General features: G+C 61.0%; 54 protein-coding genes, 1 tRNA gene and 1 riboswitch (2 of these 56 cut by a window edge). Of the genes, 9 read left to right on the top strand and 46 right to left on the bottom strand.

Annotation, left to right across the window (positions count from 1 at the left end):
• Positions 1–1,170 carry the start of a hypothetical protein gene (locus AC1DD5_RS13125; RefSeq protein WP_477521700.1) on the bottom strand. 1,263 nt of this gene lie to the left of the window's left edge, so the window shows 1,170 of its 2,433 coding nt (coding positions 1–1,170); it begins with the start codon at positions 1,168–1,170; its stop codon lies beyond the left edge, outside the window.
• 30 nt (positions 1,171–1,200) lie between these two features.
• The gene (locus AC1DD5_RS13120; RefSeq protein ID WP_477521699.1) at positions 1,201–2,406 is read right to left on the bottom strand and encodes a YobI family P-loop NTPase; all 1,206 of its coding nucleotides are present in this window, start codon (positions 2,404–2,406) and stop codon (positions 1,201–1,203) included.
• A gap of 517 nt (positions 2,407–2,923) precedes the next feature.
• On the opposite strand from AC1DD5_RS13120, the gene AC1DD5_RS13115 reads away from it, so the two are divergent.
• Complete coding sequence (locus AC1DD5_RS13115) at positions 2,924–3,337, top strand: hypothetical protein (RefSeq protein WP_477521698.1); 414 nt, start codon at positions 2,924–2,926, stop codon at positions 3,335–3,337.
• 647 nt (positions 3,338–3,984) lie between these two features.
• Here AC1DD5_RS13115 and AC1DD5_RS13110 read toward each other — a convergent pair.
• Together AC1DD5_RS13110 and AC1DD5_RS13105 are read right to left on the bottom strand one after the other, a co-directional pair.
• Positions 3,985–5,115: a tyrosine-type recombinase/integrase gene (locus AC1DD5_RS13110; protein ID WP_477521697.1), complete on the bottom strand. Its 1,131-nt coding sequence runs from the start codon at positions 5,113–5,115 to the stop codon at positions 3,985–3,987.
• A gap of 87 nt (positions 5,116–5,202) precedes the next feature.
• Positions 5,203–5,284 (bottom strand) — tRNA-Leu (locus AC1DD5_RS13105).
• Between the two features lie 198 nt (positions 5,285–5,482).
• On the opposite strand from AC1DD5_RS13105, the gene AC1DD5_RS13100 reads away from it, so the two are divergent.
• Positions 5,483–6,088: an ANTAR domain-containing response regulator gene (locus tag AC1DD5_RS13100; protein ID WP_431119893.1), complete on the top strand. Its 606-nt coding sequence runs from the start codon at positions 5,483–5,485 to the stop codon at positions 6,086–6,088.
• A 152-nt stretch (positions 6,089–6,240) separates the two neighbouring features.
• Here AC1DD5_RS13100 and pyk read toward each other — a convergent pair whose 3' ends face one another.
• The 11 genes from pyk to hisI all read right to left on the bottom strand — a co-directional run bounded on the left by pyk (position 6,241) and on the right by hisI (position 21,471).
• On the bottom strand, positions 6,241–7,731 hold the full coding sequence (gene pyk, locus AC1DD5_RS13095; RefSeq protein WP_431119891.1) for a pyruvate kinase: 1,491 nt from the start codon (positions 7,729–7,731) through the stop codon (positions 6,241–6,243).
• Positions 7,732–7,786: 55 nt separating this feature from the next.
• A complete protein-coding gene (locus AC1DD5_RS13090) occupies positions 7,787–9,244 on the bottom strand; it encodes a glutamate synthase subunit beta (protein WP_442003002.1) in 1,458 nt (485 codons plus the stop codon).
• Positions 9,237–13,850, bottom strand: a complete 4,614-nt coding sequence (gltB, locus tag AC1DD5_RS13085) for a glutamate synthase large subunit (RefSeq protein ID WP_442016828.1) — start codon at positions 13,848–13,850, stop codon at positions 9,237–9,239. The genes AC1DD5_RS13090 and gltB overlap by 8 nt, the downstream gene beginning before the upstream one ends.
• Positions 13,851–14,110: 260 nt before the next feature.
• Positions 14,111–15,265: a prolipoprotein diacylglyceryl transferase gene (gene lgt / locus AC1DD5_RS13080; RefSeq protein WP_477521696.1), complete on the bottom strand. Its 1,155-nt coding sequence runs from the start codon at positions 15,263–15,265 to the stop codon at positions 14,111–14,113.
• Positions 15,266–15,287: 22 nt separating this feature from the next.
• On the bottom strand, positions 15,288–16,100 hold the full coding sequence (trpA, locus tag AC1DD5_RS13075) for a tryptophan synthase subunit alpha (protein WP_477521695.1): 813 nt from the start codon (positions 16,098–16,100) through the stop codon (positions 15,288–15,290).
• The gene (trpB, locus tag AC1DD5_RS13070; protein WP_477521694.1) at positions 16,100–17,476 is read right to left on the bottom strand and encodes a tryptophan synthase subunit beta; all 1,377 of its coding nucleotides are present in this window, start codon (positions 17,474–17,476) and stop codon (positions 16,100–16,102) included. The genes trpA and trpB overlap by 1 nt, the downstream gene beginning before the upstream one ends.
• A gap of 113 nt (positions 17,477–17,589) precedes the next feature.
• Entirely contained in the window at positions 17,590–18,408 is an 819-nt protein-coding gene (trpC, locus tag AC1DD5_RS13065) for an indole-3-glycerol phosphate synthase TrpC (RefSeq protein WP_477521693.1), read from the bottom strand.
• A 2-nt stretch (positions 18,409–18,410) separates the two neighbouring features.
• Complete coding sequence (locus AC1DD5_RS13060; RefSeq protein WP_216923214.1) at positions 18,411–18,683, bottom strand: HGxxPAAW family protein; 273 nt, start codon at positions 18,681–18,683, stop codon at positions 18,411–18,413.
• Positions 18,684–18,814: 131 nt separating this feature from the next.
• Positions 18,815–19,417 carry a Trp biosynthesis-associated membrane protein gene (locus tag AC1DD5_RS13055; RefSeq protein WP_477517077.1) on the bottom strand — a complete coding sequence of 201 codons (603 nt, stop codon included), beginning with the start codon at positions 19,415–19,417 and terminating at the stop codon, positions 18,815–18,817.
• Entirely contained in the window at positions 19,414–20,997 is a 1,584-nt protein-coding gene (locus AC1DD5_RS13050; RefSeq protein WP_477521692.1) for an anthranilate synthase component I, read from the bottom strand. Before AC1DD5_RS13050 ends, AC1DD5_RS13055 begins: the two co-directional genes overlap by 4 nt.
• 57 nt (positions 20,998–21,054) lie before the next feature.
• A complete protein-coding gene (gene hisI, locus AC1DD5_RS13045) occupies positions 21,055–21,471 on the bottom strand; it encodes a phosphoribosyl-AMP cyclohydrolase (RefSeq protein ID WP_224089670.1) in 417 nt (138 codons plus the stop codon).
• 89 nt (positions 21,472–21,560) lie between these two features.
• Between hisI and AC1DD5_RS13040 the strand changes: the two genes are divergently transcribed.
• Positions 21,561–22,205: a TIGR03085 family metal-binding protein gene (locus AC1DD5_RS13040; protein WP_216923805.1), complete on the top strand. Its 645-nt coding sequence runs from the start codon at positions 21,561–21,563 to the stop codon at positions 22,203–22,205.
• Between the two features lie 85 nt (positions 22,206–22,290).
• Here AC1DD5_RS13040 and hisF read toward each other — a convergent pair whose 3' ends face one another.
• The 15 genes from hisF to AC1DD5_RS12965 all read right to left on the bottom strand — a co-directional run bounded on the left by hisF (position 22,291) and on the right by AC1DD5_RS12965 (position 34,216).
• Positions 22,291–23,067 carry an imidazole glycerol phosphate synthase subunit HisF gene (gene hisF, locus AC1DD5_RS13035; RefSeq protein ID WP_216923206.1) on the bottom strand — a complete coding sequence of 259 codons (777 nt, stop codon included), beginning with the start codon at positions 23,065–23,067 and terminating at the stop codon, positions 22,291–22,293.
• Between the two features lie 59 nt (positions 23,068–23,126).
• Positions 23,127–23,987 (bottom strand): ATP phosphoribosyltransferase, encoded by an 861-nt coding sequence (gene hisG / locus AC1DD5_RS13030; protein ID WP_224089667.1) that lies wholly within the window; start codon positions 23,985–23,987, stop codon positions 23,127–23,129.
• Between the two features lie 84 nt (positions 23,988–24,071).
• Entirely contained in the window at positions 24,072–24,335 is a 264-nt protein-coding gene (locus tag AC1DD5_RS13025) for a phosphoribosyl-ATP diphosphatase (RefSeq protein ID WP_326335399.1), read from the bottom strand.
• A gap of 132 nt (positions 24,336–24,467) precedes the next feature.
• Positions 24,468–24,953 (bottom strand): 6,7-dimethyl-8-ribityllumazine synthase, encoded by a 486-nt coding sequence (gene ribH / locus AC1DD5_RS13020; RefSeq protein ID WP_223948696.1) that lies wholly within the window; start codon positions 24,951–24,953, stop codon positions 24,468–24,470.
• A gap of 18 nt (positions 24,954–24,971) precedes the next feature.
• Positions 24,972–25,676: a GTP cyclohydrolase II gene (gene ribA, locus AC1DD5_RS13015; protein WP_477516463.1), complete on the bottom strand. Its 705-nt coding sequence runs from the start codon at positions 25,674–25,676 to the stop codon at positions 24,972–24,974.
• Positions 25,673–26,368, bottom strand: a complete 696-nt coding sequence (gene ribB / locus AC1DD5_RS13010) for a 3,4-dihydroxy-2-butanone-4-phosphate synthase (protein ID WP_477521691.1) — start codon at positions 26,366–26,368, stop codon at positions 25,673–25,675. Before ribB ends, ribA begins: the two co-directional genes overlap by 4 nt.
• Positions 26,365–27,063, bottom strand: a complete 699-nt coding sequence (locus AC1DD5_RS13005) for a riboflavin synthase (protein ID WP_477521690.1) — start codon at positions 27,061–27,063, stop codon at positions 26,365–26,367. Before AC1DD5_RS13005 ends, ribB begins: the two co-directional genes overlap by 4 nt.
• Positions 27,063–28,154: a bifunctional diaminohydroxyphosphoribosylaminopyrimidine deaminase/5-amino-6-(5-phosphoribosylamino)uracil reductase RibD gene (gene ribD, locus AC1DD5_RS13000; RefSeq protein ID WP_477521733.1), complete on the bottom strand. Its 1,092-nt coding sequence runs from the start codon at positions 28,152–28,154 to the stop codon at positions 27,063–27,065. Before ribD ends, AC1DD5_RS13005 begins: the two co-directional genes overlap by 1 nt.
• A 41-nt stretch (positions 28,155–28,195) precedes the next feature.
• On the bottom strand, positions 28,196–28,888 hold the full coding sequence (gene pnuC / locus AC1DD5_RS12995) for a nicotinamide riboside transporter PnuC (RefSeq protein ID WP_477521689.1): 693 nt from the start codon (positions 28,886–28,888) through the stop codon (positions 28,196–28,198).
• An 87-nt stretch (positions 28,889–28,975) separates the two neighbouring features.
• A riboswitch (FMN riboswitch) is annotated at positions 28,976–29,129 on the bottom strand.
• Between the two features lie 77 nt (positions 29,130–29,206).
• On the bottom strand, positions 29,207–29,893 hold the full coding sequence (gene rpe / locus AC1DD5_RS12990; RefSeq protein WP_431119869.1) for a ribulose-phosphate 3-epimerase: 687 nt from the start codon (positions 29,891–29,893) through the stop codon (positions 29,207–29,209).
• 95 nt (positions 29,894–29,988) lie between these two features.
• Positions 29,989–31,539, bottom strand: a complete 1,551-nt coding sequence (locus tag AC1DD5_RS12985; RefSeq protein WP_477521688.1) for an RsmB/NOP family class I SAM-dependent RNA methyltransferase — start codon at positions 31,537–31,539, stop codon at positions 29,989–29,991.
• Positions 31,536–32,456, bottom strand: coding sequence for a methionyl-tRNA formyltransferase (gene fmt, locus AC1DD5_RS12980; protein WP_477521687.1), 921 nt, complete (start codon positions 32,454–32,456; stop codon positions 31,536–31,538). Before fmt ends, AC1DD5_RS12985 begins: the two co-directional genes overlap by 4 nt.
• Positions 32,453–33,025: a peptide deformylase gene (gene def, locus AC1DD5_RS12975; RefSeq protein WP_477521686.1), complete on the bottom strand. Its 573-nt coding sequence runs from the start codon at positions 33,023–33,025 to the stop codon at positions 32,453–32,455. The genes fmt and def overlap by 4 nt, the downstream gene beginning before the upstream one ends.
• Positions 33,026–33,075: 50 nt before the next feature.
• Positions 33,076–34,008, bottom strand: coding sequence for a cytochrome (locus AC1DD5_RS12970; RefSeq protein ID WP_477521685.1), 933 nt, complete (start codon positions 34,006–34,008; stop codon positions 33,076–33,078).
• 37 nt (positions 34,009–34,045) lie between these two features.
• Positions 34,046–34,216, bottom strand: a complete 171-nt coding sequence (locus AC1DD5_RS12965; RefSeq protein ID WP_477521684.1) for a hypothetical protein — start codon at positions 34,214–34,216, stop codon at positions 34,046–34,048.
• Here AC1DD5_RS12965 and AC1DD5_RS12960 point away from each other — a divergent pair.
• Complete coding sequence (locus AC1DD5_RS12960) at positions 34,215–34,457, top strand: hypothetical protein (protein ID WP_477521683.1); 243 nt, start codon at positions 34,215–34,217, stop codon at positions 34,455–34,457. The two genes, AC1DD5_RS12965 and AC1DD5_RS12960, sit on opposite strands and share 2 nt — an antisense overlap.
• A 178-nt stretch (positions 34,458–34,635) precedes the next feature.
• Here the strand turns inward: AC1DD5_RS12960 and AC1DD5_RS12955 are convergent, their stop codons facing one another.
• Positions 34,636–36,117, bottom strand: coding sequence for a SpaH/EbpB family LPXTG-anchored major pilin (locus AC1DD5_RS12955; protein ID WP_477521682.1), 1,482 nt, complete (start codon positions 36,115–36,117; stop codon positions 34,636–34,638).
• Between the two features lie 152 nt (positions 36,118–36,269).
• On the bottom strand, positions 36,270–38,807 hold the full coding sequence (locus AC1DD5_RS12950; RefSeq protein WP_477521681.1) for a DUF7507 domain-containing protein: 2,538 nt from the start codon (positions 38,805–38,807) through the stop codon (positions 36,270–36,272).
• A 422-nt stretch (positions 38,808–39,229) separates the two neighbouring features.
• Between AC1DD5_RS12950 and AC1DD5_RS12945 the strand changes: the two genes are divergently transcribed.
• Positions 39,230–39,550, top strand: coding sequence for a hypothetical protein (locus tag AC1DD5_RS12945; protein ID WP_477521680.1), 321 nt, complete (start codon positions 39,230–39,232; stop codon positions 39,548–39,550).
• Between the two features lie 673 nt (positions 39,551–40,223).
• On the opposite strand, the gene AC1DD5_RS12940 is transcribed toward AC1DD5_RS12945, so the two are convergent.
• The gene (locus AC1DD5_RS12940) at positions 40,224–40,604 is read right to left on the bottom strand and encodes a DUF7793 family protein (RefSeq protein ID WP_477521679.1); all 381 of its coding nucleotides are present in this window, start codon (positions 40,602–40,604) and stop codon (positions 40,224–40,226) included.
• A 160-nt stretch (positions 40,605–40,764) separates the two neighbouring features.
• The gene (locus AC1DD5_RS12935) at positions 40,765–41,145 is read right to left on the bottom strand and encodes a DUF7793 family protein (RefSeq protein WP_431119850.1); all 381 of its coding nucleotides are present in this window, start codon (positions 41,143–41,145) and stop codon (positions 40,765–40,767) included.
• A gap of 368 nt (positions 41,146–41,513) precedes the next feature.
• Here AC1DD5_RS12935 and AC1DD5_RS12930 point away from each other — a divergent pair, with 368 nt between their 5' ends.
• Entirely contained in the window at positions 41,514–41,906 is a 393-nt protein-coding gene (locus AC1DD5_RS12930; RefSeq protein ID WP_477521732.1) for a nuclear transport factor 2 family protein, read from the top strand.
• A 111-nt stretch (positions 41,907–42,017) separates the two neighbouring features.
• On the opposite strand, the gene AC1DD5_RS12925 is transcribed toward AC1DD5_RS12930, so the two are convergent.
• From AC1DD5_RS12925 to AC1DD5_RS12875, 11 genes are all read right to left on the bottom strand, one after another.
• Positions 42,018–42,911 (bottom strand): MurR/RpiR family transcriptional regulator, encoded by an 894-nt coding sequence (locus AC1DD5_RS12925; protein WP_477521678.1) that lies wholly within the window; start codon positions 42,909–42,911, stop codon positions 42,018–42,020.
• Positions 42,912–43,019: 108 nt separating this feature from the next.
• On the bottom strand, positions 43,020–44,222 hold the full coding sequence (locus AC1DD5_RS12920) for a M20 metallopeptidase family protein (RefSeq protein ID WP_477521677.1): 1,203 nt from the start codon (positions 44,220–44,222) through the stop codon (positions 43,020–43,022).
• Positions 44,219–45,373: an amidohydrolase family protein gene (locus tag AC1DD5_RS12915; RefSeq protein ID WP_477521676.1), complete on the bottom strand. Its 1,155-nt coding sequence runs from the start codon at positions 45,371–45,373 to the stop codon at positions 44,219–44,221. The genes AC1DD5_RS12920 and AC1DD5_RS12915 overlap by 4 nt, the downstream gene beginning before the upstream one ends.
• The gene (locus AC1DD5_RS12910) at positions 45,363–46,661 is read right to left on the bottom strand and encodes a type I glutamate--ammonia ligase (protein WP_477521675.1); all 1,299 of its coding nucleotides are present in this window, start codon (positions 46,659–46,661) and stop codon (positions 45,363–45,365) included. The genes AC1DD5_RS12915 and AC1DD5_RS12910 overlap by 11 nt, the downstream gene beginning before the upstream one ends.
• Complete coding sequence (locus tag AC1DD5_RS12905; protein WP_477521674.1) at positions 46,658–48,052, bottom strand: ArgE/DapE family deacylase; 1,395 nt, start codon at positions 48,050–48,052, stop codon at positions 46,658–46,660. Before AC1DD5_RS12905 ends, AC1DD5_RS12910 begins: the two co-directional genes overlap by 4 nt.
• A complete protein-coding gene (locus AC1DD5_RS12900; RefSeq protein ID WP_477521673.1) occupies positions 48,042–49,091 on the bottom strand; it encodes a branched-chain amino acid ABC transporter permease in 1,050 nt (349 codons plus the stop codon). The genes AC1DD5_RS12905 and AC1DD5_RS12900 overlap by 11 nt, the downstream gene beginning before the upstream one ends.
• Positions 49,091–49,960 carry a branched-chain amino acid ABC transporter permease gene (locus AC1DD5_RS12895; protein ID WP_477516277.1) on the bottom strand — a complete coding sequence of 290 codons (870 nt, stop codon included), beginning with the start codon at positions 49,958–49,960 and terminating at the stop codon, positions 49,091–49,093. The genes AC1DD5_RS12900 and AC1DD5_RS12895 overlap by 1 nt, the downstream gene beginning before the upstream one ends.
• Positions 49,953–50,732: an ABC transporter ATP-binding protein gene (locus AC1DD5_RS12890; protein ID WP_477521672.1), complete on the bottom strand. Its 780-nt coding sequence runs from the start codon at positions 50,730–50,732 to the stop codon at positions 49,953–49,955. The genes AC1DD5_RS12895 and AC1DD5_RS12890 overlap by 8 nt, the downstream gene beginning before the upstream one ends.
• Complete coding sequence (locus AC1DD5_RS12885; RefSeq protein ID WP_477521671.1) at positions 50,729–51,484, bottom strand: ABC transporter ATP-binding protein; 756 nt, start codon at positions 51,482–51,484, stop codon at positions 50,729–50,731. The genes AC1DD5_RS12890 and AC1DD5_RS12885 overlap by 4 nt, the downstream gene beginning before the upstream one ends.
• On the bottom strand, positions 51,481–52,758 hold the full coding sequence (locus AC1DD5_RS12880; protein WP_477521670.1) for an ABC transporter substrate-binding protein: 1,278 nt from the start codon (positions 52,756–52,758) through the stop codon (positions 51,481–51,483). The genes AC1DD5_RS12885 and AC1DD5_RS12880 overlap by 4 nt, the downstream gene beginning before the upstream one ends.
• Positions 52,759–52,836: 78 nt before the next feature.
• Positions 52,837–53,865, bottom strand: coding sequence for an ornithine cyclodeaminase (locus AC1DD5_RS12875; protein WP_477521731.1), 1,029 nt, complete (start codon positions 53,863–53,865; stop codon positions 52,837–52,839).
• A 296-nt stretch (positions 53,866–54,161) separates the two neighbouring features.
• Here AC1DD5_RS12875 and AC1DD5_RS12870 point away from each other — a divergent pair, with 296 nt between their 5' ends.
• The 3 genes from AC1DD5_RS12870 to AC1DD5_RS12860 are packed head-to-tail and all read left to right on the top strand — an operon-like array spanning position 54,162 to position 56,129.
• A complete protein-coding gene (locus AC1DD5_RS12870) occupies positions 54,162–54,593 on the top strand; it encodes a LexA family protein (RefSeq protein WP_477521669.1) in 432 nt (143 codons plus the stop codon).
• Positions 54,586–55,884: a Y-family DNA polymerase gene (locus AC1DD5_RS12865; protein WP_477521668.1), complete on the top strand. Its 1,299-nt coding sequence runs from the start codon at positions 54,586–54,588 to the stop codon at positions 55,882–55,884. Before AC1DD5_RS12870 ends, AC1DD5_RS12865 begins: the two co-directional genes overlap by 8 nt.
• Before the next feature lie 32 nt (positions 55,885–55,916).
• Positions 55,917–56,129 (top strand): hypothetical protein, encoded by a 213-nt coding sequence (locus tag AC1DD5_RS12860; RefSeq protein WP_477521667.1) that lies wholly within the window; start codon positions 55,917–55,919, stop codon positions 56,127–56,129.
• A gap of 151 nt (positions 56,130–56,280) precedes the next feature.
• Here the strand turns inward: AC1DD5_RS12860 and AC1DD5_RS12855 are convergent, their stop codons facing one another.
• On the bottom strand, positions 56,281–56,901 hold the end of the coding sequence (locus AC1DD5_RS12855; RefSeq protein WP_477521666.1) for a thiamine pyrophosphate-binding protein. 1,053 nt of this gene lie beyond the right edge of the window; the window shows 621 of its 1,674 coding nt (coding positions 1,054–1,674); its start codon lies off the right edge, out of view; its stop codon occupies positions 56,281–56,283.

Here is a 56,901-nt window from a genome sequence, read left to right as displayed (position 1 = left end):
AGCTCCGATGACGTCGCTCATGTTGCCGCCACTGGTGAGTGATGCTATTTCCCCCGCGTGTGCTTCGAAGTAAGAGCGGACCTCGTCGCCCAAGGTGTACGTCAGGCCGGGGTTCCCGCTGACCAGAGCGGCATCTACAAGGCCTGAAGTCTGGTCTCCTTTGGTCTTAACCAGCCATTCGAAAACACCCGGCGTGATCGGCGTAAGTTCCTCGATAAACTTCCGGGCCTGTGCACCCTGGTCGAGATAACTGTCAGCGAACGGCACTTCAGCTTTTCCCCAGGCGGCAAGCTGTTCAATCACGATCTTCGCGAGATGTGGCTTCTTCTCGAGCAGGTGGTCCATGACCGAACAGTTGTAGATACTCCGATCCTCTAGTATTCCCTCACCCTTCTCAGCAATGATTGCATCAACGTCCTCACCAGTGAGGAAGTAATTCGAGTCAGCCTCTCCCCTGTCGATATGTTGGACGATGTAGTTCTGCGCATCCAGGGTGAGGTGGTTTCCGTAATAGGCCGAGACATAAAGTGCAAAGTAATCATTGATGTAACCATTAGCGACGAGCTGGCGAGCTAGCTCTGATCGAAGGAGCCGTTTGGTCATATCCCGGAAAGCTTCGCCCTTAGAGCGGGCCGGAAGGGTGAATTCCGGCCTCACCGAAAGTGCCTGCCAGGAGTGGTGACGGAGGAAATGCCGGCGGTCCTCAGCCTCCTGCCGAGTGCGTTCAAGATCTACCCGGTCCGATTTTTTCCAGGCTTCGGGATTGACTTCCATCCCGAGAAAAGATGATAGATCCTCGAAGGGTATGACGTAAGGCTGAAGGTAGGCTGGGTCGAAAGCGATTCTCAGGTCGCCCTCGTTATTGATAAGTTGAGTCCAGATTGAACCATCACGAATACTGATGCCATCTAATGCAGTTCCACCTATCGAAACAGTCGCCTGCGCCCGCCCTCCTTGGTAGCGTCGACCCAAAGTTTGGGCAACAGCCTCCAATCGACTGCCAAGGGCTTCACTGCGTTCCGCAATGGAATCAAGGCTCTGCAGCCGTGAACTGGCCGCGTTCGCTACGTCGGTTTGGTAGGCGATGTTTTCGTTGACGAGCTTTCGCCACTCGCTGTGAAGTTTGTCTAGTTGGCTGTCGCCGAAGCGGATCTTTTCGAAATCGGCCATGTGCACGTTCTTGTACAGGATCATAGAGAACTAGCGGTCAGGGTCGAGTCCGCTCAAGCGTTTGTCTGCAGGCATGTCGAGGAGCTTGTTGTCGAACACGTCGTACTCGTTGCGCATGTTGTTGATCAGGCGCATGTCCGCGACGTGGCGCGCCGCAAGGTCAATCAACCTTCGAGAAACGCCCGTGCCTTTCATGGTTTCGGCCATGAGGTCGCGTGCGTTCCTGTGTGTGATGAATGGCACCACGGGGACGACCATTTCGAAGAACTTTGTTCGATTGGCGCGCTCGACTTCCTCCCTCGCCTCGTCCCACTTGTCTTCGGCTACGGAACTTTCACCGATTTTCTCGAAAACGCTGTCCCGCAATGCGTAAACGAACTTCAAGTCCCGCTTGCGTCCGACTTGGCTCGCGCCGTTGAGGAGGGTGTTAAGCGCCTTCAGCGCCTCAAAAATATGCACATCGTTGAATCTGTCGATGTCCTCGAAGATCACGATGTCCCGCCCACTGACCTCAAAGAAATAGACAATCTCATCGAGATACTGGTCAAAGTAGCTGGACGGCTGCGATGACAGAGAAACCGTGGCCGGACCAGCGGTCATTTTTTCCAGAAAAACCCTGTTGTGAGTCAGCCACCGAATAGCCACCACGGACCCAGAAAGCAGTACGAACAGCAGTCCGTGCGCCAGCCATTGCAGAACCGGGTCCGCACCAGCCATCGCCATGAACGGTTTGTCAAGGCCAGTCAGGAACAACACACCTAGAGTAATGAGCCCGACTACCAGCCCAAAGACTGACTGCCTCCACCACCGGAACCGGGTGACCCTGCGGAACCTCGATCCCCGAGTCCTGGAAGGATCTTCCATATACAGGATCTGCTTGACTATCTCCTTCTCAATCCGGTTCGTCGGCGTTGCGGTCTCATCCAACAAAGCTCCCGCGGGCTCTTCGCCAGCTTCATTCCGCGGAACAGTCCCGACGGTGGAAAACGAAACTTCCACTACGCGTTTCCGGTACCTGTCAGCGACTGCACGCAAGATGCTGCTCTTGCCTGTCCCATATGACCCAGTCAAGGCGATATTTCGCACCGCGGGCTTATTCTCGATCGCATCGACCAGCAAGTCGACGTACAACTTGTGCTGGACCTCATCAAAGCCCGGAGCCAAACTGCGAAGCTCCGTAGGGGAGGCAAGATGTCCCGGCCCCGAAACATCAGAAACAGCCAGCCAGTTCGTCACTCGTCCCAGTAGAACCACGAGTGATCCCCTAAGTTGTCTCAGCCAAGCCTGAACCCTCCCAGGCGGACGGTGAATCTGTCCAGTCACGTCCCCAACGGAAGCCCCCAATTTATCTATCATGAACCCCTTATACCGGCTTTAAACCGAGTACCCAAACCCAACGCTCGACACAAGACGGCTTCGTGCCTTCCTATACCGATACTTACCTTCCTTCCCCATCCCGAGACACAGTGACGCGCTGCGCGCCCTTCACGCCGTGGCCCCCGAACACACTGGTGATCTAGTCGCCAGTAATTTTCAGGCTAAATGTCTGGTGAATACCTTTGAAGGAAATACTGTCGTAATGCGCCTGTTTTGGAGCAGCTGGTGCGACCTATCAAACGGGTCGTTTGCCTTCGTCGGGGTGGCGTCGCTCCCCCCGGCCGGCCTCGATGTCCGTCCTGTGGCCTTTATTTGCTAGTCGAGTGGAAGCGACCCAGCGTCCTTCTGTTGAAGTTCACTCAAATACGATGGCGTCATGCGTGAAACGACTGAGGTAGACGAGAAGTCAAAGCCATGGCGTTGGCCAGGCGAATGGATAAGGGATGAGAAGTTCTGGAAGGACGTAGCTAGTCGAACTCTCTCCGGCGTCCTAGCTGTGGGGGTCATCTACGTCTATGGCCTAGCCGTCGGCTACTTCCAAACGCCCATCATCGTGGGCACAACATTGGCAGCTACTGGGATGATCGGGTTCGTTATTGTCCTTGTCACCATGTTCGTCGTTGTATTTAGAATTGGCATCAAAAAGATCACCGGCCACGAAACGTTTCTCAGAAAATTTGAACTGTTTCTGGCCATCTCTGGTGCCATTCTCATCATCGGCACCATCCTTCTAGGATTTAGCGGTGCCTTCGACGGCGTCGCCCTTGAGGATGTACTGCTCTTTAGCTAGGGCACTGGACATAGTCACGCTAGGCGACAGTGGCGGCTATGCCACAATGACAATACAAGCGCTCCTGACTATCTCTCCTCATGGATCGATTCCGCTGACGCCGTCAGCCCACATTGCGAAATATGGTTAGACGAATACCTTCGAAGCACCGAGGTTGTGCCCACGACATCAGTTCTCAGTGGCTCCTGTTACCCCTACTTCGGGCAACCTTGCCATGTCCACGCATTTCTAACTCCGAGAAAGACGGCGCAACTTCGTGTGATCGTGAACGACTTCACCGTTAGTGGATCCACCGATCATGTCCTTCCTCAAAGTAGCTGCCATGAAAGTCAAGACGGAACGATCACGAACGGAGAGCCGTGGACCTGGAATTCTTCGAACCTGCCGAAGCTGCAGCACTGATGCGCTGCAGCGAGGGTTGGCTGCGCGACGGCGCTGCGGCGGGCCGATTTCCACACGCCTGCTGGGGCAAGGGAAAGATCGTCTTTACGTCTGAGCACATCGCGGAGATCGCTAGGATTAGTGAAATATTGCCCCGCTCCCACCCGGCACCAGATGTCAGTGAGCGAAGCAACACCAACACTCGGCTCATAGGGACAAGAGCCCGTAACCGGATGGCTTCTTAGGGGGAGCAAGAAGCAACAGCGTCAGCGCATGAACGCTGACACCGAACGCTCCGTGGCATCCGCCCCGGCCTGCAATGCCTCCGGCATGAGGTGCCCGTAAACGCCCTCTGTAGTCCTGGTCGAAGCATGCCCCAGACGCCGCGAGATCGTAAAGATAGGAACACCATCCTGAATCAACCACGAGGCATGGGTGTGCCGTAGGTCGTGAATGCGCGGGTTCTTCCGCAAGCCGCGTTCCTGTGCCGCTTTCACCGCCGGCACCCAATAGTGATGCCAGAACAATTTGTGCACGATCCGCTCCCCCTTGGGCGTCGTGAACAGCAGATCGCTGCCCGGTCGTCCGGCCACCAGGGGAATCAAAAGGTCCACGAGGGCTGGATTCAACCCGATGGTCCGTTTGCCAGCGCCCGTCTTCGTCGGACCAATGTAGAACTGGTTCTTACCGTCACGCTTCCAGGCCTTGTTTATCCGGGCCGTCGCCGGCTTTCCCAACAAGTCAATGTCAGCAACGGTCAAAGCCGTGGCCTCACCAAAGCGCGTCCCTGTCATGACCAGGAAGTTGGCGAAGTCCCTGTACCGCTCCCCCATGCCGTCCATGATGAGTCCGAACTCCGCGTGGGTGAGGAACATCATTTCGTCCTCGGCCTTCTCAACGCTGGGCAGCTGTACGCCCCGGCAAGGATTGCGAGTGATGTATCCAAGCATTTCCGCAGTATTCATCGACGCAGAGATCAGGCCGTGCACATTTTTGATCGTCTTGGGAGAGCGCCCTTTTGCCATCATTGACTTCACCCAGTAGGCGATGAGTCGATAGTCAAGTTTGTCCACGGGAACGTGTCCGATGACCTTCTTCACATGCAGATCGAGCATGGTCTGATAGGTTTTCACGGTTCCACTCGAGGGCCGGATCAATAGGTCGATATGTTCCTGGACAACCTCAGCAACTGTCGGCACACGCTTGGCGTTGGTGAGGATTGCGTGCTGGGCGATTTCGAAGTTCTGCCCATTGGCGTCAAGCAGTCGTTTGAGCGTTTCTGCTTCGGATTCACTGGCCACAGTAAGGCCTTGGGCCTTGCCGGTCTTGGGGTCCCGCCAGCGCACCATGAAGGACTTTGAACCGTCCTTTTTGGTGCGTGCAGAGATGCTGGCCATGCATAAAACGCTACGCCGCTGTACACACTTTGGGGGGTTTTGTACACAGTCAGGGGCCATATAGGCCCCTGACCTGCGATAACACTGTGCCCGAGGTGGGACTCGAACCCACACACCTTTCGATACCGCATTTTGAGTGCGGCGCGTCTGCCAATTCCGCCACTCGGGCGCGGATTACCGGGAAGTTAATTCTCGCTGACTGCTCTCATTGCTGTGAGCAACGCGATCCTTTCCCAGCACGCGAAACTACTCTACATGCAGATAGGCTGTTTTTCAGAACTGGGCGCGCGAGTGCAACAAAATCATGTGCCGCAGCGGTCCACACTAAGATGGACATGAACCCGCCGAACCTTTTCAAGGAGATCCCGTGACCGAACAGACGGAGTCCACACCCGCAGCCCAACTGGCCCGACGCGTCGTCGTAGCCGAGGATGAGACCCTCATCCGCTTGGACATTATCGAGATCCTGAAGGGCGAAGGGTACGACGTCGTCGGCGAGGCAGACAACGGCGAGAAGGCCGTGCAGTTGGCCGAAGAGCTGAAGCCGGACCTCGTCCTCATGGATGTGAAGATGCCCGTCATGGATGGCATCTCAGCGGCAGAGAAGATCGTCAAGGCCCGCATCGCCCCCGTAGTTCTGCTGACTGCTTTCAGCCAGAAGGAACTCGTGGAGCGTGCCCGCGACGCCGGCGCCATGGCCTACGTTGTGAAGCCGTTTACGCCGGCTGACCTCATCCCGGCCATCGAGATCGCGCTGTCCCGCCACGAGGAGATCAAGGCCCTCGAAAACGAGGTTTCCGACCTCCAGGAGCAGTTCGCCACCCGCAAGCTCGTAGAGCGCGCCAAGAGCCTCCTGACCACCAAGATGGGCCTCACCGAGCCGGAGGCCTTCCGCTGGATCCAGAAGACGTCAATGGACCGTCGCCTGAGCATGCGTGAGGTTGCTGAAACGATCATCAACCAGGTCAACTAGCACCAAGCAGTCAACGACGGCGGCCGGTCACCTACGCGATAGGTGACCGGCCGCCGTCGTGCCCGTTAAAGGGCCAAAACAACGCAAAACAAAGCGGGCCCCACCAACAAAACGTTGGCAGGACCCGCTTCACTCAAGCCTGAGCCAGGAACTTATGCCCTGGTCTTGGACTTCTTTTCGGGCCACGGACCCACAGGCTCCTTGCGCGACGCGTCCACGGAGGACGTGTCGGCGAGGTCGCCCACCTTGTGGACCTTCAGCGAGTTCGTGGAACCGGCCTGTCCGGGAGGGGAACCGGCAGCGATGACCACCAGGTCACCTTCCTCGACGATCTTCATGTCCAGGAGGCTGCGGTCAACCTGTGCGGTCATTTCGTCGGTGTGGCCCACTGTGGGGACCAGTACCGGCTGGATGCCCCAAGTGAGGGCGAGCTGGTTCCACACGTGCTCAACCGGCGTGAACGCGAAAACCGGCTTGACCGGGCGCAGACGCGAGAGGCGACGTGCCGAGTCACCGGACTGGGTGAACGTACAGATGTACTTTGCGTCCAGCTGGTCGGCGATTTCGACGGCGGCACGGGTGATGGCGCCACCGCGGGTCTTGGGCTTGGTGCCCAGCGGGGGGACGCGCTCGAGGCCGTGTTCTTCGGTGGACTCGATGATCCGGGCCATGACCTTGACGGTTTCGATCGGGTACTGACCCACCGAAGTTTCGCCGGACAGCATGACTGCGTCGGCGCCGTCGAGAACTGCGTTTGCGCAGTCAGAAGCCTCGGCACGCGTCGGACGCGGGTTGTCGATCATGGATTCCAGGACCTGGGTTGCCACGATGACCGGCTTGGCCCAGCGGCGTGCCAGTTCAATGGCGCGCTTCTGGACGATCGGCACCTCTTCGAGCGGGAGCTCAACACCGAGGTCACCACGGGCAACCATGATGGCGTCGAACGCATCGATGATTTCGTGGAGCTGGTCCACGGCCTGGGGCTTTTCGATCTTGGCGATCACCGGAACGCGGCGGCCTTCTTCGTCCATGATTTCGTGGACGCGCTTGATGTCGGAGGCATCCCGGACGAAAGACAAGGCAACCAGGTCCACGCCACGCTTGAGGGCCCAACGGAGGTCGTCCTCGTCCTTTTCGCTCAGTGCGGGGACGTTGACGGCAACACCGGGCAGGTTGATGCCCTTGTTGTTGGACACCTTGCCACCGACTGTAACGGTGGCAACAACCTTGACGTCGTCAACTTCGATGGCGCGAAGGGCAACCTTGCCGTCGTCGATCAACAGGGCGTCGCCCACGTTGACGTCTTCGGTGAGGCTCTTAAGCGTAGTGGAGCAGATGTCCTTGGTGCCGGGGACGTCTTCGGTGGTGATGGTGAAGATGTCGCCAACAGCCAGCTCGTGCGGGCCGTCAACAAAGCGGCCAAGACGGATCTTGGGACCCTGGAGGTCAGCCATGATGGCAACGGGCTTGTGCAGTTGCGCCGCAGCCTTGCGGACATTCTCGTAGGTGATGTCATGCACGGAGTAGTCGCCGTGGCTCATGTTCATGCGGGCAACGTCAACGCCGGCTTCCAGCACTGCAAGAGTGTTGTCATAGCTGGAGATTGCCGGGCCGAAAGTTGCCACAATTTTCGCGCGTCTCATATACCTACCCTAAGTAGTGTGCTGCTGATTGAGTTAAAGATCATTCCTGCCGGCGCTATAAGACCGCGATTGCCCGGTCGGTGGGGGCGACCGGTGCCGGAAGGATTGTGCTTCCCATGAGGAACTTGTCCACTGCTGCCGCACACGCACGGCCTTCGGCAATGGCCCACACAATCAGGGACTGGCCACGTCCGGCGTCGCCGGCAACAAACACACCCTCGGTGTTCGTCATGTAGTAGCCGTCGCGGGCTACGTTGCCCCGACCGTCGAATTCTGCACTGACCTGCTCGGTGATACCGGCCGGTTCAGCACCGGTGAAGCCGAGGCTCAGGAAGACGAGGTCAGCAGGAATGATCCGCTCCGTCCCGGCCTTCGGGAGGCGCTTGCCATCCACGAACTCCGTCTCGGCAACCTTGACCCCGGTGAGTTTGCCGTTCTCGCCAACAAACTCCACGGTGGAGGCCAGGTACGTACGCTCGCCACCTTCTTCGTGGGCGCTGGCGACCTCGAAGAGCGTGGGGAACGTCGGCCAGGGCTGGTGACCTGCACGCTCAAGAGGCGGCTGCTTGCCGATCGCCAGCGTGGTAACAGAAGCCGCCTGGTGACGGTGCGCTGTACCGATGCAGTCCGCGCCGGTGTCGCCGCCACCAAGGATGACCACATGCTTGCCACGGGCATCAATGTGATTTTCCGGGCTCTCCCCCGCTACTACGCGGTTGGAAGGAACCAGGTAATCCATGGCGAAGTGAACACCTTCAAGGTCACGGCCCGGAATGGGCAGATCGCGCGGGACGGTTGCACCGGTAGCAATCACGACGGCGTCGTAACGGCGGCGCAGCTGTTCCCAGGTTACGTCCGTACCGACTGCGACGCCGGTGCGGAAGCGGGTGCCTTCGGCCTTCATCTGCTCCAGGCGGCGGTCAACCTGTTCCTTCTCCATTTTGAAGTCGGGGATGCCGTAGCGGAGCAGGCCGCCGATCTTGTCGTCACGCTCGTACACGGCAACCGTGTGACCAACGCGCGTCAGCTGCTGTGCAACTGCGAGGCCTGCAGGACCGGACCCCACCACGGCAACCGTCTTGCCAGTGAGGCGCGTCGGCGGAAGGGGGTGGACCCAGTCGTTGTCGAAGGCTTCGTCAATGATGGAAACCTCAACCTGCTTGATGGTCACGGCAGGCTGGTTGATACCCAGCACGCAGGACGCTTCGCAGGGTGCCGGGCACAGACGGCCGGTGAACTCCGGGAAGTTGTTCGTGGCATGGAGGCGTTCAATCGCTTCCTCACCCTTGTCCCGCCACACGAGGTCGTTCCACTCGGGAATGAGGTTGCCCAGCGGGCAGCCCTGGTGGCAGAACGGTACGCCACAGTCCATGCAGCGGCCTGCCTGGCTCTTCAGGACACCCTTTTCCTGGGCTTCATACACTTCTTTCCAGTCCATGATGCGGACCGGAACGGGACGGCGTGGCTGCGTCTCGCGCTGCCGGACTTTCAAAAATCCGCGTGGATCAGCCACCGGTTACCTCCAGGATTCGAGACCATACTTCTTCGCCGTCGGGGTCAAGGCCCTCTTCGATGGCGTCGAGACGGGTTTGCAGGACTGCGGCGTAGTCGCGCGGCAGTACTTTGGTGATGCGGGCGGCGGTGTCGTCGAAGTTCTCGAGCAAACGGCCGGCCAGGACGGATTCGGTTTCCTCGGCGTGCTTGGTGAGCAGGCCGTGGACGATGTCGCGGTCCTCGGCGTCCAGCTCAAGGAGCTGAAGTTCACCGGAGTCCAGCGCATCCTTGTTGACCCTCTCGTGCTGCAGGTCCAGCACGTAAGCAGTACCACCGGACATGCCGGCACCGAAGTTGCGTCCGGTACGGCCAATGATCAGTGTTTGGCCACCGGTCATGTACTCGCATCCGTGATCGCCAATACCTTCGACGACGGCGGTCGCACCCGAGTTACGCACCAGGAAGCGTTCACCAACCTGGCCACGCAGGAACATCTCGCCGCTCGTTGCGCCGTAACCGATGACGTTGCCGGCAATGACGTTGCGCTCCGCCTGGAACACGTTGGTGCGGTCCGGGCGGACGATGATCCGTCCGCCTGAGAGGCCCTTGCCCACGTAGTCGTTGGAGTCTCCGTACATGCGCAGCGTGATGCCGGCAGGCAGGAAGGCGCCAAGTGACTGGCCAGCGGTGCCGTTGAGCGTGATGTCGATGGTGTCCGTCGCCAGCACATCGGTACCGAACGTCTTGGTCACCACGTGGCCGAGCATCGTGCCCACGGAACGGTCCGTGTTGATGACGTCCAGGGTGATCTTGACAGGCATGCGGTCACTGAGCGCTTCGGCGGCCATGGTGATGAGCCGCTGGTCGAAGTGCTTGTCCAGCTCGTGGTTCTGGGTGGTCATGTTGCGCAGCGGCACGTCGTCGTCAAACTCAAGGCCGTGCAGGATCGGATCCAGGTCCAGCCCTTCGGCTTTCCAGTGGTCGATCGCTTCGCGGGTGTCCAGTACCTCGGCGTGGCCGATCGCCTCTTCGAGGCTGCGGAAACCGAGCTCTGCCAGGATTTCGCGGACTTCTTCTGCGAGGAACTCGAAGAAGTTGACCACGAACTCGGGCTTGCCGTTGAATCGTGAACGCAGTTCCGGGTTCTGGGTAGCAACACCGACGGGGCACGTGTCCAAGTGGCAGACCCGCATCATGATGCAGCCGGAGACAACCAGCGGAGCCGTTGCGAAACCGAACTCTTCGCCACCCAGCAGGGCGGCAATGACCACGTCACGGCCGGTCTTGAGCTGGCCATCCACCTGCACCACCACGCGGTCGCGGAGACCGTTGAGCATGAGCGTTTGCTGGGTTTCGGCCAGGCCAAGTTCCCACGGCACGCCTGCGTGCTTCAGCGAGTTCAGCGGCGAGGCGCCGGTACCGCCGTCGTGACCTGAAACAAGCACGACGTCGGCCTTCGCCTTGGTCACCCCGGAGGCCACAGTGCCGATCCCGACTTCCGAAACCAACTTCACGTGTACACGGGCCGAAGGGTTGGCGCGCTTGGCATCGTAGATGAGCTGCGCGAGGTCTTCGATCGAGTAGATGTCGTGGTGCGGAGGCGGGGAAATGAGTCCGACACCGGGCGTCGAGTGGCGCGTGCGGGCAACCCAGGGGTAGACCTTCTGGGCCATCAACTGGCCACCCTCGCCGGGCTTGGCGCCCTGTGCCATCTTGATTTGGATGTCGTCGGCGTTGGTCAGGTACAGGCTGGTGACACCGAAGCGGCCGGAAGCAATCTGCTTGATGGCAGAGCGGCGCTCCGGATCCAGCAGACGGTCAACGTCTTCGCCACCTTCACCGGTATTGGACTTGGCGCCCAAACGGTTCATGGCGATGGCGAGGGTCTCGTGCGCTTCCTTGGAGATGGAGCCGTAGCTCATGGCGCCGGTGGAGAAACGCTTGACGATACTGGAGACGGACTCCACTTCCTCAAGCGGCACGGCCGGACGGACGTCACTCTTGAACTTGAGCAACCCACGCAGGGTCATCAGGTTCTCGGACTGATCGTCAACGCCCTTGGTGTAGGCCTTGAAGATGTCATAGCGACGCTCACGGGTGGCGTGCTGCAGGCGGAACACCGTCTCCGGGTTGAAGAGGTGCGGTTCGCCGTCGCGGCGCCACTGGTATTCGCCGCCGCCGAGCAACGGCTGGTGCGGGTGCTCGATGCCGCCCTCCGGGTACGCCATCTGGTGGCGTGCCGAAACTTCCGCGGCAATGACGTCCAGGCCCACGCCACCCAGCTGGGAGTGCGTACCCGAGAAGAATTCGTCAACGAGTTCCTGCGACAGGCCCAGTGCCTCGAACGTCTGGGCGCCGGTGTAGGAAGCAACTGTGGAGATGCCCATCTTGGACATGATCTTCAGCACACCCTTGCCGAGGCCCTTGATGAGGTTGTAAACGCCGTCTTCCGGAGTCACGCCCTCAACGTCGCCGTTGGAGATCAGCTGTTCAACCGATTCCATGGCGAGGTAGGGGTTGACTGCCGATGCGCCATAGCCAATGAGCACGGCAACGTGGTGCGTCTCGCGGACATCGCCGGCCTCAACCACGAGTGCCGTCTTGGTGCGATTGGCACTGCGGAGCAGGTGGTGGTGGACAGCGCTGACAAGCAGGAGCGACGGAATGGGTGCCCACTGCGCGTTCGAGTCGCGGTCGGACAGCACAACGTACTGCACGCCACGGTTAATCGCGCCGGAAACCTGCTCGCAGATCTCTGTCAGACGGGCACGCAGTGCCGCTTCCCCACCCTCCGGGCGGTAAAGGCCACGTACCTTCATGGCGATGCGATCGCCGTCGGCGTTTTCGATGTTCGAGATCTTGGCGAGTTGATCGTTGTTGATCACGGGGAACGGCAGGGAGATCTGCGGTTGGCGGACCTGCTTGCCATCCAAAAGGTTGCCGTTTGGTCCGATGGCGCACTTCAGTGACGTGACCAGCTCTTCGCGGATGGCGTCCAGCGGCGGGTTGGTGACCTGGGCGAAGGACTGCACGAAGTAGTCAAACAGCAAGCGCGGACGCTTGGACAGTACGGCAACCGGGGTATCGGAACCCATGGCACCCAGGGGCTCAGCGCCCGTGCGGGACATGGGGCCGAGCAGGATCTTCAGTTCTTCAGTGGTGTAACCGAAGGTCCGCTGGCGGATGTTAACCGATGCAGCGGTGTGGCGTACGTGCTCGCGCTCGGGGAGCTCGTTGATGTCGATCAGGTTGTCCTTGAGCCATTCGGCCCACGGGTTGGCTGCAGCGACCTCGGCCTTGACCTCGGCGTCGTCGATGATGCGGCCGGCCTCGGTGTCCACCAGGAACATCTTGCCCGGGGCAACGCGACCCTTCTTGACCACGTTGGAAGGCTCGACCTCGATGACGCCCACTTCCGAGGCGAAAATGATCAGGCCGTCTTCAGTGATCCAGTAACGTCCCGGGCGCAAGCCATTGCGGTCAAGGGTTGCTCCAACGAGGTTGCCGTCAGTGAAGGACACAGCGGCGGGACCGTCCCACGGCTCCATGAGCAGTGAGTGGTATTCGTAGAACGCGCGGCGTGCCGGATCCATGGTGGCGTGGTTTTCCCACGCCTCCGGGATCATCATCATGATCGAGTGCGTAATCGGCCGGCCGGAGAGCCAAAGGAGCTCGGCTACTTCGTCGAAGGAAGCAGAGTCCGAGGCACCCGGGGTGCAGATCGGGTACAGCTCTTCGGGGGTGTCGCCCAGCAGCGGGCTGGCCAACTGCGACTGGCGTGCGCGCATCCAGTTGCGGTTGCCCTTGACCGTGTTGATTTCGCCGTTGTGGGCGATGGTGCGGAACGGCTGCGCCAGAGGCCACGACGGGAAAGTGTTCGTGGAGAAGCGTGAGTGGACAATGGCCAGCTTCGTCTTGAAACGCTGATCCGAAAGGTCGGGATAGAACGGCTCCAACTGGGCCGTCGTCAGCATGCCCTTGTACACAATGGTGCGCGAGGACAGCGAGGGGAAGTACACGCCGTACTTGTTCTGGGCCCGCTTGCGGATTCGCCAGGCGCGGGAGTCAAGTTCGTTGCGCTCAAGCTGCTCGCCGGTAGCGGATGCAAAGAAGGGCTGTGAGAAGTACGGCATACAGGCCCGTGCCATGGCGCCCACGAGGTCTGCGACCACGGGAACCTCACGCCAGCCAAGGACCGTAAGTCCCTCATCCGCTGCAAGAGCTTCGATACCGGCCTTGGCCGTAGCTGCTTCGCGCGATTCAGCAGGAAGGAAGGCGGTACCCACCACGTACTGGCCCGGAGCGGGCAGTTCGAATTCGGTGACGGCCCTGAAGAACTCGTCCGGAACCTGCATGAGCAGGCCCGCACCGTCGCCAGTACCTTCATCGGCGCCCACGGCGCCGCGGTGTTCGAGATTGCGGAGGGCAGTCAGAGCCGCTTCCACGATGTCGTATCCCGGTTCCCCGCGGAGCGTGGCAATAATTGCCAGGCCGCAGGCGTCCTTCTCCTTGTCCGGGTTGTAAAGACCCCGGGCCTCCGGAAGCGCAGCAAAGCGCTTGAATGGAGACATGGCACCCTGCGGTTCGATATTTTCGGACCAACCGGGGTTATGAAGATGGGTCATGGGAGACGTCCTTCCTCGTGATCGTGCGTATGGAAGGGACAACGTTGGCCCCACCTTGCATGCCCTTGTGATGGGCACAACAAAGCGCTAGTTATTGGAATTGTAGGCCAGCCAATCAAGCGCAACTAACAGTTACGCAGACCACTGGCCCCGGCTTGACCAGTGAACATCGGTATGCTGCGATCCGGTTTCCGGGGTGCCACGACGCTGTGGACTGGGCCCTACGAGCGGTGACTCTGTTGCCCCTTTGCCGGAAGCGACTACTTGGTGTCGTCAGCTTCCAGCGAGGATCCGGGGGCCTTCCTTGCGGCAGTCGCAGCAGACTCCGATTCCGCCTTGGACGTTGTGTCCTTTGCGGAATCTCCTGCTGCATCCTGCGGCTCGTCAACGTGGCCCGGATCGCTTTGGTTATCTGGGAGATTACCACGGGAACCACTATCTGAGACAGATGGGTCCACATCATGACTGGTGACGCTCGTCACGGATGCCTCATCTTTGGCTGGCGTGGCTTCAGGTTCCCGGCCCGGTAAATAAGGGGTATCCGGCTGCGGCCGGCCTCCCCTGCCGAGAACAAGGAAGATCACCAGCGCCGCAATAAAGACGAAGATACTCGTCCATACATTCAGCCTGGTGGTGATCCCGAAAAGGCTGATCTGCTCGGCGTCGTCAATCCTGAGGGCTTCGATCCACACGCGGCCAAGCGTGTAATACATCGCGTAAAGCCAGAACAGGCGTCCTCGGCGGAAGTGGAACTTCCGGTCCAGCAGGAGCAGGATGGCGACGCCCAGGATGTTCCACAGGAATTCATAAAGAAACGTCGGGTGGAAGAGCGTGTCTGCGGGCATACCCGCTGGGAAGTTGGCGTTGGCAGGGTCGATCTGGAGGCCCCACGGCAACGTTGTGGGGGCACCGAAGAGTTCCTGGTTGAACCAGTTGCCCCAACGTCCGATCGCCTGGGCAAGCAGCAATCCGGGAGCCGCGGCATCCAGGAACGCCGTGAGCTTGACGCCCGCCCGACGGCAACCGATCCAGGCACCCACGGCGCCAAGCAGTACGGCTCCCCAAATACCCAGGCCGCCCCGCTGTATCTGCGGAATCAGGGAGAGGTCACCTGTGCCGTCGAACCCAGGGCCGAAGTACGCATCCGGGGACGAAAACACGTGGTAAAGCCGGCCACCGATGATGCCGAAAGGAATCGCCCAAATGGCGATATCCCACAGGCTCCCGTCGGGGGCTCCACGGCGCTTCCATCGGGCTGACGTCAACCATAGGCCGATGATGATGCCCGCCAGGATGCAGAGGGCGTATGCGTGGATACGCAGCGTCCCCCACGGCAGCGGAATGTCGAAACCGGACCACGATGGGCTCGGGATGCTCAGTGGAACCATTGCCGCTGCGTGGAGGACGGTCTGCATTGGGCTTCGCTGTTTCCTTTTCCTAGGCGTCTGCAGCTGCGCGGCCCAAGCCGGCGCTGAGGTTCTTGGTGAGTTGGCCGACGGCGTCAACGCCGCCGTCGCGGAGGGCCGCCACGAGCGCAGTGCCGACGATCACGCCGTCCGCGTAGGCAGCGATCTCGCGGACATGATCCGGGTTGGAAACGCCGAGGCCGACGCAAACCCGTTCAGCACCTGCAGCGTGGGCGCGTGCCACGACGTCTTCGGCTGCGCTGCTGACTGACTGGCGTGCACCGGTCACACCCATGATGGAGACGGCATACACAAAGCCACGGCTGGCCTTGACGGTCATGTCCAGTCGTTCGGGTGTGGACGATGGAGCCACCAGGAAGACCCTGTCCAGTCCGTACTTGTCTGAAGCCTCGAACCACTCACTGGCCTCATCCGGAATGAGGTCCGGAGTAATAAGGCCCGCTCCCCCGGATTCAGCCAGGCGTCGGGAGAACTCATCCACGCCCATGCGCATAACAGGGTTCCAGTAGGTCATGACCAACACGGCGGCGTCCGTAACGGCAGTGATCCCTGCAACGACGTCGAAAACATTGGCGACCCGGAAACCGTTGTTGATCGCTTCCGTGGTAGCAGCCTGGATGACAGGTCCGTCCATCACAGGATCGGAGTAAGGAATGCCGATCTCGATGAGGTCGGCACCGTTCCGGGCCAGGGCGATGCCTGCATCGATGCTGTCCTGGACCGTGGGGTAACCCGCCGGAAGATATCCGACAAGGGCTGCCCGGCCCTCGGCCTTGGCGCTGTCGATAGCTGCAGCGGATTTGCTGGCGAATTGTTCAGTCATCAGTTCTGGTCCTCGTTTACGTCCACGGCTGCTTCGGAGGTGCGTTCTGCAGGACCTTTGGGCTTGCGGGTAGACAGGGTGGTGCCCTTGACGTGACCTTCTTCGTCCAACATGTTGAACCATGCGGCTGCCGTTTCCACGTCCTTGTCCCCGCGACCGGACAGGTTCACGATCACGGAGATCCCGGACGGGTCCTCTTTGCCTTCGGTGAGGCGCTTGCCCACCTTGATCGCACCGGCAAGCGCGTGCGCAGACTCGATGGCGGGGATGATGCCCTCGGTCCGGCACAGGAGGCTGAAGGCGTCCATGGCTTCGGTGTCCGTGATGGGCTCGTACGTCACGCGTCCGATGTCCGCGAGGTACGAGTGCTCGGGTCCCACGCTGGGGTAGTCCAGTCCGGCAGAGATCGAGTGGGATTCGATGGTCTGGCCGTCTTCATCCTGCATCAGGTAAGAACGGGCACCATGCAGCACACCGGGACGTCCCAGGGAGATTGCTGCAGCGTGACGCCCGGTCTCAACGCCTTCGCCGCCAGCCTCAAAGCCATAGATCTTCACGGAGGCGTCGTCCAGGAAGCTGTGGAACAGGCCGATGGCATTGGATCCGCCACCAATGCAGGCACAGATGGCGTCGGGCAGCTTGCCGGTCTGGTCCAGGATCTGGGCGCGGGCTTCCTCGCCGATCACTTCGTGGAAGAAGCGGACCATGGCAGGGAACGGGTGGGCTCCGGCAGCGGTACCCAGCAAGTAGTGGGTGGTCTCCACATTGGAAACCCAGTCCCGCAGGGCGTCGTTGATGGCGTCCTTGAGGGTCTGCGAACCATTGGTCACCGGAACCACAGTGGCGCCGAGCAGTTGCATGCGGGCAACGTTCAAAGCCTGGCGGCGGCAGTCCTCGGCACCCATGTAGACAACGCACTCCAGGCCAAGGAGGGCTGCTGCCGTGGCACTGGCAACGCCGTGCTGGCCTGCGCCGGTTTCAGCAATAACCCGGGTCTTGCCCATGCGCTTGGCCAGGAGGGCTTGCCCCAGGACGTTGTTGATCTTGTGGGAACCGGTGTGGTTGAGGTCTTCGCGCTTCAGGAAAATCCTCGCGCCACCAGCGTGCTTGGAGAAGCGCTTGGCCTCTGTCAGCAGCGACGGACGTCCGGAATAGTTCTTGTTGAGGTCCTTCAACTCCGCGAGGAACTCGGGATCAGCCTTGGCTTTCTCGAACGTGTCCTGGACTTCGTCGAGTGCGGCGATAAGTGACTCGGGCATCCAACGGCCACCGTAGTTACCGAAGTACGGCCCGCTTGCGTTGCGCAGCGAATGGCCACCTTGCAGGAATGCGTCGGCCGCATTCTCTTCCGAGCTGGCTGTTGGCGCGTCCACCATCAGTCTCACCGTCCTGTTCCAGTTAGTTCATCGGGTAGTTCCACGTGCCACAAGGCAGCCGCAGGCACATGCCCGGGCTGCCTCATGGCTGTCGCCTTGCTTCAGGTACTGCCTCAGTTCCTGACGGCGATGGCGGCAGCTCCAGCTGCCTTGAATTCGGTGATGCGTTCGCGGGGGGTTGAGTCGCTAACCAGCGCCTCCCCCACCAAAATGGCATTGGCGCCGCTCGCGGCATAGTGCGTGACGTCCTCGGCCGTCCGCACGCCGGACTCCGCAACAATCACTGCCTCAGCCGGAATCAAACCAGCCAGTGAACCGAAAACTGAACGGTCGACGTCGAGCGTCTTCAGGTTTCGGACGTTGATGCCGATGATCTTGGCCTGCGCAGCGACGGCGCGCTCAATTTCCTCTTCGGTGTGCGTTTCCACCAGCACGTTCATGCCAAGCTCATGGCTGAGGCCGCTGAAGTGAGCCAGCTCCGAGTCGGACAAGGCCGCAACGATCAGCAGAATAAGGTCCGCACCGTGGGCGCGGGCTTCCCAAATCTGGTAATCGTCCACCGTGAAGTCCTTGCGCAGCAAGGGAATATCGACGGCGGCACGTACGGCATCGAGATCTGCCAGCGATCCGCCGAAACGTCGCTTCTCGGTGAGGACGCTGATAACGGAAGCTCCGCCATGTTCGTACTGCACCGCGAGCGAGGCGGGGTCGTCGATGGGTGCGAGATCGCCCTTGGAGGGGCTCCGACGCTTGATCTCAGCGATGACCTTGAGATCCTCGCGGTTCGAGGAAGGACCACCCAGGGCAGCCCAAGCGTCACGCGCGGGAACTGCACCTGCAACGCGGTCCTTCAGCTCAACGAGGGACACAAGCCGGCGGCGGGCCTCCATGTCCTCCTTGACGCCGACGATGATGTCGTCAAGAACGGTCACGATTAGTGGCCGTTGTTCTGCAGCTTGCTGCCACCCACTCCGTAGCCGGCCTTGCGCATGGCCCAGCCCACGATGAGGCCGGCCACCATGACCACGACACCGCCGATGAAGATGGGGGTGCTGGCAATGACGAAAGCAATGGAGGAAATCAGGGCGCCGACCAGCATCACAATCACGCAGGTCCAGGCAGCCGGGCTGTTACCGTGGCCGATGGCATCAGCGTGGCTGGCCATGGTGGAGGTAGCTTGGTTTGCGGACACTGTGGTTTTGCTCATGTGGAATCTCCTCAGGATGAATACTGCTTACATTCTGCCATTTATTGACGGCGGCCGGGACATCGTCCGACGTCAGGACCGGCCCCGGCGCTTATGTTGCGCCATACCGGCCCGAAAGAGTGCTGGACGGCCTAGGTTGGGTCTTCGCCGCGGGAAAGACTGTCCCAGCTGTCGATCTCGTCCACTGGTCCGTTACCGCGTTCCCTAACAGCAGCGGCATCGTACTTGGTCCGGGATTTCCAATACCGTCCCGCCAGCGGCAAGACCACTGCACAGACGGCAAGCAGGGCACCGGCCACGATTGCCAGCACGGGGAAGACCGTTGTGGCCACGCTCGCCTGACCTCCCGAGATGCCGGTTGCCGCAGCGATGGAACCCTGGGCTGCCCCGAGAGGATCGGACAGGACCGTGGCGGCTGCGAGGATAATCCCAGCAGCAGACAGAGCAAGGAGGGCCGCGATGATCCAGCGGGCGATCCGCCCCGCAATGGAAGCGGCCAACCCACCGGCGAGGGCTACGAGTGCCAGTGCGGTAACGGCCGTGGCTGCCTTGCTGCCTTGAACGTGGAGGTCGCTGTTGGAGGCAGCTGTCGGATCAAGACGGACCTCGATCCAGGTCTGCGTGGTAGTTCCAAAGACAGCGAGTGCCAGGAGTGCCGTTGCAAGAACAAGAGTTGACTTCCGCGCCCAACGCGGCGATGTGGTCGCCGTCGGCCCCTGTGCTTCAGCGGTCATGAGCCGGGCGTCCCGCCGTCGACGATTCCTGCTTCGGGAACGGTCTCCGCAGAAATATTTTGCAACGAACCCGCCGTGTGCACGGCCCGAAGCGGCGCAGCAGCCTTGTTCACGGTTTCAAGGGCTTCCGACGGCTTGTGTGAATCAGCAACAATCCCGCCGCCGGCCTGCACGTAGGCCCGGCCTTCCCGCAGCAACGCAGAACGGATGGCAATCGCCATGTCCATGTCACCGGCAAAGTCCAGGTAACCCACAACGCCACCGTAGATACCACGGCGGTGCGGTTCGAGTTCGTCCAGTAGGCGCAGGGCCCGTGGTTTCGGGGCACCGGAAAGGGTACCTGCGGGGAACGTTGCCTTGAGGACGTCGTAGGCCTTGGCATGCGGAGCCAACTCCCCCACCACAGTGGACACCAAGTGCATGATGTGGCTGAAACGCTCCACCTCCATGAACTGGGTGACGTCAACCGTGCCGGCAACGCAGACCTTTGAGAGGTCGTTACGTGAAAGGTCAACCAGCATGAGGTGCTCTGCACGCTCCTTCTGGTCGGCCAAAAGTTCCGTGGCCAGGGCTTTGTCAGCTTCAACAGTCTTGCCACGGGGACGCGATCCGGCGATGGGGTGCGTAATGACTTCGCCGCCGGTTACCGTCACCAACGCTTCCGGCGAGGAACCCACGATCGAATACTCGCGGCCGTCAGCATCTTCGAGGCTGAAGATGTACATGTACGGGCTCGGGTTGGTGTTGCGCAGTACGCGGTAAACGTCCAGCGGGTCGGCCTTGCACTCCATCTCGAAGCGGCGCGAAATGACCACCTGGAAGACCTCGCCATCGACGATCGCTTCCTTGCCGCGATCGATGGCTTCCAGGTACTTGGCCTCGTCCCAGCGTTCCTGCACGCTCGACGCAAAATCCAATGCGGCCGGCTCCAGCACCGAGACCGGCTGGGCAACAGGCGTACTGACCTGGTCCAGCAGCGCTTTAACGCGCGCCACGGCGTCGTGCCAGGCGTCATCCACACGCTCGGAACTGTTGTCGAAGTTGATCGCGTTGGCGATCAGGAGGACAGTGCCGTCCACATTGTCATGAACTGCCATGTCGGTGACCAGGTTCAGGGCCATTTCAGGCAGGTGGAGGTCGTCTTCCGGCGGCGCCGTCAGCTTCTCCCAATGGCGCACGGCCTCCCAACCCAGGAACCCAACGAGGCCGGAAGTAAAGGGCGGCAGCCCTTCAAAACGGTCCGTTTGCAGGGCGGCGATGGTGTCGCGGACTGCTTCCACCGGGTTGCCGGCCACGGGAACGCCGACTGGCGGCTCACCTATCCAGTGTGCCTGGCCATCCTTGGTGGTCAGCGTGGCGCGGGACTTGGCGCCAATGAAGGAATAGCGCGACCAGGCACCGCCAACCGCTGCCGACTCAAGGAGGAATGTTCCGGGCTGGCCCTTGGCGAGCTTACGGTACAGGCCGATGGGAGTCTCGGCGTCGGCCAGGACTTTGAGTCGGACAGGGATGACACGGCTGTGGACGGCGAGTTCGCGGAACTCTTCCAGGCCCGGGCTGATGATTCCAAGGTCCTGCATGGCTATTGTTCTCCGCCTTTGGTCTTAGGTGGTGCGTCAGGGAAACTAGGGGATGCCTTAATCGCGGTGGCCCGTTACGACCGAAAAGTCGCGCCCGTCGAAGCAGGTCCGGGTACCGGTGTGGCAGGCTGCGCCGATCTGGTCCACGCGGACCAGGAGGGCATCGCCGTCGCAGTCAAGGGCGACTGACTTCACGAACTGTACGTGCCCGGAAGTGTCGCCCTTGCGCCAGTATTCCTGGCGGGAGCGCGAATAGAAGGTCACGCGCCCCGTGGTCATGGTCCGGCGGAGTGCCTCGTCATCCATCCAGCCCAGCATGAGGACCTCATGGGTATCGTGCTGCTGGATGATGGCGGCTACAAGGCCTGCAGAGTCGCGTTTAAGGGCGCTGGCGATCTCCTGCGGCAGGGTGTCCGCGGGGTCGCTGGAGAGCTCCACGGCAGGAGTTGGACTGGGGGCGGACTGCTCTGACATCAGATCAAGTCTAGTGCCTTTGATGGGAGCCGTATTCTGCGGCGGTTCCACTGCGCAACCTTGCCCTGATCGTGCTAGTTTCACAAGTGATGCATTTCGTCGATCCTTCCCGAGAAGTACTGGCCGAAACCTTGCTGGCGGCCGGACCTGACTCCCCCACGCTCTGCCAAGGGTGGCTCACCCGGGATCTTGCGGCGCACCTTTACCTGCGCGAGCGTAAAGCGGCCGTGGGGATTGGCCTCCTGATCCCCAGCCTCGGCAAGGCTTCGGACAAAGCGACGGCCAAACTCGCCGCCAAGCTCAAGACCACTGACGACTACGCGGAGCTCGTCAAGACGTTCCGCGCGGGTCCCCCAGCCCTTTCCCCTTTGAAGATCAAGGCGCTGGACGAAACGTCGAATCTCATCGAATATTTCGTCCACACCGAGGACATTCGCCGCGCGGGTGACCGCTGGGCACCCCGGGCCCTCGACGAAGCGTACTCGGATGCATTGTGGGATGAACTGATCAAGCGGGCGGCTTTCCTTTACCGCGGCGTAGACCTCGGCATCGTTCTGGTGCGGCCTTCCGGCCCCCGGCACGTGGCCAAACGCGCTCCAGTTTCGGTAGCGATTGTGGGCGAACCCGGCGAGTTGCTGATGCATGCCCATGGCCGCACCAGCCAGGCCCTCGTCACCTTCGAAGGCCAGCCGGACGCCGTCGCGCTTTTGCAAACCGCAGACATCGGCCTTTAAGACAGACAACGCGGGGTCACTTTTGGCCCATCATCCTTGCGGAGATGGGCCAAAAGTGACCCCGCGTTGCTTTTGGCAGACGGAGCTACCTGACTTCGAAGCCAGCTTCGCGAATAGCCGCTTTGACTTGGGCGATCATGTCATCCGGACCGAAGTGGAACACCGAAGCTGCCAGCACAGCGTCGGCTCCGGCTTCCACGGCTGGCGGGAAATGCGCAGGCTTCCCGGCACCACCGGAGGCGATGATCGGAATGTTGACCGCCCCACGGACAAGGCGGATCAGTTCAAGATCGAATCCGTCCTTGGTGCCGTCGGCGTCGATCGAGTTCAAAAGAATCTCTCCCACACCCCGGTCCGCGGCTTCCTTGGCCCAGGCGATGGCATCGATTCCCGTCCCGGTCCTGCCACCGTGGGTGGTGACTTCAAAACCGGACGACGTCGGGGCGTCGCCTTCGCGGGTTCGGCGCGCATCCACGGAGAGCACCAGGACCTGGGAGCCGAAGTGGCGCGTGATTTCGTCGATGACCTCAGGCCGGGCCACGGCGGCGGTGTTGATCGATGCCTTGTCAGCGCCGAAGCGCAGGAGTTTGTCCACCTCTGCCACGCCACGGACGCCGCCGCCCACAGTCAGCGGAATGAAGACTTCCTCGGCGGTGCGGCGAACAACATCGAAGGTGGTTTCTCGGTTGCCCGATGACGCGGTGACGTCAAGGAACGTCAGTTCATCTGCACCGCCATTGTCGTACCGGTGGGCAAGTTCCACCGGATCTCCGGCGTCCCGCAGGCCCTCGAAGTTGACGCCTTTGACCACGCGGCCGGCATCGACGTCCAGGCAGGGAATGACGCGTACGGCTACAGCCATGTGCTGCTCCTTAATTCTGCTGTGCGCTAATTCTGCTGTGCGCTGCTCAGGGGATCCGGTCAGATACGGCAGGCGTGGATGCTGCTGACCAGGATGGCGCGGGCGCCAAGATCGTACAGCTCATCCATGATGCGGTTGGTTTCCTTCTTGGGGACCATGGAACGCACGGCCACCCATTCCGAGTCCCGCAGCGGGGAGACGGTGGGTGATTCAAGGCCCGGGGTGAGCGCAGCAGCGTCCTCCACCAGGTCCTTGCGGATGTCGTAGTCCATCAGCACGTACTGGCGGGCTACAAGGACGCCCTGCAGTCGACGGATGAGGACGTCGATTTCCTTGGCAGTGCCGTTCGCGGCACCACCGGGACCCGTGCGCCTGATCAGCACGGCCTCGGACTTAAGAATGGGATCGCCGAAAATTTCCATGCCGGCTGCTTTGAGCGTATTGCCCGTCTCGACGACATCGGCAATGGCGTCGGCGACGCCGAGCCGCACCGATGACTCGACGGCACCGTCCAGTCGGACCACCTTGGCGTTCACACCCCGATCCGCCAGGTAGTCGCGCAGGAGCCCGTCGTAACTGGTGGCGAGGCGCTTGCCTTCGAGCTGCTCGACGCCGGTGAAGTCACCTACGGGGCCAGCGAAACGGAAGGTGGAAGGGGCAAAGCCCAAGGGAAGGAGTTCTTCGGCTTCCACCTTTGCGTCAAGCAGGAGGTCGCGTCCGGTGATTCCGACGTCCAGGGTTCCCTGGCCCACATACACCGCGATGTCGCGGGGGCGCAGGAAGAAGAACTCAATGTCATTGTCGGGATCAACCATGACCAGTTCGCGGGTGTCGCGGCGCTGGCGGTACCCAGCCTCGGACAACATTGCAGAGGCGGCTTCTGACAGGGATCCCTTGTTGGGGACTGCTACACGGAGCATGGTGAGACTTTCTGTTTGGAATGGAGGTTTTCAGGCACTTCGGCCACGCAGCTGGCTCCGCTTAATGAAGGCGGAGTGGCGTGGCTAGAGATGCTTGTAAACGTCTTCCAGGTTGAGGCCCTTGGCGAGCATGAGGACCTGCAGGTGGTACAGCAACTGGGAGATTTCCTCGGCAGCGGCTTCATCGGATTCGTACTCGGCGGCCATCCAGACTTCGGCGGCCTCTTCGACCACTTTCTTACCGATGCCGTGGATTCCGGAGTCCAGTTCGGCAACCGTACGCGAGCCTGCCGGGCGGGTCGCTGCTTTCTCACTCAGTTCTGCGAACAGCGTCTCGAAATTCTTCACGCCCTACAGACTACTTGCTTAGGGGCTGGCACCGCTTGTTGGGGCGTTGCATGACGAAGGGGATGTGAGTGAAGACACACCCACATCCCCTTCAACGCTTGCTGTCCCAGTATCAGCTGTACCGCTTCGGTGTCAGCTGTACTGCTTGAGCGTCACTGCCGTGGCAAGGGCCGCAGTCACTGCCTCGTGTCCCTTGTCTTCGTTGGAGCCCGGGAGGCCTGCGCGGTCCAAGCCCTGCTGTTCCGTATCGCAGGTCAGGACGCCGAACCCGACCGGAACGCCGGTGCGGACACTGACATCGGTGAGTCCCGACGTCGCGGCTTGGCATACGTACTCGAAGTGCGGCGTTCCGCCGCGGATTACAACACCGAGGGCCACGACGGCGTCAAAGTGCGGTGCGAGCCGGGCCGCGGCAACCGGGAGTTCGAAGCTGCCGGGGACGCGCAGCAGGGTGGGCTCGGCGATGCCGGCTTCCTTGGCCGCGCGGAGTGCACCATCAACCAGTCCGTCCATGATCTGGGTATGCCAGCTTGCTGCCACAATGGCGAGCTTGAGCTGCGAGGTTTCCTCGGGCTTGAGGGTGGTGAGGTCGATGGTGGGTGCGCCGTGTCCGCTCATTGTTTGCTGGAATTCCGTTCAGTCTTGTTCGTTGTCAAAGGGGCTTCGGGACGGGGTCTTTCCGTTGCCGACGGGCTCGGTTTCGAGCGTCAGACGGTGATCCATCCGGTCTTTCTTGGTCTGCAAATAGCGAACGTTCTGTTCACGCGAAGGAACCTCGGTGGGAACCATTTCCACCACCGCGACGCCAGCCTGGGCCAGGCGGTTCTGCTTGTCCGGATTGTTGCTGAGTAACCGGACTTCATGCAGACCCATCTCGGCCAGGATCTGACCCGCGGCACTGTAGGAGCGCGCGTCTACCGGCAGGCCCAGCTGTTCGTTGGCCTCGACGGTATCGAAACCGGCTTCCTGCAGCGCGTAGGCCTTGATCTTGTTGGCGAGGCCAATGCCGCGCCCTTCCTGCCCGCGCAAGTACAACAGCGTTCCACCCTCAGCGTGGATGAGTTCCAGGGCAAAGGCCAATTGCTCGCCGCAATCGCAGCGATAAGATCCGAAGACGTCGCCAGTGAGGCATTCGGAGTGCAGGCGCACCAGTGGTGCCTGGCCATCCCTAGGCGGGTTGGGGGAACTCACGGCTAGGTGTTCCACGCCCGTAACGTGGTCCGTCCAGGCCTGGGCTACAAAGTCCCCGAAGGCTGTGGGCAGCTGGACAATCGGGCCGCCGCTCACCGGGTGGGGTGTGGGCTCGGTGTCGCCGCTGCTGCGCGTTGTCGGTGCGGTCATCGCTTCTCCTCGTCTGCCACTGAAACGTGTGCCGTCTGGGACTCTACCGCGTCAACGTATGCCACCAGATCCTCAATGGAGATGAGGGGGCATCCGTGTTCGGCGGCGAAATCGCGCAGGCTGTCCAGGCGCATCATTTCACCATCGTCATGTACCAACTCAGCGATCACGCCAACCGGAGCAAGCCCGGCAAGCCGACACAGGTCCACGGCTGCTTCCGTGTGTCCCGGACGTTCACGCACTCCCCCTTTAACCGCCCGAAGCGGGAAAATATGCCCGGGGCGTGTAATCGCCGCCGGAGTGCTCTGCGGGTCGGCGAGGATCCGGGCCGTCAACGCGCGGTCCGTGGCCGAGATACCAGTGCTCACTCCGATGGCCGCATCGCAGGAAACAGTGTAGGCAGTGCCTTTGGCGTCCTCATTGACTGCCACCATGGGCGGAAGCGCCAGGGCATCCGCACGTTCCGCTTCAAGCGGAACGCAAATGACGCCAGATGAATACCGGATGGTCCACCCCATGAGGGCGGGCGTGGCATGTTCGGCAGCGAAAATGATGTCGCCTTCGTTCTCGCGGTCTTCGTTGTCCACCACGATGACTGCTTGGCCGGCAGCCATCGCCGCAATCGCAGCTTCCACGGGATCCAGGCCTGTACGGCCCGTCGGCGCCGAGACCGTCTTGGTCGGGGTGCTCATCGCGCAGCCTCCTGGTTCCCGGCTGACTCGCTGGCCGTTTCCTCGCTGGACGTTTCCGCGCTTGCGCGGTGCGCCGGTGAGCCCTGCGGAGCGAAGGACAGGAGCCTCTCGGTGTACTTGGCAAGCACATCCACTTCCAGGTTCACCCGTGCACCAACAGGCTTGGCCCCCAGTCCTGTCTCCTCCAGAGTCGTAGGGATGAGGCCTACTTCGAACCATGGAGACGCTTCAGCTGCGGCGCTCACGGCCGTCACGGTCAGCGAAACACCGTCGACGGCGATCGAACCCTTCTCGGCAATGTACCGTGCCAGCGGCCCAGGGACGCCAAAGCGCAAACGGTCCCAGTTGCCCAGCGGCTCCCGTTCCAGCAGCTCACCCACGCCGTCAACATGTCCTTGGACCACATGGCCGTCCAGGCGCCCGCCGGCAGGGACGCAGCGCTCAAGGTTCACGGTATCGCCCGCGGCCAACTCGCCGATGGTGGTGCGGACCAGGGTCTCCCCCATGACGTCGACGCTGAAATCCTGCCCGTCAATCTGAGTTGCGGTGAGGCAGACTCCATTGACTGCGATGGAACCTCCCAAGGCTAGGCCCTCAGTGCTCGTCGGGGCTTTCAGCCGCAGCGTCGCGCTGGCATCGCCGTCGCGGTCAATACCCAGGACGGTGCCCTGTTCGGCAACGATTCCGGTAAACATCAGTGTCCTCCTGTGACGTATTCCGCAGCTTCACTGCGCGGAATGGAATTCTTGGTTGTGTTGGCCGCTGCTGTAGCGACCGCTGATCTCATTGACCGCAAATGCAGCCGAAGGTCGTTGCCGAGGGTCTGTACGGCCCCGCCACCGGCGTCGTCCCAGGCCCAGTGCTGGGCATCGGCCAACGTGGTAATGCCGAGATCGTTCAGCGCAGGCGTTCCGGATCCCAAAAGGGTTGGAGCAAGATAGACGATCAGTTCGTCCACCAATCCAGCAGCAAGGAACGTACTGAGGATGCTGGAGCCGCCTTCCACCATGACGTGCCTGACGCCTTGGTGGAACAGTTGGCTGAGCGCTTCCGCCGGCTCCCTGGTTTGCAGGTGCACAAAGAGGCCATCGGTTCCGCGTACCGCTGCATCTTCGGGAACTTCCCTAAAACCCATGACGGCGCGGAGCGGCTGGCGCTGCGCCAGGCTGCCGTCGGATGCCCGGGCCGTCAAACGGGGGTTGTCGATGAGGACCGTGCCAGTGCCCACCAGGATGGCATCGATGAGGCCCCGCAATCCGTGGTTGTCCGCGAGGGACTCAGGACTGGAAATCCATTGACTGGTACCGTCCACAGCGGCGATGCGGCTGTCCAGCGTCTGGGCAATGTGCAATGTGACGAAAGGACGTTTGGTTGCGACGGCGTCGAACCATTCGCGGTTCAGGTCAAACGCCTTGTCGGCGGCGAGACCGGATTCGACGTCGACTCCCGCTGCTTGCAGGGTACGGGCGCCTCCCGCGGCGGGATCGTGGGGATCATCGATGGCGTAAATCACCCTTGAGATCCCGGCGTCAATGATGGCCTGTGCGCAGGGCCCGGTACGGCCAACGTGGTTGCAGGGCTCCAAGGTGACCACCATGGTGGTTCCTGCAAGGTCCACGCCCTGACGACGTGCCTCAAGAATGGCATCTGCCTCGGCATGGGCCGTGCCGGCTCCCCGATGGTAGCCGACGGCGAGCTGTTCGCCCCCGGGACTGAGCACAACGGCGCCCACCAACGGGTTGGCTCCACGCGGCCCGCCCAAAGCCGCCGCAAGGGCCACATCCATAGCCGCAGTCTCGGCGGTATTGAAAAATTTGGGGTTCAGAGTCACGGAGCGACTCCCACAACGGCCGGGACGGGGCCAGCCGAGGCGCGTTCGCGCTTCTCTGCCCGCCACCACACGAAGAAACCGGTCAACGTAAAGAATCCATAGAAGAGGTACATGACGGCACTGGCGTAGTATCCGGCGCTGAAGAGCAATGGGACGCCAACTATGTCAACGGCTACCCAGATGAGCCAGAACTCCGTCCATCCGCGGGCCATACCGTACGTGGCCAGCAGGGAACCTGTGAATGTCCAGGCATCAGCCCAAACGGGCGGGTAGGAGCCCAGTGCGTCGAAGAGCGGAGTCAATGCGGCCGTTCCAGCCACCATTGCCCCAATGAGGGCGATGCGGACTTTGGTACTGGCCCAGCCCGGAACGATTGCGCGTCCTTGGGTGCTGGCCTGCCGGCCTTGCTGCCAGCGGTACCAGCCATAGACGGCGACGGTTATGAACATGATCTGCCGTGCAGCCTGTCCCCATAGGGTTGCGGGAGCGGCTGCGCCGAAAACGTTGCCGAGGAAGACCGTCAGCAGGAGGATATTCCCCACGATGCCTATAGGCCACGCCCAGACTTTGCGGCGCATTCCGCCGAGGGCGCTGGCGAGCCCAAAGATGTTGCCAAGCACTTCGCGTAAGACAAGCGCAGATCCTCCAACGGGAATCTGTGCTTCGAAGAGCCATCGCAGAAAGTCCATGCCGTTCCTTCCCAGTAAGCCGCGATGGCTCCGGGGGTGTACGACAGCACACTGCGCGGCGTCTCTAAGGACGCACACAGCATGACTGTACGTGCTTCTCCCATCCAGACTTTAACTGTCGGTACCGGAATTCCACCGGTTCAACCGTTTGCCAGCGGTTTCCAATTGCTTGGATCCCAAGGCGCGCGGGTCGCGGACTATAACCGCCGGTTCGGACTTACACCGACCCCGGAGCACGTATGTGTGTTGCTATTCTGCCACAACTGCGGAGATGCCTGAGCTATTCCCCGCAATCTTCGTAACATCTGATGACGGTCGTCACGGTTTCGCCGAGCCGCCCGTCATCGCAGCCTTGGACCCGGCCGCGCGGAGCCGATCAATTGCCGCCGCAGGGTCTTCATCCCCGTACACAGCCGAGCCTGCCACGAAGACGTTCGCGCCTGCTTCAGCTGCGCGGAGGATGGTTTCCTCAGTGATCCCGCCATCCACCTGGATGGCCACACCGATGCCGGATCCGTCAATGGCTGCGCGGGCGCGGCGGATCTTGGGCAAGGTGATGTCCAGGAAGGACTGGCCACCAAAGCCCGGTTCAACCGTCATGATCAGGAGCATGTCCAGTTCGCTGAGCATGTCCAAATACGGCTCAACCGGAGTGGCGGGCCGCAATGCCATACCGGCTTTTGAGCCTCGGGCCCGCAGTTCACGGGCAAGCTTGACCGGCGCCATGGCAGCCTCGGCATGAAATGTCACCGAGGCGACGCCGGCGTCCGCGTAGGCAGGTGCCCACCGGTCAGCGTCTGAAATCATCAGGTGCGCGTCCAAGGGAACCGGGCTGACAGCTTGGATCCGCTGTACCACGGGCAGGCCAAGCGTCAGGTTGGGAACGAAGTGGTTGTCCATGACATCCACGTGCACGGCATCGGCATTGCCGATCCGCTGCAGCTCCGCCTCGAGGTTGACGAAGTCTGCGGACAGGATGCTCGGGTTGATACAGCACTGAGACAAGGCAGCCCCTTTGGGTCAGTTGTTTTATCGATTGAGTTCAAGCGAGGGTGGCCGCTGGGTAGGACTTCCTGCGGAACCAGTACTTTATTGCGGAGCTAGGACTTTTTGCGGATGAGCGCCATGAACATGGCATCCGTGTGGTGAACGTGCGGCCAAAGCTGGGCCGTAAGCTCGTGCCCGGCCCCAAGGCCTCCGGTGAGGCTAACAGCGTCCAGTGCCTGTCCGGCGTCGAGCATCTCAAGGTCATCACGCTTTCCCATGACGTCACCCACAACGGCGGTGGTTTCCGCCGGGTGAGGTGAACACGTCACGTAAGCCACCACGCCACCGGGCTTGACGGCGTCGATCGCCGATATCAGCAGTTCACGCTGCAGTGGACCAAGGTCCGCGATGTCCTTGGGTGCACGGCGCCACCGTGATTCGGGACGCCTGCGCAAGGCACCCAGACCACTGCAGGGAACGTCCACCAACACCCGGTCAAAGGAGTCGGGCTGTTCGCCGCCAACCTCCCGGCCATCACCGGTCCGCACCGCCCAGGATTCCGCAGGCACCGCAGACAGCGCCTGCTGGACCAGCTTGGCGCGGTGCGGGGCGGGCTCGTTGGCCAGCAACGTGGCGCCATCGCGGTGAGCCAAGGCGGCAAGCAAGGCAGCTTTGCCTCCTGGACCTGCGCACAAATCCAGCCAGCGCTCTCCTTCCCGGGCAGGTGCGCCGAGATCGACGCTTGCAACGGCGCGGGCTACGAGTTGTGAGCCAACATCCTGAACGCGGGTAGTGCCCTTTCGGACGGACTCGAGCCGGCCAAGGTCGCCTCCGGCCGATAGCGCGGAATCCTCTACCAGCTCTCCGGCTGTAGCCCCGTTCTCGAAAGCTTCATCAAGGTTCCCCAGCCCTGGCAGGGCAACCAGATTCACTACAGGCGCCGCGTTGTCGGCCTCCAGCAGGGCGTCAATCTCGGTTTTGGATCTCCCATGATTCACCAACGATTGGCGAAGTGCGCGGACGATCCATTCCGGGTGAGCGTGACGCAGGGCAGCAATCTTGGTCTCGTCGGTCTCCTGCTCCAGCAGGATGTCCAGCCACTCAGCCATGGTGTGCGCGGTGACTTTGCGCAGGACGGCGTTGATGAGCGCAGACGGCCCGGCGCCAATGACCGCGCGGGCCAGGCCAACGGTTTGGTCCAGCGCAGCATGTGCAGGGACACGCATGGAGAGCAGCTGATGGGCGCCGATGCGCAAGGCATCAAGGATCGCCGGATCGAGTTGCTCGAGGGGCCGGTCCACGCAGCGGGCCAGGATGGCATCATACGTGCCCTGACCTCGCAGGGCACCATAGCTCAGCTCGGTGGCAAAACCAGCGTCGCGGCGGTCCAGCCGGTGTTCCCGGATTCTGGCAGGAAGGACAAGATTGGCGTACGCGTCTTCCGAGGCGACGGCGCGGAGGACTTCGTAAGCTACCAAGCGCGCAGGATCAGCACGGCGCGTGCGTTGGGATGGGGCGTTGTTGGAGTAGCCCCTCTGGGGCCCCCTGTTTCGTTCCCTGCCTTGGGCATTGCGCTTGCTGTCGCTGCGGCCTCCACGATTGGCGTGTCCGCCACCGTCCCGGCTCCCGCTGTTGTTGGGGCCTCGCCGGCCGGACTCGCTCATTCGAATACCACTTTCTCAGGTGCAGCCAAGCCGCGGGCCCAGTCGGCCGGCGACATCATCTTTTTGCCGGCGGGTTGAATCCGCCCCAATTCCACTGCATGGGAACCAGTGCCTACCAGCACTGACTTTCCATCGACGCGGACGGCTCCGGGAGCAATATCCGTGACGTCGGGCCGGAGCCCTACGGGTTCAAGCTTGATCCGTTGACCCTCCAGCGTTGTCCACGCGCCCGGCTCGGGCGTCACGCCACGTGCCCTGCGATTCACGGCAAGTGCGGGCTGCTGCCAGTCCAACCGTCCGTCCTCGAGCGACAGTTTGGGGGCCAGGGAAACCTCGCCGGTCTGCGGCTGCGGTGCCGCCTGACCGGCGTCGATGGCGGACAGCGTCTGGCTGAGGAGGACGGCGCCACTCAGGGAAAGACGCTCAAGAAGATCGCCAGAAGTGTCATCCGTCCGCACGGTTTCGGTTAGCGTCCCAAACACCGGGCCGGTATCCAGCCCTTCTTCCAGTTGGAAGGTGGCCGCCCCGGTGACGTCATCACCTGCGATGATGGAGCGCTGCACTGGAGCGGCGCCACGCCACGCGGGCAGAAGCGAGAAGTGGAGATTGACCCATCCATGCCGGGGAACGCCCAGGGCAGCGCGGGGAACGATTGCCCCATAAGCCACGATGGCGGCTACATCTGGAGCAATTTCAGCAATTCGAGCCGTAGTGTCAGCATCCACCTTGGCAGCGCGAATGACCTCGATGCCAAGTTCCTCTGCTCGGGCGGCAACCGGCGACGGCGTCAGGACGCGTTTGCGTCCCAACGGTGCGTCCGGGCGGGTCAGGACTGCAACGACGTCGAAACCGGCCTTCACCAAGGCGTCCAAGGATGGGACGGCAACGGCGGGGGTTCCTGCAAAGAGGACCCTCACTCGGGAGCCCCGAAACTACCGCCACCGAAGCTGGACCCAACAGAGCTTGCCCGCTTGGACGTGGTCTGCTCGGTCACAGCGTGGTAGTTGGCGTTTCGGATGGCACGCAGCGCGGCTTTTCGGTCTTGGCCCTCAAGCCTGTCCGTGAAAAGGACGCCGTCCAGGTGATCAGTCTCGTGCTGGAAGCAACGCGCCAGCATTCCCTCCGCCTCAACCGATACCGGATTGCCATTGAGATCCACGCCGGTAGCGCGCGTTGCGCGGTGACGGCGTACCGGGAAACCAAGGCCAGGTATGGAGAGGCAGCCCTCGACTTCGTCAGGCTGGAAATCTTCGCTGTTTTCAAGGACCGGGTTGATGATGTGGCCCTCAACACCACCAATGCGATAGGTGAAGACGCGCTGGCTGACGCCCACCTGGGGAGCGGCAAGGCCTGCGCCTTCCACGTCCTCCATGGTTTCCATCATGTCTGTGACCAGCTTGGCGAGCTCCGGACCGAATTCAGTGACGGGATCGGCTACGGTGCGCAACACCGGATCCCCAATGATTCGGATACTCAAAATTGCCATCTGCTGTCAGTCCTCACGATCGTCACACTCTGGTCCGGCTGTTGCGGAGCCTAAGCCAGTTTAGTTGAGTGCAGGCTGCTGCCGCTGTCCCCCGCCCCAGCGCCGGCAGGCACCAGGGACGCGGACTCCAACGACGGCGACACGAACGAGGGCGGCGGGACGGGCATGAGTGCCTGCCCGGCCGCAGTTACATCGGCTGACATCTCCCATACGCGCCTCAGGGCACAGAACTTCCACCAATGGTGCTTAAGGACGTCCGGGTTGGCTCGTTGAGGCCTTACTTCCGTTTCTCCGATGGCGACCGCCAACAACATGGGATTCTCACCAAACTTCCATGGCTCCCACTCCCCCGCTACCGGGTCCACGAGGCTCTCTTCCGCCTTCATCCCCGCCACCAGCTGCATCACGACTTTGTCGTCGAGGGCCTTAACAGTGCCATCGCGGGTGGTGCCCTTGGTCTTGTAATCGATCAGGCAGATGCGCCCGTTAATCCGCGCAACGAGGTCCAGGGTGCCGGCATAGCCAACTGTCTTGTTCCAGACAGTGATTTCCGGAGCCAGCGGCTCCACCCTGTACAGTTCCCACCATTCGTCGAATCGGGCTGCAAAGGCCTGCTCACCGTTGGAGGCCAACTCATCGCGGCATTCCTGCATCCGATGCGGACGACCCAGGGCGCGCAGGGCTACCTGCTCACAGTAATTGTGGACGCGATCGCCTCTTGCCGCAGCTTGGTCCCTGTAGGTCTCAGCAGCTTTGGAAGCCTTGTTGACCGCCTGCCGGATCCTTGCAGGGCTGCCCAGTAAGGCGGGAAGTTCGGGATCTGCGGCCAAGCTGCTTGCTCCCATATAACTGAACCAACCGTCCAGCGAATGCGCCTGCTGCCCTATCACCGTGGTGATTGAGGGGACAGAGAATTGCTCTGTTGTGGAGCGGGCGTACATACGTCCGTAGTCGGTAGCGTGGGCAAGAAGTGGAGCAGTCATATAAAGACTCTGACACACAGCACCGACAGAATTCCCCTCAGCTGCCAGGCGTGCCTGTGCTTATACCGCTTTCAGCGGGCCGTTCCCCAAAAATCATGGCTGCCTGTTCAGCCGGCAGGCGGGCGAGCTTTGCCGCAAGAATGGGCGACGTTGCGGCCAGGTCTTCCAGGAATGCCTTGGGGTCTTCGGCTTCTGTTGATCCATTCATGCTGATGCTGTGCACGGGCGGGCAATTTTGTGACGCGGAATGCTCTGTATTCACCGATGGTGGCTCGCAAGATTTCGTTCCCGCCGAAACTTGCACTCAAGGCAGTCTGCAGGGCATCGACGGCACAATCGACAGTGTCGTTGACATGGCAGCGCTGCTCAATGACAAAAGCCCTGGTACGGGCGCTGGCCAGGCAAAGGTAGAGCAGCAGTTGACCATCAACCAGGCGGCGGCGGAATGAAGAGTGCAAAGGGGGAATGCAAGTGGGGAAGAGCGCGTGGTTGGCGTTCTTCCCCACTTGGGGTCACTGCGGGGGCCGCGGGTAGCGGCCCCTGCGGTGTTGTTTACCAGTTGTGTTGTTTACCAACTGTGTTGTTTACCGGCTGTGGTGCTGTTGCTGGTGTTGGTTGGTGTTGGTGTTAGTTGTTGCTGGTGCGGCGGTTGCGGACGACCATCAGGGCTGCACCGACGACGAGGAGGGCACCGGCTGCGTAGAGAATGCCGGTTCCGACGCCACCGGTCAGCGGCAGCTGGAAGCCGCTGTTGGAGGGGATGTTCTTCACTTCAAGGTCGATGCCGACCGTGGTGGTGGTGCCGTTGATCAGGAAGGACACCGGCTCGGCGAGCAGTTCATACCCTGCCGGGGCGGTGGTCTCTACCAGGTAGTACGTGCGGTAGTCCGGGGTTCCGGGTGCGACGGCTGCGCCGTTGGCCCAGTCCGAGTACCGCAGGCCCGAGATCGTCAGGGTGCCGTCCGCGGCGACGGTGAAGACCGTCTGGCCGTTGAGGTCAACCGGGTTCGTGCCGGCCTTCGCGTCGGCTTCGTTGGTGTAGACGGAGAACGCGGCGCCGGCAAGGGCTGCACCGTTTTGGTTGACCTTCTGCAGCGTCATTTCGCCCCACTTGGTCACGACCGGGGGCGTGACGACCGGGCCACCGGGCTGGCCCGGTGCGACAGTGAAGCTGGCAGCGTTCGGGTACACGAGGGCTTCGTTTTCGATCTCACCAATGGTGTTGACCTTGGTGTTGACCATGACCTGCACCCGGGTGTCAGTGTGGGCTGCCAGTTTGGCCCGGCCGGCGGCGGTGAAGATGACCGAGACGGTGTTGGTCGCGGCGTCGAAGGACACGGTGTAATCCGTGCCGGCCGTGATGGGCGTGCCGTCAACGAGGGTCGCGGACGCGCCGACGTAGGTCAGCTTCGGGTCCAGGACGTCCACGATCTTGTAGCCATCGATGACGGCTTCGTTCGGGATGTCACCGGTGATGGTGAAGTCGATCTGGTCCCCGAGCTTCACGTCAGGGGCATCCGTGACGGTCTTCTCGGCCCCGGCAACGGAGTTCTTCGGGTAGACGTGGACGTCGTAGATCCAGTTGTCCTTGTTATCCGGGTCCGTCAACGGCACGGACACCAGGAACGGGGCCGACGGTGTCACACCGGCCGGGTAGTTCGTTTCGGTCACCAGGTACAGGCCAACAGGCAACGCGGTGAAACCGGCGGTCCCGGCAGCGTCGGTGGTTTTCGCCTGGGCAGCGCCCAGGGTGTAGCCGGCACCGGTGATCGAGGCCGCCGGGTTGGCCGGGGCGAACACGCCCGAAAGGTTGTGCGCGGCGTCCCAGCCGGCGTTGGTGGACAGGTCGATGGTGTTGACCTGCTGGATCGTGAACTCGATACCGGCCAACGGTGTCAGGCCGGTGGTGTCCACGGACGTGCCGTTGTTCGGCAGGCCCGTCGGAGTGGCGGGGCGTTCGAACTTGTGGACCGTGATGGAACCGGTCTGGTCCCCGTCAACCAACGGTGCGGCCGAAGCCGGGGCCACGGAGAAGGACATCGCCAACACCGCCCCGGCGATCGTGGCGGCGGCGGTCTTCCAAACCCGCCCGGTGTGGTGATTACTCACTGTGTTTTCCTCTTTCATCGTGATGGTTTTTCATGCTGGTGGTACTTGGAGATGGACATGCACCGCCCGCCCCGCAAACATGCATGCGGGGCCGGGGGGGAACTCTTCTTCTAGGTGCTGATCGGCTAGTGCCGGGTGGTAGTGGACCGGTGTCAGGTAGTGGTGGGCTCCTGCTGGCGGCGGCGGTTGGCGGCCAGGGCCAAGGCCAGGGCGGCCAGCACCAAGACCGATCCTGTGGTGGTGAAGGGCCACCAGCCGATGCCGCCGGACTCGGGCAACTCCAGTGCGGGCACGTCCCGGACCGTGAGCAGGAAAATCCCGTCACCGTCCGTGTCGGTGCTGGTCACGACCCCGCCACCCGCACCCTGGCCCAGGGTGAGGGCACCGGTGGCGGCGATGGTGAATTTCACCGGTTCGGCGAGGAGGTTGAACCCGGCCGGGGCCTTGGTTTCTGCAAGCCAGTACGTTCCGGGCTGGATTCCTTCGAGTTGGAACCGGCCCGTTTGCCCGGTCACGGCGGTGACGGCCGGGCTTCCCAGCACGGTGCCGGGGGTTCCGTTGTTGTCGGCGTGCACCGCCCAGGTGGAGCCGGCCATCGGAACCCATGTACCGCCGGAGGACTCGCCGATCTTCTCGATCAACAGCTTGGCCGGCGTGCGGTGGGTGGTGGTGCAGTCAGGTCCCGGGGCGCTGGAGCCTGGTGCGCAGGTCTGCGGTGCGGTGGTCGTCGCCGTACCCGTCACCATGTTGACGAGCTCCTTGTTCCACGCCCCTGTCTTGACCACGACGCTGTACTTCAAGGTGGCCGTCTGCCCGGCCGGCAGAGTGAACGCAGCGGTGGTCAGCAGCGTCGACGGCGGCACGGGGTTGGCCACCGCCACCGGGGCTCCGGTGCCGATTACCAGGGACGCGGACCCGGACACGAACGTCGCGTCATCCAGGACCTCCCCCAGGTTGTCCTTCAGCACAACACCGGTGATGGTGCCGCTGATACTGGTCGCGGTGACCGTGTACACGATGGTCTGGCCCGGAGTCACGGACCCGTTCGCGGGAACAGACCCGTTGACCGTCGCCGTCTTTTTGATCTTCCACGCCGGGGGTGCGGTCACCTGCGCGTCATCGACCGCCGTGACGGGCAACCCCAGGGGCGGGTTCCCGGTGACCTTCGCCGTGTTGGTCAGCAACCCCGTGGTCACATCGGTCGCCGTGACCACATACGTTGCGGTCGCGGTCACCGACTGCCCCGGCAAAAGGATGCCCGGAAGGCCCGGCCAGGCGTAGGACAGCGCGGACATGGTGCCGGTTCCGGAGAACTGGGTCTCGGTAATGACCACCGAGGTCAACGTCACGTTGCCCGTGTTTTTCGCCACGAACGTGTACGTGGCCGTTTCACCGGCCACCAGGATGGTCTTGTTCACCGTCTTCACCAGCGTGATCGCCGGAGCAGCCGCCGGAGCGACCGTGAAGATGTAATCTTCCACCTCGCCGGAATCAGACGGTCCGATCGGAAGCTGGACCTGACTGGTCGTGTAGCCGATCCGGAACCGCGCATACGTCGTCCCCGCAGTCACCCCCGCAGGGACAACCCAGGTCAGTGTGGCACTCGTGGCGCCCGCAGCGAACGTGGCGCAGGCCCGCTCGGCAGGGTTATCGAATTTCCCGCTCTTGTTGAAGTCAATCCACCCGCAGGTCGTGCCGGACTTGCTGGCCCCGCTGATCGCCACCGTCGTGGAGTAGCTGGTAGCACCCTGCACCATCGGTGCCAGGACCACGCCGTCGTCCATCAGGTCCTGGGCCGCCGTCAGACCCGCATTCGGCGAGGCGGTGCCATTGGCAACCGTCGCGTTATCCTCAGTCACGTTCGGCCCAAGCGTCACATCCGACAGAACAGCCCGCGCCGCGTCGTTTTGGCCGAGGTTGTTTTGATCGTACGAAACAGGCGCGTCACCGAAATCCTGCGGGACGGTCATCGCAATGACGTAGTTGTCCGCGTTATGGTTTGGATTCTGGACGTCGTTGTTGGTGTATGGCGGAAGCGCGCTGGTGGCCTGCACGAAGACCGCGCTGATGTCGAAAGCCAGAGAGGTGACGACTCCGTTGATACGGACAGACCCACAGGCTGCAGTCGCCTGTGCATTCACGGGCTGAGGATCGTTCGTTTGGGTAGTCGTCTCGCACCGAGTACCCGCGTTGTCGTTGGTCGCCGTGATTGCATTTCCCGACACGCTGAGGTTTCCGCCGGAAAGCTTGGTCATGGTCAACCCCGTGGTTGCGAGATTCAACACGGCGTGGAGCTGGGACTGCTTGTCGACAGGTCCTTTCTTGTTTTCGTACCAGTTCACGTTTCCACCGACGCCAGCGATGTTGAGCACAGGATTCCTCACCGGCTGACTGAAAGTGATAGTGATGGTCCCCAAGCCTGTACAGGTGCCTACCGCTGGGCAGTCGTTGATTGCGTTGGTTGCGAATTCAACAGCCGGGGCCCCGGTTCCTACGTTTTGTGAGAAATCAGAGGCCACATATCCACGGCTGCCCATCGTTGTCTGCCCCACGAGGTCGGTATAGCCCGACTGGTCATACGTGGTGGTTAGACCGGATCCCGGCATCGTCAAAATAGCCGCCCCACCGGTGACGTTTGCCTGGTTGGTTGCTACTTCGTAGGCGTGAGCTGGTGCAGTCAGGTGGAGCACCCCCAATAAAAGTGCGCCAAAAACGACCATTAATACGGTAACGAAGGCGGTTATTTTCCCAAGCAGATACTTCAAGGGATTCTCTCCAATGAACAGTGACCGACAGACCCCACAGCCGACGGCCAAACATATGTTGCGGAGACTGACCGATTGCGTCCGGCAAGGTCGGTCTCCAGTCAAAGGAGTGCGTGATAGGAAATGTTCATGCCGCAAAAAGCGAGAATTTTTTGAGAGAGAGCTCTCGGGCTCCTGTCGGGAAGGCGGCGGGCCAGAGCTCGGACCGTGGATGGAAGCTGCTGAGCGAAACCAGCAGATCCTGGAGCGGGTGGTCCACAGCTCTATCGTCGGCTAAACGGCAGGCGTAATCTGAGTGGAATTCACTACCACCCGGCAAAAACCAGCAGAAGGGGACGTCCACGGCAATGAGCATTATGCACGAATGGAATCGGCTCGACTCCGAGATCCGGACATGGCTCTTGGAGAATCCGGCAAGCCTCGTTCTGCCCCAAGCCTTATCGAGCAGAATCAGCAACGAAGAATACAAGGACGTCGAGTACGACGTGCACGGGCAGGTTGTACTTACCCGTGATGATCACGATTTCCTCCGGGACAAAGCGGAGGCGGCCGGCACCATCCGGATTCCGGACACGGAATACCGATTCTTCGACACGGCGCCTATACCAGTCATCGGGACACCGCCCGCTGGAAAACATACCCAAGAGTCGGCCAATAAAGGCCGGTAGGAGCAATTACTCAGCTTCCACTAGAGAGGAACGCAACACCAGCGAGAGCCCATGTGTTTGTGAATCCGTTGTTTGCGCCCAGCGGCCTAAAAACACGGAAGGCTGAGCGCCTGTTGGTCGCACCTGCTGGGAGATCCCTACCCAAATCGGGCATAGATCGTGCCCAAATACCAAGCGGCTAGACAGAAACCCGCAAACCAAGCCAAGGAATGGGGCCATCTATCTCGATGCTGCTCCTCAGGGGGTTTCGCCCTTGCTCCAGTAGCCGGGTTAAGGGCCAATGGGAGTCTCTGGACCTTCAAGGGGAAAAGAGCCAGCGAGCCGAGCAGGACGACGGCTGAGGTAAAAGCAATTCCTGGCAGACCCTGAAAAGCAGCCAGAGGTGGCAAGACAATCATGATCAGAGCAAGGAGCCAGATCCCGACGAGGTGGATTGTTTGGTAAGTCCGTTCTGTCCGGGAACCACTCCTGAGGGTCATTCCATTCTGGGCGGCAAAGGCTCTACCAATATTCATGCCAGGACTTTCTACAGAACAGAAGCGAGTCAATCCGAATTCGCGATAGTCCCGATCCCCCACCGCGTAATTGCGTTCACGCTAAGTGATCCCTGGGCAGTTCTCAACGGTCTTGATCAATCTCGCGGCCCCCGGCCCTGAAGAGGCCGTGGCCAGCGTTACGGAACGGTTGTCTGGAGTAGCCAGGACATGGCCTCATCGCGGGAGGTGAAAAACCGAGTGGGGCACGGGAGCGTCCGCCGTGCCATTGCGAAGTTGGCAATGACACGAGTGACCGGACTTGAGCCAAGCAGGGCAATCCGTGAAGCGGCGCACTTGACGCTGAAAACTGACCTGGCCTGACGGGTCACCGCCTGAGTGTTCGCTATGTCGATCAACATCGGGTACTCGGCACCGGCGGCAAGCTCATTGACCGTTGCCATCGCCGCATGTACGTCGTCGGCCTCTAGAACAGTCCCCGGCTGCCACACCAGGTGGAGAACTTCTTCGGCATCGAGTTCCACTGTGCCCTTGCCGCCATCAACGGTGATTGGCTTCATTTTCTCCCCCAGAGTCTTATGGAGCTAAGACTAAACTGCCTGCTTGAATATGCGCACCCGAATGAACAGACAAAGGCGTGCAATTCGTCGCAAATGCTGCTTCTGAACGGACCCAGACGGTCAGTCTTGTCCGATTTCGTTGGATATGGGCACGGTGGTGTCAGGAAACGGGTGCCTGGAGAAGCCAGGACATCGCCTCATCGCGGGAGGTGAAATACCGAGTGGGACACGGGAGTTTCCGCCGTGCCATGGCGAAGTTGGCAATGACCCGATTGAGCGGGCTTGAGCCAAGCAGGGCAATTCGTGAAGCGGCGCACTTGACGCTGAAAACGGACTTGGCCTGAAGGGTCACCGCTTGAGTGTTGGCTATGTCGATCAGCATCGGGTACTCGGCACCGTCGGCAACCTCATTGACCTTTGCCATCGCTGCATGTACGTCATCGGCCTCCAGCACAGTCCCCGGTTGCCACACCAGGTAGAGAATTCCTTGGGCGTCGAGTTCCACTGTGCCCTTGCCGCCGTCGACGGTGATTGGTTTCATCTCTTGCTCCCCCAGAGTCTTGTAGAGCTAAGACTAACTGCCTCGTTAAAGATGCGCACCCGAACTACCAGTCAAAGTTGGCGACGTCCCATTTCCTTAGAACCCGGACATCCGTGGGACACTAATCGCCGATGCGGGGTGTCTATAGCAGCCAACCGCACGCGTAGTCCACGCTCCGGTGACCTCTTTTGGACACGCGCAAATTCATGTCATTCTCTCGTGTCAACGAGTAGTGCGCCGGGAAGCTCCCACGACGTGACCTGACCGAGCGCTTCCTCTTGAGCGTCCGGATACCGAAGCGGATACTGGTTGGGTCAACCGGCTTAGGCCGTTGTAAAAATACCGACAAGGATGACGGGGTGTTCGAAATGGGAGCTGCAGAAAACGCTGAACTCGTTCGGCGGGGGTACGAAGCCTTCAACACCGGGGATTTGGCGACCCTTGGCGAATTGTTCGCGGAGGACGCAGTCTGGTACGCGGCAGGAAGCGGCGTGCTGTCAGGCAAGAAAGAAGGACGCGAAGCCATACTGGCCTACTTTGGTGAGCTGGGCTCACGCTCCCAGGGGTCGTTCCAGGCGCATGTCCAGGACATCGTCGGCGGGGAAAACCACACCGTGGGGATCCAGCAAAGCCACGCGGAAAACAACGGGAAGACTTTGGACGTGGCGTCGGCCATCGTGTTCGTGCTCGGCGACGGAAAGGTTGTCGAGGGCCGGGAGTTCTTCGAGGACACCGCCAAGGCGGACGAATTCTGGACCTGAGTTCTGGCCCTCGAAGCAAGGATCCTCGAAGGCCATAAAGTGACCCAGAGGCTGGACTTTCCATGCTTGAAGACTTCAGTTCCGGCGGCCGATAGAAACTTGCGTCGGGGACTAATCGGCCAGCACGGCGCCATGGCTGGCTTCCAAAATGCGCATACGGTCATCGGCCGTCGGTCCAAGCTTGACGTGGACCGCTGCGATGAGGGCTTCCACCAACACCGTTGCCGGCACGATGCTGTCGAACGAACCTGCTGCCTCCACCCGCGCCGGCAGAACGACGTCCGCGACAAATGAAACCGGAGAGAGCCACGGGTCCGTGAGGAGGACAATCTTTGCCCCCTTCTCGCGGGCTGCCTTTGCCAGGTCAACGGTGTCTTTCTGGTAGCGGCGAAAATCAAAGAAGACGCAGACATCGCGTTTGCTGAGGTCAGCTATGAACGTGGAGTCATTGTTCGGATGCTGGGCGTGCACCGCGGTGTTGGGTCGCATCAGGCGAAGGTGCAAGTCCAAGTAGGTGGCCAGCAGGTGAGAGAACCTGCCACCGATCGAAGTAATGTCCAGTGACGTATTGCATAGAAGCGCAACGGCACGGTCGAACTCATGCTCCGGAAGCGAGGCGACCGTGCTCTCGATGCCCTCGACCGCCGTCTCTGCCACTGACTGAGCCAATTCTGGAGCGGCTGAATCAACTCGTATTTTGCCTTGGAGGGTCAGGGGCGATGCCCGCCGCGCCTGCACTTCTTCGCGTAGGGCATCCTGGAAGTCCCGGTACTTGTTGAAGCCCAATCTGCTAACGAACCTCAGCACGGTGGGGGCACTGACATTTCCTTTCTTGGCAAATTCAATGGTGGACTCGAGCCCTGCCGTCGGGTAGTTGGCGAGGAACACGCGGGACAGCTTGTGCTCTGCCGGGGAAAGTGAACCCTGAATTTGACGGATTCGGTCCGCCAGGGTCAACCGGGCAGATTGGTTCTCAGACTGTTCAAATTGTCCGGACTGCGTCATGGCGTTCCTTTCTTGCATAGCCGGCAAAGCTGGAAGTTAGTGTGAACTCCACCGCTTTTATCCCCATTCAATCAGGAAACCCAGAACGGCTTGAGCGCTAGCCTGCCGTCAGCCTGTTGGGGCAGCGACCAGGGGCAGCCCGTGAGCGGGCAGTAACGTCCTGGCGGCGCCTACGTATCCAGCCAGGAGCGCATGCGCTACATCATGGACGTGAGAGTCATGGGGCACGAAAGTGCTTGAGTGCAACCGTTCCCCGGTTCCGCTGGTACCTACGAACATCATCAAAGAAGGCATCCTTTCCGAGAAATACGAAAAATCATCGGAACCCGCAGACCTGAGATTACTGTCCACTTCCAAGCCCAGAGCCAGCAGTAGAGGGGCAGTCGCCTTGACCACATGCGCATCATTTTCCAGGACGGGTTCACCTTCGGTGACGCTGACTTCGCCGCTGCAGCCGTGCGCAGCTGCAACCAGGCGGACTGTGTCTGCAAGACGCCGCAGCACTTCCTCCCTCACTGGCGTGGCCATAGTGCGGACAGTTCCCCGGGCGGCGGCGGTACCCGGAATGACGTTGGCCGCGGTACCAGCCTGAAGCGTAGCAATGGTGAGGACTACCGAATCCATGGGATCCACGTTCCGGCTCACGATGTTTTGCAAAGAGACCACAACGTGGGACAGCGCCAGGACAGGATCCGCTGCAATGTGCGGGTAGGCAGCGTGGCCGCCTCTTCCATTAATGTTGATGGTGAACTCGTCCGATGATGCATTCACGGCCCCCGGTGTGCACGCCACTGTCCCTCCGGGTAACAGCGGCTGAACATGAGCCGCAACTGTGGCCCGCACGTCTTCCTCCGTGAGTATCCCTGCTGCGCAGATGTCCTTTGCCCCGGACGGGTACGTTTCTTCCCTGGGTTGCAAGACCAGTGCCATGGGAGCTGCGCCGGGTGTTGAGTGGACAGCCCTGGCCAAGGCAACGACGGCGGCCAGATGGATATCATGCCCACATGCGTGCATGACACCAGGCCTTTGGGAAGCCCAATCGAGTCCGGACTCTTCCAGCGCAGGCAGCGCATCCAGCTCAGCCCGGATAGCGATCGCCCTGCCCGGCCCCCCGATTCGCAGTACTGCCCCTGTTCCGGCCACAAACCTGGTTTGCAGGTCGTCAGGCAATGCGTTCAAGACCAGCTCAAGAGTCGGCCCCTCGGAACCGGATAAATCCGGCCTGCTGTGCAATCTGTGGCGCAGTTCTATTGCACGCGGAATCTCCTGGTCAATGCGTCTCCTGAGCACCTCAAACAGTTCAGAGTTCACTTCTCCCCCAGCTCGTAGACGCGCACCGCGTTATCCCTTCCGACCATGTGAACCACTCGAATGGCATCCTCCTCAGCCCAGTCCCCATCGCGAACCCAAGCCCCCAGGACCTTGCCCATTCCTTCGCGCCATAGTCGCGCCCCGAGGTAATGGAGTTCCGGAGGCCCCCATGCATCCGTTGAAAACAGGATCTTGGAGAAAGGTGCCAATTCGAAAGACTCTTTGATCAGTTCCAGAGACTGAACGCCTGTGTAGTTGGTCCCAAGCCCGACATCGAAGTAGACATGCGGGAATACCTGCGCAAGGTAGCCCGCGTGACGATGGAACGGGTAGCAGTGGAGAAGGAGTACGTCCACCTTCAATGATTCAATGAGCTTCAACCAGGGAACCAGCAGCAACGGGTCGCAGCGGTCCAGACGCAAGTCGGGATCACCGTATCCAGTGTGCATTTGAATGGGCAGACCACGGTCGACGCCCGACCACAGAAAGAAGCGCAAAAGCACAGGATCCGCAACACGAAGCGAGTAGCCGGCTGCTACCAGACGGAGCCAGGAAGCAGCCGCCTTCACCACTTCTTCTTTGGACGGCCGGATTGGATCAAAGTCGAACCCATGTCGGTAGGCGATGATGCTCTTGACTCCCACGGCGTTCTCCGTTGCCAGCGCTAGCCGGGCCGTATAGGCGTTAGCGAAATCGGCGGCTGATACGCCTTCCCACGCCAAAGACTCCGCTACGGATTCGAGTCTGACAACCTCACCTACGGTGGCTGAGCTGATTCGCTCCATCCCCGAAAGGCCGTGGATTTGATCACCGCGATATCCGGTTTCGACCAGGAAATGACCTATCCCCGCAGACTGGAGCAGGCGAGAGGTTACTTCCGACGTCCCGAGCCCCACACGCCGTTCAAAGTACGCGTCGGCACTCGCATGTGCAGATAGGCCCAACAACGGCGCACACCAACGACGAATCGCGAATCCCAACTGCGAATCGAATTGCGTCATCCATTCAGGAATAGGCCTGTCCGACTCCGTCAGCAGTTCCTCCAGCGAGGACCGGTCAACGTCATCCTTCAACGCTCCATGGACATGGTGGTCCACCAAGGGGATTTCCTCGATGGCGGTCAGGAGATCTTCTACGGAATTAGTAGACATCAGATACCGCTTTGACTCGGGCAGCATCGTCGAGAGTGGCCACATGGGCGAGCTCATGCCGCTTGACCGCCAAATACGTTGCCAACAGATCAGGATGGAACCACGACGTCACGCTCTGGTCCTTTTCCAATGCCAGGAGTGCGTCCTCGAGTGTACGAGGCAGTCGAGGTACGTCGTTCAATTCAGCCGGGTCTGCCGTCTCCGGGAAAATGTCTGGTTCGGGGTACTCGTCGCCGCCCACGATTCCGGCAAGACCGGCCCGGAGCAGGACACCAAGCGTGAGCCACGGGTTGGCGGTTGCATCCGCTGCCCTGTACTCAAGATTGAACTGGTGGTCCGGAGCAGATCCACCTGCCGAACTGGTCGGGCAGATTCGTAGAAGAGCCTCCCTGTTTCGTTCCGCCAGGAATATTCCCCCTACACTCCATCGATCCGGCGCCAGGCGCATGAAGGAAACTGGGCTTGGCGCTGTCCAGGCCGTCAGCGCTTCGGCGTGACGCAGGATTCCTGCGCTGAATCTTGATCCAACCTCGGATAGACGCCCCGGACGGGTGGCGTCGAACAGAACCGGAGTACCGCCGTCGTCCACCAAACTGATGTGGACATGGACGCCGGTACCGGTACCGTTTGGTTCCTGAAGCGGTGCGAAGGAAGCTCTGAGGCCGCGTCGGATTGCCAAATCGCGGACCAATTCGCGCAAGAGTACCGCCCTGTCTGCTGCAGTGAGGGGGTCGCTCGGTTCCACCGTGATTTCAAACTGATTCGCCCCGTATTCGGGCAACCAGTTCTCGGGTGCGAGACCACAATCCGTCAAAAGACGCAGCAGGTCCATTCCGAACGGATCGGCGTCCAGGTGCCTGCGCAAGGAAAAAGGGGCTGATTGAGGCAGGCCCTCCACAACGAACTCGTGTTCGAAGGTGGCGATAACGCGCAGGCCCGTTTGCTCTCGAAAGTCGCTGATGGCTCGGCGCAGGAAGGTCCTGGGACAGCAGTCCCAGTCGGTTCCGTCAGGTTGTGTTTGGTCGGCGAGCAGAATCCTGAGCCCGGTCTCTTTGGGGCCATCGGCCACGGTGATTTCCGTGGCCTCGTCCGGCATAAGGCGCAGGTCGCCGGTTGAACCGAAGGCGCTGCCCGGCGCAATGCTGCCGAAAGCCGAAATGCCAAGGTTGGCCGGCACCCAGCCCAGTCCGGAGCGAAGGACAGAGCTGTAGGCTTCGCCGGGTGCGCCTCGTCCTTTGACCTGACCAGCGAGATCGCAGGTAGCAACGAAGATATCGGGGGTGTTCACGGGCGCCTCCGGGCGGTCGTGGGTGGATTGATGTTGGATTCAGTACCCGAGACGCCGCAAAAGTCCATTGCAGATAGGGCATACGTCTTTACTGCCGTAATGATCTGGTGGATTGGCACGTATTCGTTTTCCGCGTGCGCGGTTCGGCCAACCCCAGGACCGTAAACTAGCCCGTCGATGCCTTGGGCATCCATCCATGTGAGATCACAGACACCGAGGAACCCCTCTTGTTCAGGAGGGGTGGCCAGGTCAAACCCGCCGACGGAATCACTGTGGGCCTTCATGACCACGGGGATGAGTTCATGGCTGGCCGGCGCGGTGTACGGCGGCCATAGGAGCTTCCAGTCGAATTCGGGTCGGTGAGCGCTCAGCCAGGGATCGTTGGCACAAGCTTGACGCACGGTTCGTTCGATCTCGTCGATGACTTCGTCGTTGCTTCGCTCAGGGTGATGGTAGACGCAGTATTCCACTGTGAGGGTGTCGGCGAGGAAGAACGGGACCAGGACGCCCTCCGGGTTTCCACGGATCACCCCGGGCAAGAGATTGAAGTAGCCCGGCTGGAACAGGGGGTGCCTGTCACGCCGCGCCCAAGTATCTTCCAACTGCCGCAGGGCGTGATAAATGATCCAGAACTTATCGATGGTATTGACGCCCAAAGCTTCGCCCTCAAGGGTTGGATGAATGGTAAGACCCCGCAATCCGGAGTGCGCAGCTTTGCCGACAAGGGACAGCGAGAACCACAGCAGGCCCGGCGTGGTGGGAACCAGATTGGGGGCTGCGTCCGAGAAGTTCGACGGTTCGCAGACGATTGCGGCGTCGGCCCCATATCCCGCCTGTAAGGCTGCCGTTGTACCCGAGAGGTGGTCACCGACTTCTTCTCCCACGACCGCCTGCAGTACGAGGTCTCCTTTGAGCCGGATACCTGCGGTGGCTAATGCGATGGCAGCATATGCCGTGGCGACTGTGCCGGCTTTGTTATCCGTAGCTCCCCTGCCATGAACCGCGTCATCGGTAATCAACCCGGAGAACGGCGCGTGATCCCAAAGACCTTCCCGGTTGGGCGGCACAACATCGACGTGCCCGTTGAGCAGCAGCGAGCGGCCACCGCCCGTTCCGGCAATCCGCCCGCAAGCATTGTCCCGGCCCTTCTCAACTGTGACGAGTTCCGTAGAGGCCCCGGCTTCGCGATGAAGATCGTTCATGAGGGCGCTCACCTCACCCTCGCCGCCCACAAGCTTCTGGTAGTCCTGACCGGGATACTTGGGGTTTATGCTCGGGATCCTGACTGCGTCGGCGACGGACTGCACGATCCTGGGCGCCAGACGATCCACAGCGTCCAGGACCGCCTTTCGCTGGTTCTGCTCTGCTCGGGCAGTGGAATCAATGGACATGCGTGGTCTCCTCGACTTCCATAGTCCGGCTTGCGGGTTTTTGGAGTGCTCTATGGGCGGATTTGTTCGGGTTTCCCGGAAGTAGCCTCCGCGCTCTGGTCCATACGTCTTCGAAGAGCCCGGAAATGCCGCGTGGAAGGAAAATGAGAACCAGAAGGGTTCCAACGCCGATGATGATCGCACGCACAGGCCCAAGGTCAGTGAGTTGGCGGTCGATGACGGTGACTATCAATGCCCCCAGGACCGGACCCCAGATGTGGCCGGTACCGCCGAGGAAGATCATGCTCAAGCCAAGGGTGACGAATCCGAAACTGAAGAGTGTGACGTCCGCAACGCGGAAGTACGCAACATAAAGGGCTCCTGTGACGCCGGCGACTGCTCCGCTGAGGATGAAGGCAAGGAGATGCTGCCTTATGCGGTTCATTCCGCGGCTCACGGCAAGGTTTTCATTGTCGCGCAGTGCGATGAGGCTCTTGCCGAACGGGCTGCGAAGGGTGGTCCGGAGCAGAACCAGGAGCAGGACCACTGCCCCGCCGAGCAACCATAAGTAACCCAATCCCGAGTACTTTGCGAAGGAAAAATCTCCTACGCTCAGAGCCGGTACGCCTGTCAGTCCGCTGGATCCGCCGGTGATTCCGGGAATGGCCAACACCAGGTAGTAACAGAGCTGCACGAAGACGAAGGTGATAAGTGCGATGTAGATGCCTCGCATGCGTATCACCGGGATATAGGCCAGGGCACCAGCCAGCCCACCGGCAACGGTTGCCAGTATGAGCCCAAGCCATGGATTCATATCCCATGTCACTGTGGCAACGGCCATCGCGTAGCCACCGACCCCGAAGAAGCCAACGTGTGCGAAGTTGAAGATACCGCCGATACCCAGCGTCAGGTTCCAGCTGGCCGCGAGCAGGGCGTAAATGAGTGCTGTCGCGGCCAGCAGGCGTGCAGAGCCGCTGATGACGACATACGGCAGCAAGGCGGCGGCAAGCAAGAGCAACGGCCACGTCGCGAAGGGCTTGAGGGATCCAAGAATGTTCATCACGAACGTCCTTTCACTAGACCTTGGGGGCGGACCAGCATGATGAGGACCAGCACGAGGAATACGGCTACAGGGCTCCATTGCAGACCGAGCCAGTACGTTGTGCCCGCCTCCAACAGGCCTATGGTGAAGGCGCCGACCAAGGTTCCCCACAAAGTCGCCGACCCGCCGAAGACCAGGACGACAAAGGCCGTCAACAGGGGTTCAAATCCCTTGGTGGGCGTAATGGTGGTGGTCGTTCCGTAGACGAAGGCAGCGGCGCAGGCCAGAATTGACGCCACCGCAAATACGCCGGCGTATATGCGCGCTGGCCTGATTCCGACGAGCATTGCCATGTCCCGGTTTTGTTCCACTGCCCGGACCGCCATCCCCCACTTCGTCTTGCGCAGCAACGTAATCAGTCCTACGACTAGAACTAATGCCAGGGCCAGGGCAATGAGGGTGGAGCTTGCGATTTTTACGTCGCCCAAGGCAAATGTTGAGGTGCTCACGGCCTTTATCTGCTTGTTCTGCGGTCCCCAGATTAGTTGTGCAGCACCTTCGACGGCGTTGGCGATGGCGAGGGTCGAAACCATGACCAAGAGAGTTCCGTTTGCCCTGCTGATGAAAGGCCGGACCGCGACGAGGTCCAGGAGCATACCCAGTAAGGCCAGCAAGGGAATCGCAGCCGCGAAAGCGAGAAGTACCGGGAGCCCGACCTTCTCTGAGAACGTCCAGATAAGGTACGCGCCCAGCAGCAGGAGCGCGCCGTGAGCGTAGTTGAAGACCCCGAGCGTGGACCAAATGAGGGACAGTCCGCTTGCCATCAATGAGTACAGCGACCCGAGCACGAGGGCTGAGACGAGGATGGAAAGGAGCGCGTCAGACATGCTTGTTTCCCTCAATGTTGTTGGTAGCGGATGACGGGTGCGAGCCGACGTACATATCCATGACTTCCTCGTGACTGGGCTTGATGTCGGTGGTCCCGCTGGAGACGATCCGCCCGAGCTCCACAAGATGCCACCGGTCCGCGAGTTCGAAGAGGAACTCAATATCGCCATCGGCGACTATCAGGGATAGGCCCAGTCGTCGGACTTCGTGAAGTGTCTCAAGGATTTCGTACCGGATCTTGGGTGCCAGCCCGAGAGTTGGTTCATCCAGCACAAGAAGTTTGGGCTTGGCCATAAGGCCCATTCCGATGGCCACCATTTGGCGTTCGCCTCCGGACAGCGTGCCCACAAGTTGCCCTCGACGTTGCAGGAGCTTGGGAAACAGTCCCTGGACCGTTTCAAGAGTCTCTTCCCGCTGGCCCCTGGCCGCCGGGATCCCACCTGCCAATACCAGGTTCTCCCTGACGGTGAGCCTGGGAAAGAGCTGATTGCCTTGGGGCACATGCATCATTCCCTGGTTGACTACCTTATAGGCGGGCGTCCCGGTGATATCGCTGCCATCGAAGACAATCTGACCCGAAGAGATCCTGCCAAGGCCCGAGATGGCGCGCAGGGCGGTCGTCTTTCCATGACCGTTGGGACCCAACAAGGCCAAGGCTTCACCCGGGGCGATGTCCATGGAAAGTGATCTGACGACAGGCAGGCGTCCATATCCGGCCGCCAGGTCACTGACGCGGAGCAGTGGGCTGACGGTCTCCTGATCGGCGTTCATGCTGCGGCCTTCCCCAGATATGCCTCCATCACCCGCGGATCCGAAAGAACGGCGTCGGGGGTTCCTTCAACCAGGACTTCGCCGGATGACATGATGACCATCCGTTTCGCCAGGTCGCGGATAAGACTGAGTACATGCTCAATGATCAGCAGTGTCAGGCCGCCCTTCTGAAGTTCACGCAAAAGCAGGATTAGTTCAGCCTGATCCTCATCGTTGAGGCCCCCGGCTGGTTCATCCAGCAGCAAGAGCCGCGGCTGTGAGACGAGGGCGCTGGCGATCATTAGCTTCTTTTTTGCCAGCAGTGGTATGTCCGCCGCCGGATCATCTCTGTACTTGGTGATTCCGACTGTCTCCAAGGCAGTTTCCACGTCCCCTTTGGTGCGCCGCCCGCCGAGGTAGTGGTTGGCCACGGCGATGTTGTCCGAAACGCTCAACGACGGGAACAGCTGTTCTGCCTGGAAGGTTCGACGCATTCCCGAACGAGCGATTCTGTGCGCGGGAAGCCTGTCAATCCGCGTACCGTCAAAGAAGATCTCTCCGCCTGTCGGGCCGAACGGCACCCCGGAGATCAGGTTGAAGAGAGTACTTTTTCCCGCACCATTGGGACCGGCAATTCCCAGGATCTCCCCCTCATGAACATTCAGCGTGACGTCGTCCACTGCGACGAACCCCCCGAAGTGTCGACTGACCTGCCGTACTTCCAGGAGGTGCCCTGTGGACGGGGCGGGGACTGGTGACTTGGCGATCCTCATTTCATCCACTCAGGTCTCTGGAACTTGCCGTCGGCGAACTCTTCCGGAGCAATGTTCAGGCGTTTGCCGTTTTGGATTTGGTAGTACGTCATCGGGATACCGTCCTTGCCGGCTACGGCCAGATGGGTTGTTGGATCAAAATGGACACGCCCCAGGGTGGTTTGTTTGTCCAGCTTGCCCAATGCAGCTCCGACTTCCTCTCGTTTGTCGGGATCACCGACTTCCTTGACAGCGTCGGCCCACAAATGGACCTGTTCGTAGAGGCCATAGCTATAAAGGCTCGGTTCGTTCTGGTATGTCTCCGTAAGCTTCCGGGTAAGGTCCTTGGTTTCCGGCAATGCCGGCAACGGGGCAAACGGCAGGTTGTAAAGCACGCCATCAGCGTTCTTCCCTGCAAGTTCAGTGAACTCCGGGACACTGGGGGCGTATTGCGAAAACACCAGTGACTGCGTGGGGTTCTGGCGGAACTGGGTGAGGAACTTTGACGCATTTGCAGTCAGGTAGTCGAGGTTGATGATTACAGCCGGATCGACCTGCCGAATTTTGGTGATCTGCGTGGTCCAGTCGTCCACTTCCCCAAAGGGAACAGTGTCAGGCCCGGTGACTTCCCAGCCTTTTGCCTTGAAGTTCTTGTCCAGACCTGACGCTATGCCATTGGAATATGCATTGTCGCTGGAGATGATGTAAACCCGGCGGTTAGTGAGCGGGAACGTGCCATCGGCGTTCCATGCATCCAATTGTTCAGGAATTCCAGTGCTGTACCCCTCGTATGAAGGGGCAAGGGACCAAACACCGGGGTACTTTTCGGGATTCTTGGAAATGATCTCCTGCGTTTGGCCGCTGTTGCCGCTGAGCAGGTACGGAATCCCGGCTTCTGCGAGCTGATCGATTTCGAAGTTCGTCGTGCTGGCGTAGCCGGTGATCACTGCCGCAACATCGGGGTCTGAGGTCAGTTGTGTCACAGCGGCCGAGACCGCATCTGACTTCTGGTCCCGCACGTCAAGGGCTTTGAGTTCAACTTTCCTCCCATCGATGCCGCCCTTGGCATTGATTTCATCGACCGCGAGTCGTGCACCTTGTTCCATGAGCTTGCCGTCGGCAGCGGCCACGCCTGTGAGCGGGGCCAATAGACCGAGCGTGATAGCCTCTCCGGATGCCCCGGAGTCACCGCCTTTGCCGGTGGGAACGGTACAGCTCACCATCGAGATGGCCATGAGCGTAGCTGCTGAAAGGAGTAGGGAGGAACGTAAGTGGGGCTTGATTGAGGTGGACATAGCGCTCCGTGGGAGATGGGGATTTTGGTCCGGGTTTGGGAGTCATATCTGGATACATTTGGTGGTGGAGTTAGTCCCCTACCCAACCGGGGACAAGGCACCGACAAGACCGAACAGGTCTTTTGGATCGTCGGGATTGGCGACGAGATCGATATCTTCAAAGAACTCGGAACCGTCCACGGAGTCCCGTACATAACGCAGGGCCGAGAAGTCTTCCACGGCAAATCCGACGGAGTCGAAGATGGTGACTTGATCTTCTGATGTACGCCCAGGTGCGGCGCCGAGGAGGACCTTCCAGAATTCGGTAACGGCGAAGTCGGCCGGCATCTGCTGGATTTCACCTTCGATCCGCGTCTGTCCCTCGTACTCGACAAAGACGTCACCCATCTCCAGGATCAGCGGATCCAGTTCCGTCTTTCCGGGGCAATCTCCGCCAATCGCATTGAGATGGACGCCAGGAGCAACGTGCTGAACGCTGAGGATCGTGGCTTGGGCTTTGTCTGCCGTGCACGTCGTGATCACGTCGGCGCCCTGAACCGCTTCCAGAGCAGATGCAGCAACATATATTTCGAATCCAAGCGGAACCATGTTGCGGATGAACTTCTTCACTGCGGCAGGATCGGTGTCCCAAACGCGCAGCTTCGCCACGCCCAATGCTGTTCTCATGGCCAGTGCCTGGAATTCTGCCTGGCTGCCGGTTCCAATCATGGCCATGACCCTCGACTCGGGCCGCGCCAGGGCCTTCGCAACCATGGCGGACGTGGCGGCGGTGCGCAGCGCGGTAAGGATCGTCATTTCTGCAAGGAACGTTGGGTAGCCGTTGTGGACATCTGCCAGAACACCGAATGCCGTGACGGTTTGGAAGCCGCGTGCGGGGTTGGAAGGGTGCCCGTTCACATATTTGAATCCGTAGGTCTCATGATCGCTGGTGGGCATGAGTTCTATGACGCCATACGGGGTGTGACTGGCTACCCGGGGCGTCTTATCGAACCGCGCCCAGCGGCGGAAGTCGTCCTCCATGTAGTGGATCAGATCTTTGATGATCGTCTCCGGTCCCTGGGATCTGACCCAGCTGATCATGTTGTGTACATCAACAAAGCGCGTCATCTGCGCTCCCTTCTGGTTTGTGCCGTTCACGTCCTCGGGATCGGCTGATTCCATGATGCGTTACAAACAAACCAAAGTCACTAGTTTTGAAGGATTTGTTACATTTCTTTCAGCATCTGGGCGTGAAGAGAGGGGTGTTGCGCTTCCTGGCCAACGGCGGCGTGGACGGTCACCTCCAGTTGGCCGGTCACACACCCCCGGACCACCAGCCACCCCGCAACCTGGTGGAGTGCTTACTATGTCGCAGCTCGGCAGTACACTGAACTATCGAACATATATTCGAATAAAGGTGTGTTGTGGGCGTGATAGTTGGCCCCCGTGTGATAGATGCGGGACTCTCTCTGGTGAAGGTGCTGCTGGCACCCGTTGCAGTGGCGGCAGGCTACCCCTCGCCGGCCCAGGACTACTTCGACGGCCGTATCGACCTGAACGAACACCTGATCAAGGACGTGACCAGCACCTTTATCGTCAGGGTCACCGGCCAGTCCATGGAGCAGGCCGGCATCAGCGACGGCGACGAGCTGATCGTCAACCGCGCACTGGAACCCAAGGACGGTTCCGTGGTTGTCGCTGTACTTGATGGCGAGCTGACCATCAAGCGGCTCAGGATCACCGCCCACGGTGTTGTCCTGCAGGCCGACAATCCGGACTTCCCCGACATCAAGGTTCCAGCGCTCTCGGACCTGAGCATCTGGGGCGTTGCGACACGGTGTTTGCACTATGTCTAAGCCCGCGCTCATGCGCCGGATGCAGGAGATAGCGCACGTGGACGTGAACTGCTTCTACGCCTCGGCCGAGCGCGCGTTCAATCCCGCGTTGGAGGGTAGACCCCTCATCGTGCTCTCCAACAACGATGGATGTGCAGTAACGCGGTCTCCGGAAGCCAAGAAGCTCGGCATCGCCATGGGTGAGCCGTGGTTCAAGCTCAGGCCCCGCGCCAAGGAATGGGGACTGGTAGCCCTGTCCAGCAACTACGAGCTGTACGGCGACATTAGCTCGCGCGTCATGGAGCTCCTGGGCCGCTACTCGGCCTGGCTGGAGGTCTACTCCATCGATGAGGCGTTCCTCGGCGTCAAAGGCGAGCCCGATGAGCTGCTGCAGCTGGGCAGGACAATAAAAGCCGCCTGCCGCCGCCATGTCGGCGTGCCGGTGTGCGTTGGCATCGCGCCCACCAAGACGCTGGCCAAGCTCTGCAACAAGTGGGCGAAGAACAACCCCGCCTTCGATGGCGTCTGCCGCTGGGAGTCTGTGCCCTTGCATCAGCGTGAGGCGCTCATGGCCAAGCTGTCCGTGATTGAGATCTGGGGTGTGGCTACGCGGCTTACCAAGCGCCTGAACGCGATGGGGATCTTCTCGATCCTGGACCTCACACGGGCGAACCCGGTCGCGATCCGTGACAAGTTCTCCATCGTCATGATGCGCACTGTGCTGGAGTTGCACGGAACACCCTGCATTCCCATGGAGGAAGAGCGCATCGGCCGGGACCAGCTGATCTTCTCGCGCTCGTTCTCGACACCCATCACGACGACAGCCGGGTTGCGGCAAGTCATGAGCATCTACGCACAGATGGCCAGTGCGCGCTTGGCCAAACACGACCTGCAAGCCAAAGTGCTCACCGCGTTCGCTGCGACGTCACACTTCAACCCGAACGAAAAGTCTTTCCCGTCGGTGTGCCTGGCTTTGCCGATGCCGACCGCGGATCCTGTGCTGCTGACCAAGGCAGCCCACGCCCTGCTCCCCCAGATCCACGAAGGCGTGAAGTACGTCCGGGCCGGGATCATGGTCACCGACCTACGTCCCACTGGTAATCAAAAGCCCTTGGAGCTGTTCGAGAACCCGCACGAAGAACGCGGCATCGGCATGCTCCTGGAAGAAGTCAGCAAACGCTACGGCCGCGGCGCCATTGGACTGGGCCATGCCGGCATCAAAGGCGGACCGGACTGGACCATGAAACGCGACATGGTCTCCCCCAGATACACCACCCACTGGGACGAACTCCCCCTCGTCAAAGCCGCCTGACCGGCAGCCCACCATTAGAAAGGAAAACCACCATGACTATTGCGCCTGAAACACCCACGACCGGGCACGAAGTCGCTGTCCGATTCAGCCCCGACGGAACGCCGCTGGCGATTCGCTACATGGGCCGGATCTGGATGGTCGACCCGGACATCCACACGGCACACTGGTTCACGAGGGACGCCTGGTGGTTCACGCTGCGGCGGGAACCCTTGGCTGAACACTGGCAACTCGAGTCCATCAGCTAGTGCGAAGTGCCATCTACCGTCAGCCCACCCCGGACCAGCTCTTACTTCACAGCGGCTCCCGCCGATCCCCTCCTGGCGCCGGTAAGGATGATCCCCTTCATCAAAGTTCGGCCGCCCATACAGCTGCAGGCTGGCCTTTCGGAGCCCCGGTCTAGAGGGCCTGTTTGACTGCGAGGGAGGCGGACATCCATTCGACGACGATTTCCCGGGATATGGCGACGTCAAGCACGAACACGCCTCTGTCGTGTCCGGCGAGCCAATCCTGGAGGATCTTCAGGTCTGCGAGGGTCATCGCCTTGTGGCCGTCTGCGCCGAGAGCGCGGCCGATGGCGGAGAAGTCGACTTCATCGATTAGCATCGCGGTCGGGTCCAGGCCTTTGGACGCGTACTGGTGGAGTTCGGCTCCGTAAGCGGCGTCGTTGAGGGCGATGACCACGCCTCTGTGGGTGGTCCGGATGAAGGTTTCGAAGTCTGCCAGTCCCATGAGACCTCCGCCGTCGCCGGTAATGAAGACGGTGGTCCGTTCGGGGTGGGCTATTGAGACTCCGGGCGCGGAGGAGAAGCCGAGGCCGATAGATTGGAAGGCGGTTCCCACCAGGACCATTGCTTGGGGGTCGGGGACGGAGAGGTACATGGGGGCCCATCCCATGAAGTGCCCGCCGTCCATGACGATTGACCTCTCGGCGGGGAGGATGCCCTCCAGGGCAGCGACCACGGTGCGGGGGTTGAGGCGTCCGTCAGGGCCGAACTCTTCCGGGTCCTCGTAGGGCCC

The organism is Paenarthrobacter sp. 10L420 (assembly GCF_056395385.1).
This window is presented reverse-complemented; position numbering and strand designations above follow the sequence as displayed.

Excerpts from the sequence above, each read along its gene's own strand:
- AC1DD5_RS12965 (WP_477521684.1), bottom strand. The coding sequence starts at position 34,216 with ATGAATGGATCAACAGAAGCCGAAGACCCCAAGGCATTCCTGGAAGAC.
- AC1DD5_RS12860 (WP_477521667.1), top strand. The coding sequence starts at position 55,917 with ATGACTATTGCGCCTGAAACACCCACGACCGGGCACGAAGTCGCTGTC.
- AC1DD5_RS12890 (WP_477521672.1), bottom strand. The coding sequence starts at position 50,732 with ATGAACGCCGATCAGGAGACCGTCAGCCCACTGCTCCGCGTCAGTGAC.
- AC1DD5_RS12885 (WP_477521671.1), bottom strand. The coding sequence starts at position 51,484 with ATGAGGATCGCCAAGTCACCAGTCCCCGCCCCGTCCACAGGGCACCTC.
- pyk (WP_431119891.1), bottom strand. The coding sequence starts at position 7,731 with ATGAGACGCGCGAAAATTGTGGCAACTTTCGGCCCGGCAATCTCCAGC.
- AC1DD5_RS13005 (WP_477521690.1), bottom strand. The coding sequence starts at position 27,063 with ATGTTTACCGGAATCGTTGCCGAACAGGGCACCGTCCTGGGTATTGAC.
- pnuC (WP_477521689.1), bottom strand. The coding sequence starts at position 28,888 with ATGGACTTTCTGCGATGGCTCTTCGAAGCACAGATTCCCGTTGGAGGA.
- hisF (WP_216923206.1), bottom strand. The coding sequence starts at position 23,067 with ATGGCTGTAGCCGTACGCGTCATTCCCTGCCTGGACGTCGATGCCGGC.
- ribD (WP_477521733.1), bottom strand. The coding sequence starts at position 28,154 with ATGGATGTGGCCCTTGCGGCGGCTTTGGGCGGGCCGCGTGGAGCCAAC.
- AC1DD5_RS12945 (WP_477521680.1), top strand. The coding sequence starts at position 39,230 with ATGAGCATTATGCACGAATGGAATCGGCTCGACTCCGAGATCCGGACA.
- AC1DD5_RS13115 (WP_477521698.1), top strand. The coding sequence starts at position 2,924 with ATGCGTGAAACGACTGAGGTAGACGAGAAGTCAAAGCCATGGCGTTGG.
- hisG (WP_224089667.1), bottom strand. The coding sequence starts at position 23,987 with ATGCTCCGTGTAGCAGTCCCCAACAAGGGATCCCTGTCAGAAGCCGCC.
- ribB (WP_477521691.1), bottom strand. The coding sequence starts at position 26,368 with ATGAGCACCCCGACCAAGACGGTCTCGGCGCCGACGGGCCGTACAGGC.
- AC1DD5_RS12895 (WP_477516277.1), bottom strand. The coding sequence starts at position 49,960 with ATGTCTGACGCGCTCCTTTCCATCCTCGTCTCAGCCCTCGTGCTCGGG.
- AC1DD5_RS13055 (WP_477517077.1), bottom strand. The coding sequence starts at position 19,417 with ATGACCGCTGAAGCACAGGGGCCGACGGCGACCACATCGCCGCGTTGG.
- AC1DD5_RS12930 (WP_477521732.1), top strand. The coding sequence starts at position 41,514 with ATGGGAGCTGCAGAAAACGCTGAACTCGTTCGGCGGGGGTACGAAGCC.
- AC1DD5_RS12880 (WP_477521670.1), bottom strand. The coding sequence starts at position 52,758 with ATGTCCACCTCAATCAAGCCCCACTTACGTTCCTCCCTACTCCTTTCA.
- AC1DD5_RS12915 (WP_477521676.1), bottom strand. The coding sequence starts at position 45,373 with ATGTCTACTAATTCCGTAGAAGATCTCCTGACCGCCATCGAGGAAATC.
- AC1DD5_RS12865 (WP_477521668.1), top strand. The coding sequence starts at position 54,586 with ATGTCTAAGCCCGCGCTCATGCGCCGGATGCAGGAGATAGCGCACGTG.
- AC1DD5_RS12925 (WP_477521678.1), bottom strand. The coding sequence starts at position 42,911 with ATGACGCAGTCCGGACAATTTGAACAGTCTGAGAACCAATCTGCCCGG.
- AC1DD5_RS12935 (WP_431119850.1), bottom strand. The coding sequence starts at position 41,145 with ATGAAACCAATCACCGTCGACGGCGGCAAGGGCACAGTGGAACTCGAC.
- AC1DD5_RS12970 (WP_477521685.1), bottom strand. The coding sequence starts at position 34,008 with ATGACTGCTCCACTTCTTGCCCACGCTACCGACTACGGACGTATGTAC.
- gltB (WP_442016828.1), bottom strand. The coding sequence starts at position 13,850 with ATGACCCATCTTCATAACCCCGGTTGGTCCGAAAATATCGAACCGCAG.
- AC1DD5_RS13060 (WP_216923214.1), bottom strand. The coding sequence starts at position 18,683 with ATGAGCAAAACCACAGTGTCCGCAAACCAAGCTACCTCCACCATGGCC.
- AC1DD5_RS13040 (WP_216923805.1), top strand. The coding sequence starts at position 21,561 with ATGCATTTCGTCGATCCTTCCCGAGAAGTACTGGCCGAAACCTTGCTG.
- AC1DD5_RS12905 (WP_477521674.1), bottom strand. The coding sequence starts at position 48,052 with ATGTCCATTGATTCCACTGCCCGAGCAGAGCAGAACCAGCGAAAGGCG.
- AC1DD5_RS13050 (WP_477521692.1), bottom strand. The coding sequence starts at position 20,997 with ATGCAGGACCTTGGAATCATCAGCCCGGGCCTGGAAGAGTTCCGCGAA.
- AC1DD5_RS12985 (WP_477521688.1), bottom strand. The coding sequence starts at position 31,539 with ATGAGCGAGTCCGGCCGGCGAGGCCCCAACAACAGCGGGAGCCGGGAC.
- ribA (WP_477516463.1), bottom strand. The coding sequence starts at position 25,676 with ATGACCGCACCGACAACGCGCAGCAGCGGCGACACCGAGCCCACACCC.
- AC1DD5_RS13110 (WP_477521697.1), bottom strand. The coding sequence starts at position 5,115 with ATGGCCAGCATCTCTGCACGCACCAAAAAGGACGGTTCAAAGTCCTTC.
- lgt (WP_477521696.1), bottom strand. The coding sequence starts at position 15,265 with ATGCAGACCGTCCTCCACGCAGCGGCAATGGTTCCACTGAGCATCCCG.
- ribH (WP_223948696.1), bottom strand. The coding sequence starts at position 24,953 with ATGAGCGGACACGGCGCACCCACCATCGACCTCACCACCCTCAAGCCC.
- trpA (WP_477521695.1), bottom strand. The coding sequence starts at position 16,100 with ATGACTGAACAATTCGCCAGCAAATCCGCTGCAGCTATCGACAGCGCC.
- AC1DD5_RS12900 (WP_477521673.1), bottom strand. The coding sequence starts at position 49,091 with ATGAACATTCTTGGATCCCTCAAGCCCTTCGCGACGTGGCCGTTGCTC.
- AC1DD5_RS12875 (WP_477521731.1), bottom strand. The coding sequence starts at position 53,865 with ATGACGCGCTTTGTTGATGTACACAACATGATCAGCTGGGTCAGATCC.
- AC1DD5_RS12940 (WP_477521679.1), bottom strand. The coding sequence starts at position 40,604 with ATGAAGCCAATCACCGTTGATGGCGGCAAGGGCACAGTGGAACTCGAT.
- AC1DD5_RS12960 (WP_477521683.1), top strand. The coding sequence starts at position 34,215 with ATGCTGATGCTGTGCACGGGCGGGCAATTTTGTGACGCGGAATGCTCT.
- hisI (WP_224089670.1), bottom strand. The coding sequence starts at position 21,471 with ATGTCAGAGCAGTCCGCCCCCAGTCCAACTCCTGCCGTGGAGCTCTCC.
- trpB (WP_477521694.1), bottom strand. The coding sequence starts at position 17,476 with ATGGTGGACGCGCCAACAGCCAGCTCGGAAGAGAATGCGGCCGACGCA.
- def (WP_477521686.1), bottom strand. The coding sequence starts at position 33,025 with ATGGCAATTTTGAGTATCCGAATCATTGGGGATCCGGTGTTGCGCACC.